The following is a 43,817-nucleotide window of genomic DNA, read 5'->3' on the forward strand; positions in this document are numbered from 1 at the left end:
CTATCGTGGCCCCATGCTCCCTGTAGACATTCCGGACAGAGAACGGCTCATCTCCCTCACGGAGCACCGGGACGCGGCGAGCGTGTCGATCAGCCTCGCGTCGTCTCCGGTCCCTCAGGACCACGAACGCATCCGCATAGCGCTGCGCGACGCGATCGACCAGGCGGCGCGTCAGCTCGAAGGAATGGACCTGCCGCACGGCGCCCGCCATGACGTCGTCGGCCGCCTGCGGGCGGTGCTCGGCGACGACGAGTTCTGGACGCGGCAGTCGCGCTCGATGGTGCTCCTCGCGGCGCCCGGTGTGCTGCATGCCTTCCGGGTCGCGAACCACCTCCCCGACCGCGTCGTCGTCTCCGACCGCTTCGATGTGTCGGGCCTCATCCGCGCGGTGTCGTTCCCGCTGCACGGCTTCGTCGTGAAGGTGACGCAGCAGGGCGCCAAGCTCGCCGAGCTCGATGACGAGGGGCGGCTGGTGGAGCATCCGCTCGCCCTCCCGGACGACCACCGGCTCATGCTGGAGCGCACCGCGACCGACGGCACGTTCGACCGGCATCGCGCGCACGGTGCGACGGGCGACCGCGTCGAGCGCGAGCGCTTCTGCCGTGTCGTGCAGGACGAGGTCGTGAAGATCGTGCCGCGCGGGGTGCCGCTCATCCTGGTCGCGAGCGACGACCTCGACTCCGCGTACCGTGCCGTGAACACGCACGACTGCCTGCTCGACGACGTCGTGCACGAGCATCCCGACTCGCTCACGCGCGAGCGGGTGGAGAAGATCGCGCGCGAGATCCTCGACCGGCGGCGGGCCGCCGACCTCCGCGAGTGGCGCGAGCGGTTCGGCAACCTCCGCGCGCAGGGGCTCGCGACCACGCGACTGCGCGATGTCGCGGTGGCGACGGTGGCGGATGCCGTCGACGAGCTGCGCTTCGACCTCGACGCCGATGTGCACGGGCGCGTCGACGACTACGGCAACGTCGAGCTCTCGAACGACGGCGGCGGGGACGGCTACGACGTCGTCGACGAGCTCGTCACGCGCGTGCTGCGCGCGGGAGGCAAGGTGCGCGCGATCCGCAAGGAGGAGTCGATCGACGGCTCACCGGTCGCCGCGACTCTGCGCTTCCCGGTGCCCGCGCGGCACTGACGTCGGCACGCCGCGGGCGAGCTCGCGTCCGGGTCAGCGGACGATGAGCCGCGGCTCGACGAGCACGTGGGCCTCGCCCGCGGCCGTCCGGCGCGGTGCCACGACGCTCCCGGTCGCACCCATGAGGAGCTCGAGCGCGCCGGCAGCGACCTGCTCGGGGAGCTGCTCCACGCTCGAGATGTCAAGGGCCTCGGCCGCGTTGGTGTTGTCGAACCCGGTGACCGGCAGATCTGGGCGCCCCGCCGCCACGGCGGCGAGATGCGCGCCGATCGCGAGCGAATCGCTCACGCATACGATGCCGTCGAGGTCGCCGTCGGAGGTGAGTGCGCTCGCCGCGGCGGCACGCGCCTGCGCGACGCTGTCCTCGCTCGTGAGGCGCACGCCGGATGCGCCGGCCGCCGTCATCGCCTCGCTCCAGCCGCGCTCGCGGTCGTCGCCGGTTCCCGAACCGCGCGGCCAACCCAGGAATGCGATGCGCGGGCCGGCGGTCTCGAGCAGATGGCGTGTCGCGGCCGCCGTGCCCGCGGCGCCGTCGACGTCGACCCACAGATGCGCGGGATCCGCGACGTCGTCGGCGCCCCACGGCCGTCCGAACGAGACGAACGGGATGCCCCGCTGGAGCAGCCACCGAGTACGGGGATCGCCGTGGAAGGTTCCCGTGATCACGACCGCGTCGATCTCCCCGCCCGTGACGAGCTCCTGCATGCGCGCGATCTCGTCGTCGGGGGTGCGTGCCGCGTAGAGCTGGATGCGCATGCCGCGCTCGCTCGCCTGCTCGGTGAGCGCATGCACGAAGCGGTCGAGGACGACGCCGGAGATCCCGCCCGCATACGGGTCGAGGTGGATCCCGATCGTCGAGCTGCGTCGCGTGCGCAGGCGGCGCGCCGCCGCGTGCGGGCGGTAGCCGAGCTCGTCGATCACGCGCCGCACGCGGTCGCGCGTCTCCGGGCGTACGACCTCCGGCGTGTTGATCACGTTGGAAACGGTCTGGCGTGAGACCCCCGCCGCCGTCGCGACGTCCTCGACGGTCGGCGGCTTCGCCATCCGCGGCTCCCCAGGGTTCTGATCCTTCACTTGTCATCCTACGGTGCGCCGATGCCCTTGACAGGACGAGGACCTCATTCCTACCGTGGGGTCGATGATAATTTTGATCGTTCAAAGTCGCTAGATCGTTTGAACGATCAAACTGCCTTCATGCACCGAGAACCTCATTCAAAGGAGAAGAGACCATGACACGGCACAAGACCCGCGCGATGCTGGGCACCGGAGCGCTCCTCGTCACCGGCGCCCTCGCGCTCACGGCGTGCGGCTCCGGGTTCGATGACGGCGGCGGTGCCGGAGGCGGCGACGACTCCGAGCTCACGTCGTCGGACGAGGCGCTCACGGTCCTCATCGGCTCGTCGGGCGACGCCGAGACGGATGCGGTGACCGAAGCGGTCGCCGCATGGTCCGAGGAATCGGGGATCGAGGCGACCGTCCAGGTCGCGAACGATCTCCCCCAGCAGCTCTCGCAGGGGTTCGCGGCCGGATCGCCGCCCGACCTGTTCTACCTCGCGACCGAGGCTCTGGCCGGGTACGCGGGCAACGGCTCGCTCAAGGCCTACGGCGACCTGCTGTCGAACAAGGACGACTTCTTCCCGACGCTCGTGCAGAACTTCACCTACGAGGACGAGTTCTACTGCGCGCCGAAGGACTTCTCGACGCTGCAGCTCATCATCAACACGAGCCTGTGGGAGGCGGCCGGTCTGACGGACGACGACATCCCCACGACGTGGGATGAGCTGGCCGATGTCGCCGCCACGCTGACGACGGACGGCGTCACGGGTCTCGCGTTCGGTCCCGAGTACCAGCGCGTCGGCGCCTTCATGGCGCAGGCGGGCGGACAGCTCATCAGCGACGACGGCACGGAAGCCGTCGCGAACAGCCCCGAGAACGTCGAAGCCCTCACCTACGTCAAGGAGCAGATGGAGGCGGGCAGCTTCGCCTACTCGTCCGACCTCGGCGCCGGCTGGGGCGGCGAGGCGTTCGGCAAGCAGCTGTCGGCGATGACGATCGAGGGCAACTGGATCCAGGGCGCCATGACCAACGACTTCCCGGACGTCCAGTACCAGGTCGTCGAGCTGCCGGAGGGTCCCGCAGGCAAGGGCACGATGCAGTTCACGAACTGCTGGGGCATGGCTGCCGACAGCCCCAACCAGCAGGCCGCACTCGAACTCGTCGAGTACCTGACGAGCGCCGAGCAGCAGCTCGCGTTCTCGGAGGCGTTCGGCCCGATGCCGTCGGTGCAGTCCGCCGCCGAGCAGTGGACGGCCGACAACCCCGAGCTCGCCGCCTTCATCGCGGGGGCCGACTACGCGAAAGGTGTTCCGACCAACGACGGCATCTCCGCGGTGATCTCCGACTTCAACGCACAGCTCGAGGGCCTCAAGACAGGCGATCCGCAGCAGATCCTCGACACCGTGCAGGAGAACGCAGAAGCGATCGTGGGCTGACCCATGACCGCCACCGTCGCAGCGCCTCCTCGTGCGGGAGGCCCCGGCCGGGGCATCCGGCGCGGGGAGGCGCTCGCCGGCTGGGTCTTCACTCTTCCCGTCATTCTGATCCTGGGGATCTTCCTGCTCGCGCCCGTCCTGATGGCGCTGTGGGTGAGCTTCTCGGACTGGACGGGAAGGGGAAGCCCCCTCTCGGCGAACGTCAACTTCGTCGGCCTCGAGAACTACGCGGCCATCACCGTCGACGGCGGCCTCCCGACGCGCGACTTCGGCACCTCGTTGCGCAACAACGCGTGGTACGTGCTGCTGGTCGTGCCGATCCAGACCGCGCTGTCGCTCTTCCTCGCCGTGCTCGTGAACCGCGCGATCCTGCGCGGGCGGGGGTTCTTCCGCACCGCGTTCTACTTCCCGTCGGTGACGAGCTCCGTCGCGATCACCGTGCTGTGGCTGTTCCTCTTCTCGGCGACGGGCGTCGTCAACGAGGTCCTCTCGTGGCTCGGCATCAACGGACCGAACTGGTTCCAAGACCCCACCGGCATCGTCCACAACGGTCTCAGGGCGGTCGGCGTGACGAGCGGACCCGCGGCCCTGACCGAGAACGACTTCCTCGGGATCTCGTGGTGGGACTGGATGGCCGGGCCCTCGGTCGCGATGACGGCGTTCATCCTCATGGCGGTCTTCACAACCAGCGGCACGTTCATGCTCCTGTTCATCGCGGCGCTGCAGAACCTCAGCGCCGAGGTTCACGAGGCGGCCATGGTCGACGGCGCCAACGCGTGGCAGCGGTTCTGGCGCGTGACGCTCCCCCAGCTGCGACCGACTCTGTTCACGGTGCTGACCCTGGGCCTCATCGGCTGTTGGCAGGTGTTCGATCAGATCTACACCGGAACGCAGGGCGGCCCGTCCAAGACGACCCTGACTCCGGCGTACCTCTCGTACTCGTCGGCGTTCCTCGATCAGGACTGGGGTCGCGGTGCCGCGATCGCGTTCATCCTGTTCGCGATCATCGTCATCTTCACCATCTTCCAGCGCTGGGTCCTGCGTGACCGGCCGGTGTCGAACCGCCGCGCCCGCCAGTACCAGCCATCGCAGCCGAAGGAGGCGAGGCGATGACCGGCACGACCCTCGACGAAGCCCGGGTGCTCACCGAGGAGCCCCTGCGCGAAACCAAGCCGACTCGGCAGCGGTGGGTGCGCGCACCCATCGTGTGGCAGATCGTGCTCTACGCGGTGCTGATCGCGATCACGATCGTCTACATCTATCCGTTCCTCGTGCAAGTGGCGACGTCCTTCAAGACCGAGCCCGAGGCGGCGGCCGATCCGATCTCGCTCATCCCCCAGACGATCACCTTCGCGGCGTACGAGCGGCTGTTCCTGCGCAGCGACTTCCCGATCTGGTTCACGAACTCCGCGATCGTGACGATCTTCGTGACTCTCGGGCGCGTGTTCTTCTGCTCGCTGGCCGGCTACGCGCTCGCCCGACTGCATTTCCGCGGACGCGGGGTCGTGTTCGCCGCCGTCGTGGCGGTGATGGCCGTGCCGACGGTCGTGCTGCTCATCCCGAAGTTCCTCGTGATCAACCAGCTCGGCATCTACGACACGTATGCGGCGATGATCCTGCCGCTGCTCGTCGACGCCGCCGGCGTGTTCATCATGAAGAACTTCTTCGAGTCGATACCCGTCTCGGTCGAGGAGCAGGCCCGCATCGACGGCGCCGGCACGTTCCGCGTGTTCTGGTCGGTCGTGCTGCCGATGGCGCGGCCCGCGCTCATCACGATCATCATCCTGTCGTTCCAGGGATCGTGGAACGAGCTGAACCACTTCATCGTGGCCACGCAGTCGCCCGAACTGACCACCCTGACGAAGGGCGTCGCGTCGCTCGCATCGGGGCAGCTCAGCCAGGGATCGCAGTTCCCGCTCAAGCTCGCGGCGGCGGTGATCATGACCATCCCCGTCGCGGTGATGTTCTTCATCTTCCAGCGACGCATCATGAACGTCAGCGAAGGAGCCGTCAAGGAATGACCGCAGGATCGAACCCGATCGCGCTGCAGCCGCTCCTCGACGACGCGGTGATCGCACTGCGCGCGCCGACGCAGGTGTGGTCGGGACGCGAAGGCGACCTCGGGGCCCAGACGATCGACGGGGTGTACCACGGCGATGTGCGGCACATCCGCTCGATGACCGCGACCTGTCGAGGGTCGCGCATCGAATGGATCTCGGTCTCGCCCGACGGCCCGTCGCGCGTCGTGTTCGGCGGTCTGCTGCGCGGGCTCGACGATCCGATGCCCGACCCGCGCTTGCGGCTCGTGCGCGATCGCCGCGTCCAAGCCGGCCGCATGACCGAGACGTGGACGATCGAGTCGGGGCTGCCGCATCCGATCGGCACGACGCTGACGCTCGTGATCGCGCCCGACTTCGCGCCGCTGCACGACGTGAAGGCGGGTCTCGCGGCCACACAGGCGGCGGCGATCGAGTTGTCGGATGCCGCAGCGACCGTGACGCACGGCGGCCGGTCGTTCATCCTCTCGGCCCCGGGGTCCGAGGTCACGGCGGTCTCGGGCGCCGTCACGGCGGAGTGGCCCGTGGCCGTCGAGGCGCACGGCGCCGCATCCGTCTCGTTCGCCGTCGACCTGCACGACGACGCGTCCGTCGTCCACGGCGCCGCCGGCGCGTGGCCTCCCCCGGGCGGGCGACACGGACCGACGGGTGACACGCGCCTCGACCGGTGGCTCGAGACAGCGATCGGCGACCTCGACGCGCTGCGACTGACGGCGACCGACGACCCCGACGACGAGTTCTTCGCGGCCGGCGCACCCTGGTTCTTCACGCTCTTCGGACGCGACTCGCTGTGGACGGCCCGGCTCGCGCTGCCCGTCGACGTCGCGATCGCCGCCTCGACACTGCGCGTGCTCGCGCGGATGCAGGGCACCGAGGACGACATCGCGACCGCCCAGGAGCCGGGCAAGATCCTGCACGAGCTGCGCTCGTCGGCGCTCGAGCTGCCGAGCGAGGGAGTCACACTCCCGCCGCTGTACTTCGGCAGCGTCGATGCGACACCGCTGTGGGTGTGCCTGCTCGCGGACGCCTGGCGCGCAGGCATGCCCGAGCTCGAGGTGCGCGCGCTCGTTCCCGCGCTGCTCGGAGCGCTGCGGTGGCTCATCGAGTACGGCGACAGCGACGGCGACGGGTTCATCGACTACATCGACCGCACCGGGCGCGGGCTGGCGAACCAGGGGTGGAAGGACTCGGGCGACTCCATCCAGTGGCGCGACGGCACGCTGGCACGCGGCCCCATCGCCCTGTGCGAGGTGCAGGGTTACGCGTACGAGGCGGCGATCGCCGGTGCCGACCTTCTCGAGGCGTTCGGCGCGGAGGATGAGGGGGGCCTCTCCCCGTCGACCCTGCGCGAGTGGGCGTCGACCCTGCGCTCGCGGTTCCGCGAGTCGTACTGGGTCGAGACGCCCGAGGGTCGGTATCCGGCGATCGCTCTCGACCGCGACAAGCGTCCGGTCGACACCCTCACGAGCAACATCGGCCACCTCGTGGGCACGGGCATCCTCGACCCCGCGGAGGAGCGCGCGGTCGCCGAGCTGCTGCTCGGGGAGTCGATGTCGTCGGGCTTCGGCATCCGCACCATGTCGACCGGCGCCGCCGGCTACTGGCCGCTGTCGTATCACGGCGGCAGCGTGTGGACGCACGACACCGCGATCATCGCGTGGAGCCTGCACCGCGCAGGATTGACGGATGCCGCGCGCGACGTCGTGCGGGGGCTCGTCGCCGCGGCGGAGGGGTTCGCCTACCGCGTGCCCGAGCTGCACTCGGGCGACCCCGCGTGGCAGACCTCGGTGCCGACGCCGTACCCCGCGGCGTGCCGTCCGCAGGCGTGGTCGGCGGCCGGGGCCATCGCGTGCGCGCAGATCGTCCGGTCCGGCTGAGCCCCGCCCCCACCGTCGCCGAGATTGCGCGAATCACCGCTCGTCCGCGGCGGAAAACGTCGTTTGCGCGATCTCGGCGTGTGTGTGGCGGGCCTGGGAGGGTCAGTCGACCTTGGCGACCGTCCCGTTCGTGAGACGCACGAGCTCGTCGAACGTGAGCGGGAAGACGGTGTGCGGCGTACCGCCCGCGGCCCAGATCTCGGGGTACTGGGCGAGATCCTCGTCGACGATGGTGGTAAGCGGCGACGGATGCCCCGTGGGCGCCACTCCCCCGATCGCCTGGCCCGTCGCCTCGCGCACCTGCTCGGGGGTCGCACGCTTGATCGACGTGCGTCCGAGACGCTCGGCGAGGGCGGCGGTGTCGACGCGGTGGGCGCCGCTCGTCATGACGAGCAGCGCCTCGCCGTCGCTCCAGAACACGAGGCTGTTCGCGATCGCGCCGACCTCGACCCCGAGGGCGGCGGCCGCGAGCGGAGCGGTGGACGCGGCATCCGGAAGCACCACGATGTCGCCGGCGATGCCGGCGGCGCGCAGGGAGTCGTGGACGAGTCGGCTTCGGGTGGGCAGCTGAGCAGTCACGAGCCCAGATTATCGGCGCTCGGCACCGGCTCCGCGCGCCAGGATCTCACCGTGCGGCATGAGCAGCCACGCATCCGGACGCTCCGCCCACTCGCGCCAGCCGTCCGAGATCCGCTCGAGCTGCGCGTCGTCTGCCCCGATGGCCCGCGCACGGTCGGCGAAGGCCGACTGCACGACGCGATCGGCCCACATGCCGCCCCAGAAGGCGCGGTCGTCGGGCGACTCGAACACCCACACGCTCGCGCTCGAGACGATGTCACGCAGTCCGGCCTCTCGCGCCCACGCCTTGAGGCGACGCCCCGCCGACGGCTCCCCCGACGAGCTGCGATGCACGCGCACGTACAGGTCGAGCCATTCGGCGAGCGCCGGAAGGAGCGGATACCAGATCGTGCCCTCGTAGTCGACGTCGCGCGCCGCGACGAGGCCGTCGGCGCCCGCGACGCGACCGAACTCCCGCAGCGCGTCGACCGGGCGCTCGAGGTGCTGCAGCACCTGGTGCGCGTGCACGATGTCGTACTCCCCGTCCGCCGCGTCGAGCGCGTATGCGTCGCCGACGGCGAACTCGACGTCGACCACACCCCGCTGCGCCGCGAGCGCCGCCGCCTTCGCGACGACATCGGCCGCGGCGTCCACGCCCTTCACGCGTCCTGGAGCCAGTCGCTGCGCGAGGTCGACGGTGATCGTCCCCGGGCCCGACCCGACGTCGAGCAGCGAGAGCCCGGGCGCGAGGTGCGGCAGGAGGTACGCGGCCGAGTTCTCGGCCGTGCGCCATTCGTGCGAGCGCAGGACGGATTCGTGGTGGCCGTGGGTGTAGCGCGCCGTCGTCATCTCCCGAGGGTATCGGCGCAGCATCCGGTCTCATGACGCATCCTGCGCTCCATCGTCGACGGCGATCGGGATCGCCTGAGCGATCTGCTCACTCGCCTGGCGAACGGTTGAACAGTCCGCCGCCTGGTGATGCAATAGAAGACGGATGCCGCGAAGAGGCGGCGTTCGCAGCGCACAGCCCACAAGGCCCGCCGGAAGAGGATCGCGATGACGCACACCCTGCCCCTGCCCCGTTTCGACCACGAACGCGTGGAGGTGATCACGGGTCGTCGGAGCGGCCTGGTGATCATCGTCGCGCTGCACTCATCGGTGCTCGGCTCCGCCCTCGGCGGCGCACGCCTGTGGACGTACCCGACCTGGAGCGACGGCCTCGGTGACGCGCTTCGCCTGTCCGAGGCGATGACCCTCAAGAACGCCGCGGCAGGCCTCGACGCCGGCGGCGGCAAGGCCGTGATCGCCCTGCCGCCCGGAACCCAGCTCGATGCCGAGCGCCGTCGCGCCGCGTTCCTCGACCTCGGTGACGCGGTCGAGTCCTTCCACGGCCTGTACCGCACCGCCGAAGACGTCGGCTCGACGACCGAGGACATGCTCGTGGTGAGCGAGCGCACCGAGCACGTCGTGGGTCTCCCCGACGCCGTCGGCGGCTCGGGCGAACCGGCCGGCCCCACGAGCATCGGCGTGTACGAGGCGATCCGTGCGACCCTCGAGCGGATCACCGGCTCGAGCGACGTCAAGGGTCGCCGCATCACGATCTCGGGCCTCGGTCAGGTCGGCAGCCGCCTCGCCGTGCGGCTCGCCGCCGAGGACGCCATCCTCACGGTGACCGACGTCAACCCCGCCAAGCGCGACCTCGCCGCCGACCTCGGCGTCGACTGGGCGGAACCCGGCACCGAGCACCTCGTGCCCGCGGACGTGTTCGTGCCGGCGGGCATCGGCGGCGTACTCACGAAGGACGTGATCGACTCGCTCGACGCGAAGGCCGTGTGCGGACCCGCGAACAACCCGCTCGCCGAGCGCTCGGGCGCCGACCGACTGGCTTCACGGGGCATCCTCTACGCACCCGACTTCGTCGTGAACGCGGGAGGCGTGATCTACCTCGACCTCGTCGCGAAGCAGCTCGGCACCAAGACCGAGGTCATGGACCGGGTCGCGGCGATCGGCGACACCGTCCGTCGGGTATTCGACGAGGCGGAGTCGCGCGGGGTCTCGCCGCTCGAGGCGGCCGAGGGCCTCGCGGCCCAGCGTCTCGCCGACGGCGGACGCAAGCCCGCTCTCGCGCACTGACCCATCGACTCGCGAACCGGCGCACGGCAGCCTCTCGCGTGCGCCGGTTCCGCGTGCCGCCCCGGCGGAGTGCGGCTCGCCGCTAGGTTGACGCCATGGACGGACTCTGGCTCGCGGCGCTCAGCGGCCTGATCGCGGGCGCCGCGCTCCTCGTCGGGGCGGCGGTCGCGTGGTTCATCGACATCCCGCAGATGGTCGTCGCGGGCATCATGGCGCTCGGCGCGGGCGTGCTCATCTCGACGCTCGCGTTCGAGCTCGTCGAGGAAGCCGCCGAGGCAGGCGGGCTGCTTCCCGTCGTCATCGGGTTCTTCGCCGGCGCGATCCTGTACATCGCCGCCGACCGGCTCGTGTCCAGGCCGCGGAAGCAACCGTCGCCACCTCCTCCGCCCGCGGTCGCACCCGCGAACATCGCCGTGCGGCGCGGTGCCCGGCTCGCGGGCGGCACCGGCGTCGCGATCGCCGTGGGCGGCCTCATCGACGGCATCCCCGAGTCGATCGTCATGGGCCTGTCCGTCCTGCAGGGCGGCATCAGCATCCCGATCGTCGCGGCGATCGCGATCAGCAACGTTCCGGAGGGACTCGGGTCGACCGCCGCGCTCAAGCGCGGCGGATCGAGCGGTCGCGGTGTCGCGCTGCTGTGGGGCGGCATCGCCCTCGTGACGGTCGTCGCGGCCGTGGTCGGCTACGCCGCCCTGCAGGCCGCGCCGGTGAGCGTCATCGCGGTGATCACGACCGTCGCCGCCGGCGCGCTCCTCGCCATGATCTGCAACACGATGATCCCCGAGGCTTTCGCCGAGCAGCGCGCGCTCACGGGACTCTGGGCGACGATCGGCTTCCTGTGCGCGTTCCTGCTGCACGAGCTGGCGGGGTGATCGCCCTCCCCGCTGCCCTCATGGCTGCACCCAAGGTGACGGGGTCGGCGGAGTCACCACCGGCGGGCGGTCGTCGCACGTGATCGTGTTGGGCAGCTCCCACGCCGCCATCCACGGTCCGGTCGTGCCGCCGCCGTCGTTGCCGCCCAGGTCGGTCACGGTGAACTCGCTCCCCGTCGGCGGGAAGTTGAACGAGCCGCAGTTGTTGATCCCGACCGCGCCGACGTTGCGGGCATCGACATTCTCGAACGAAGCGCCGCCGGCGACCCGCGCGCTCAGCACCGAAGTGCCGGTGCCGTCGACGCGGACGTCCTTGAACGCGACATCCGTGATCGCGACGTCGTTGCGCACCGCCCACTCCGACACCATCATGATCGCGTTGTAGGTCGAGTCGAGGTAATGATCGCCCGTGACGCGGATCGCGCCGTCGATCGACCGGTCGAGCGCATAGATCCACAGCGAGCCGAGGCCGATCCTCCAGTTGAGCTCGAACCCCCCGGCGCGCACGGTCGTGTTGTCGGTGAAGCTCAGCGTGCCCTCGAACGGCTCCGCGCCGAACCGGGCGCCCGCGTGCAGGCCGCTGCCCTCTCGTACGGGGTCGGCGACGAGGTTGCGGGCGACCGTGTTGTCGCGCCCGCCGTAGATCGCGATGCCGTTGGCGAGCGTCGGAGACTGCACGGTGTTGCGCTCGAACACGTTGCCGCCGTTCTGGTCGGTCTCCGCCCACATAGCGAGGCCGTCGTCGCCGGTGTTGCGCACGAACGTGTTGACCACGCGCGAGTCGGTGACGCCGCGGTGGAGGTTCACGGCATCCGCGATCTGGTCGACGATGATCGAGTCCTCGATCGTCACGTTCGACATCGGACCGTCGAGCCAGATGCCGACCTTCGTGTGCTGGATGTGCAGGTCGCGGAAGGTCGAGTCGCTGAACGCGCCCCCGATGCCGTTGACCTGGTCGGTGTCGATGCGCTCGCGCACGTCGCCCTCGATCGCGAGACCCGAGATGTGCACGTTGCGGCTGCCGCCGTCGGCGGCGTCCTTGCCGTAGAACCCGACTCCCGTGTGCATCGACCCATCGGGCGCGGGCGTCGAGAGAGCCACCTCGCGCCCCTTCACCTTCGTGTACCAGTGACCGGCGCCGATGATCGTGACGTCGTCCACGACGATGTGGCGGTCGACACGGTACGTGCCCGGTGGGAGGTACACCGGGAGCCCGCTCGTGTGCGCCGCCGCGATCGCCTTCTCGATCGCCGGCGCGGAGTCCTTGCGACCGTGGTTGTCGGCGCCGTACTTCAGCACGTTCTCGGCCTTCCGCACCTCGACGGGCGGTCCGACCAGCTCGGTGTCGACGAGGTCGATGATCGTCGCCGCGACGCCGTGCGGCGCCGTCAGCCGGATCACGTCGCCGGCCGGATACGTCTTGTCGAAGAGGACGCGCTCCTCGTCGAAGAACTTCATCGGCCGGAAGGGCTTGTCGGGTTCGAAGTCCGGCAGGTCGAACTGCGGCACGCACGAGCATTCGGTGATCCACCAGTCCGGATGCAGCAGCCCCGCGTTCGGGTCGTTCGTGAACGGGTACTGGTTGTAGAGGTATGCGTACTGCGACGTCATCGTGAGCGTGTACGGCTTGTTCTTCGTCGTGATGCGCAGCGGCGCTGTGATGCCGCCCCCGTGCGCGGCATCCGGAATGCTGTACCGCACCGTGATCGCATTCGTCGGCGCGGGCAGGGTGAACTCGGCCCACTGCCCGGGGGCGAGACGGACAGCGGATCGACCGGATGCCTCACCCACCACCGTGTACGCGTCACGCCCCGCCTCGAGCACGGTGCCGTTGGTCCGGGCGTTCTCGGCCTCCTGCTCGAGGAACGGCACGTCGGCGCCGCGCCCCTCGGTGAGCGCGGGATCGAGCGCGGCGCGCGTGACCACGGGGTCGGGCGGCGGCGCCGACCACGGTGGTGCGGCTGTGGCCGCCGGGGCGGCGGCCAGCACGGCGAGAGCGACGGATGCCGCGGCGATCGCAGCGACGGCGGGGAGGGGACGTGTCATCGTCGACTCGTTTCTCGTCGGGACCTTCGGGTGCTCGTTGCCGTCACTGTAGACGGCCACGTCGAGACGGATCAAGACTTCGTTCGCAATTGTCGTGATTCTGTCGAGTTCTTGCGTTCCGCATCGGATCTCACGCAAGGACTTTCGTCAGGACCGGCCGCCCTCCCCTCGGCCACCCCTAGCCTGTGACCATGCGTACGGGAATCCACTATTGGAACTACACGACGCCGGGCGGTGCACCGGCCATCGCCGACGACATCGTCGCCACCGCGAAGGCTGCGGAAGCCGGCGGGTTCGACCAGTTCACCGTCATGGATCACTGGTTCCAGATGGACGCGACGGGCGACGCGGCACAGCCGATGCTCGAGGCGTACACGACGCTCGGGTTCGTGGCCGCGCACACGTCCCGCATGCGCATCGGGCCGCTCGTGGTCGGGGTGACGTATCGGCACCCGGGCCTCCTGGCGAAGACCGCCACGACCCTCGATGTGCTGAGCGGAGGACGCTCCTTCTTCGGCATCGGCGCCGCGTGGTACGAGCGCGAGCATCAGGCGCTGGGCGTCCCCTTCCCTCCGATCGCCGAGCGCTTCGAGCGGCTGGACGAGACGCTGCGCATCGTCGAACAGATGTGGAGCGACGACGACGGCCCGTTCGAGGGACGCCACTATCGGCTCGCCGCGACGCTGAACGGTCCGCAGCCGGTGGCCGCGCCGCATCCGCCCATCATGATCGGCGGAAAGGGACGCCGGAAGACGCTTCGCCTCGCCGCGCAGCACGCGCAGATCGTCAACTTCACGTCCGCTGAGCCGGACGAGGTCGCGGAGCTGCTCGACGTGCTGCGCCGCCACTGCGACGACGTCGGCACCGACTACGACGCGATCGAGAAGCAGGCGCTCGCGAGCCGGCTGAACCCGGATGCCCCCGACTGGCTCGACCAGGTGAAGCGGCTGCGCGATGTCGGGATCGACCTCGTCGTGCTGAGCGTGCGGCCCAACCGCCAGCTCGAGTGGGTGGAGCGCCTCGCGAACGACGTCGTGCCACGCATCGCTGACTTGTGAGCCCGTCACTTGAGTCGCTCTAAGTTTGGGGTTACTCTAGCTTCCTCGACACGAGGAGGCTGTCATGGACGATGTCATCGCTGTCCAGCATCGCTTCGACGAGGCTGAGCTCAACGCCGATCGAGCGACTCTCGAAGAGCTGATCGCCGACGACTTCCGCTCCATCGGGCCGAAGGGCTTCGTGATGGACAAGCGGGAGTGGATCGACAGACACGACCTGTTCCGCTACCTCGAGCTGCAGATCAGCGAGCTCGAGGTGAGCCGGTACGGCGACGCGGCCATCGTGCGCGATGTGCAGACGAACCACGCGATGTACGACGACCAAGAGGTCCGCCTCAGCGTGCGCGTCAGTCAGACGTGGGTCAGGAACGAAGGACGATGGCAGCTCGCCGGGATCCAGTTCAGCCCGATGGCGTCCGCATGAGCACGATCGAACGCGAGACGCCCATCGGACTGCGTGAGCTCAAGAAGCAGCGCACGCGGGCCGCGATCGCCGACGCCGCGATGCAGCTGTTCCTCGCGCGCGGGTTCGAGGCCGTCACCGTCGCCGAGGTCGCCCGTGCGGCGGAGGTGTCGGAAGCCACGGTGTTCAACCACTTCCGCACCAAGGAGGATCTCGTCTTCGACCGGCTCGAACAATTCTGGACGCGCCTCGTCGCCGCCGTCGAACAGCGCGCCGAGGGGCAGGGCGTCGTCGACGCGGTCGAGGCGTTCCTGCTCGAGCAGAACCGCGCGTCGCTGTCACCGGAACGTGCCGAGTTCCTCGCCGCCGTCGGGCGGATGATCGCCGACAGTCCGGCGCTTCTCGCGCGGGAGAGGGCGTCGTACGACGACGCGGCGGCCGCGCTCGCCACCGTCATCGAGAGAACGACGGAGCTCGGAGCGGATGCTGCGGCGGCGGCCCACATGATCCTGGCGGTCCACCGGTCCCTCGTCGCCTACACGCGCGAGCTCACCCGAGCAGGCACGGCCGGGAGAGACCTCGCCCGACGCGTGGACGCGGCGACCCGAAGCGGCTACTCCCTTCTTCGAGAAGGCGTCGACGTCTAGCCGCGAACGCGAGAGGAGCGACGAATGAAGATGAGCCTGAGCGTCACGAATTTCTCGTGGCGCGAACGATCGATCGCCGAGAACCTCGCCGATCTCGCGCAACTCGCCGACGAGGGCGGCGTGAACGCCCTGTGGGTGGCCGACCATGTGCTTCAAGTCGACCCTTACGGCGCACGCCCCGACGAGACCGAGATGCTCGAGGCCTACACGACGCTCGGTTTCCTGGCGGCGCGCACGTCGCGCCTCCGCCTCGGCACGCTCGTGAGCGCGGTGACGTTCCGGCCACCCGCGCTCCTGGTCAAAGCCGTCACGACGCTCGACGAGCTGTCCCACGGCAGGGCCATGCTCGGCATCGCAAGCTCCGAATCCTCCGCGGGCTGTGCGACGAGGTCGGGCGTCCGTACGACGCGATCGAGAAGACGATCTCGACGCGGATGCAGGCAGGAGAGTCCGCGTCCGCCTTCGCCGACCGGTGCGGGCGCTTCGCCGACCTCGGGATCGACCACGTCACCGTGCTCGCCCCGACCGGACCGTGGAACCCCGACCAGGTCGAGGTGCTCGCGGAGGCATCCCATCAGCTCGCCTGACGCGATGCATGATTCGCATTCTCGTTGGTCCCGCTGCCACGCGGCGCGGGCCCCACGGCTGCGCCACGGACCCAGGGCAAGATCGAACGCTTCCATCATCCTCCCGGCTGAGTGCGGATCATCCCTTCGCACGACGCGGCGTCCGGCGCCGTCCGCCTAGCGTGGCGTGGGTGTCCGATTCCTCGACCCGAGTTCTTCGCAGTCCGTGGCTCCTCGCCTTCGCGCTGGCCGCGATGGCCCAGTTCGCGCTCGTCGTCTTCCATCTCCCCGCGCAGCTCGCGTTCGTCTCGACGTTCCTCCTCGCGCCGATCCTGGCCGTGTGGGTGTGGAGGGCACGCGGCCCGCGGCTCCTCGTCGTCGCGCTTCTGCTCTGCTGGGTCGGCGATGTCCTGGGCAATCCACGTCTGATCGGCTTGGGACACGCTGCATTCCTCGTGAGCATCGCGGCGTACGCGGCCGCCTTCGTTGTGCTCACCGTGCTGTTCGTGCAGGTCACGGTCCGTGCGGGGTCCGCATCACGCGCGGGCCCGTCGCGGGGCGTACGCGCCTCCATATGGCTGCTCTACGCCGCGGTGATCGCCATGGTCCTCGCCGCGTCCTGGGGCGGACTCGATCCCACGCTTCGCGTCGTGGGTGTCGTGTACCTGCTGCTGCTCGGTGTGATGGCCACGACCGGATTCATCGCCGGCACCTCATCGGGCGTCGGCACGGGCCTGCTGCTCGCTGCGCACCTCCTCGTCTCGCTCGAGGTCGGGGGTGTCGTCGACGGGACGGCGATGCTGTTCCGCGTCGCCTACTGGATCCTGTACCTGAGCGGAATCGTCGTGATCGCCCTCTCGATGGTCCCGCGGCACGCGCGCGGCGAAGCGGTGCCCGCGTACGGGTGAGGGCGCGAACCGCACCGACCGAGGCGTCGAATCACACCACCGTCAAAATGAGTGAAGCCCCTGACAAAGCAGGGGCTTCACTCATTCGGTGGACCTGAGGGGATTCGAACCCCTGACCTTCTCATTGCGAACGAGACGCGCTACCAACTGCGCCACAGGCCCGTGAACCTCAGATAGATTAGCACGGCTCGCGGGGCCGCCCTGACCACGCGAGGACCGCTTCGGCGCTACTCCCCCGCCGCGCGGCGCGCGAGCAACTGGCGCACGTGCGCTTCGATCTCGGCGTCGTCGACGTAGCCCATGCGGGCGAAATCCGGGGTGCCGGATGCGGCGGGGCGCGCCTCGCGCGCCTGACGCGCCCGCTCGATCGACGGCGGTGCCTGCTCCTCTGCCCGGGCGCGGATGGCCTCCTCGACCGCGGCCCGGCGACGGGCTTCGCGCGCGACCTCCGCCTCGAGTACGGCTGCGGCGCGCGATCCGGCCGACGCCGTGAGCGGGCGGGGCAGCTCGCGCGGCTGCCATTCGCGGGCGGGCTCGAGCGCGACATCCTGCACGATCGCGGGCTCGCGGGTCGCGGCATCCGCCTTCTCCGCCCTCGCGGCCGCGCGCGCGGCGACACGCGACAGACGCACGAGCACGAGCCCACAGAGCACTGCGACCGCGACCGATGACCATAGGAGGAGCTGTGCACCGGTCGTGACGACCTCCCACGCGCCCCAGCCGGCGAAGCCGATCGCCGCGACTCCGACAGTCGTCGTGGCGAGCCGCATGCGGCGGCGGGCGCGCGCACGGCGAGCCTGCGGCGAGCGCCGTGCGGCAGCGCGTTCGGCGCGCGCCTGCTCGAGCTCGATGCGCGCCTGCTCGAGCGCGGCCTGCTCGCGCTCGGCGAGCGCACGGCGCGCGAGCCGCTGCTGCGCGAGAGCCGTGCGCGTGTTGAGCTCGAGGCGCACCTCCTCGGGGGTCTCGGCCGTCTCGGCGAGCACCCGCAGGGCCTGGTTCAGCCGCACCGCGTTGCGCTCGGCCGCGTCGTACTGACGGCGGCTGTGCCATGACGGCAGGAGGTAGACGAGCCACAGCAGGACCGTCACGGCGACGATCACACCACCGCCCAGCACCTGCCCGCCCATGCGGTCAACGGTAAGCGAGCGGAGTGCGCCAGCCGGGCCATCCGGGCGCGTGTCGCTCAGTCGGTCGGCTCGCGACTCACGCGTGCAGACGATCGGAGGGGGGCACGGATGCCGCATCCTGCGGCGCCCGTCCCGATATCCAGCGCTCGAGAACCCCTTCCGGGACCTCTTCGCGCACGAGCGCGAAGCAATAGTGGTCGCGCCAGTCCCCGTCGATGTGGATGTAGCGACGGCGCAGCCCTTCGTAACGGAAGCCGAGCTTCTCGACGACCCGCAGGCTCGCGCGGTTCTCGGGGCGGATGCAGATCTCCATGCGGTGGAGATTCAACTCGCGGAAGCACACGTCGGTGGCCATCGCGACGGCGGTGGGCGTGATACCGCGCCCCGCGAACCGCTCGCTGACCCAATAGCCGATCGTCGCCGAGGCGAGCGACCCGCGGGCGATGCCCCACACGTTGAGCTGGCCGGCGATCTCTCCGTCGTACTCCATGACGAACGGCACGCCGAGCCCGTCCCGGTACTGCTGCAGGAGACGACGGATGCCGAGCCTCATGTCGAACGAGACCGGGCCGTCGGGACTCGTCGCCTCCCACGGGCGCAGCCATGCGCGGTTCGACAGCAGCTCCTGCTGCAGCACGCGCGCATCGCGCTGCTTCACGAGTCGGATCGACACCGGCCCATGGGAGCGAGGAGCGGTCAGATCCACGAGACCTCCCTCGGACGCGGGCCCATCCGGCGGTCGCTTCGGCTACAGTCGCGCCGCGAAGTCCTTGAACCACGGGCGCAGCGCCGGGCCGAGGTCTTCGCGATCGGCGGCGAGCTGGACGATCGCCTTGATGTAGTCCACCCTATCCCCGGTGTCGTACCGGCGACCACGGAAGATGACGCCGCACACGCCGGGTCCGTCAGGGTCGGTCGCTAGTTCCTGAAGGGCGTCGGTGAGCTGGATCTCGCCGCCCTTGCCCGGCTCGGTGCGCTCGAGGATCTCGAACACGCTCGGCGCCAGCACGTACCGCCCGATGATGGCGAGGTTGGAGGGCGCCTCCTCCTTCTTGGGCTTCTCGACGAGACCGGTCACCTTCACGATGCCGTCGGCGTCGGTCTCCTCGACGGATGCGACGCCGTACGCCTCGACGTGGTCGGGGTCGACCTCCATGAGGGCGATGATCGCGGCGCCCGTGCGCTCGTGCTCGGCGAGCATCGTCGTGAGCAGCTCGTCGCGCTCGTCGATGAGGTCGTCGCCCAGCAGCACCGCGAACGAGTGGTCGCCCACGTGGGCCTGCGCACGCAGCACCGCGTGGCCGAGGCCCTTGGGCTCTCCCTGGCGGACGAAGTGGATGTCGGCGAGGTCGCTCGACTCGAGCACGCGGCGCAGCCGCTCGGTGTCGCCCTTGTCTTTGAGCTTGTCCTCGAGCTCGGGAACCGAGTCGAAGTGGTTGGAGATCGCGTTCTTGTTGCGTCCGATGATGACGAGGATGTCGTCGATGCCGGCCTGTGCGGCCTCTTCGACCACGTACTGGATCGCGGGCTTGTCGACGACCGGAAGCATCTCCTTCGGCATCGCCTTCGTCGCGGGGAGGAATCGCGTTCCCAGTCCTGCGGCGGGGATGACGGCCTTGAACGGCAAGTGAGGCATCCCCTGAGTCTAGAGGGCGGATGCCCCGACTCGCGGTGCACGGCACGCGAGGCGCACCGTGTGGTATGGGCGGGCGCACAGCCGCGCCCGCCTAGAATCGACGCATGTCCGACGCGATCGCCGATGCCAAGCGCGCCCTCCGGGCCGAGCTGCGCGAACGGCGCAACATGCGTTCCGAGCAGGCGCGTGCAGAGGCGGCCGCGGGCATCCGCGAGCAGCTCGACGCGCTCGTCGAGCGGCACGGCGCCAGATCCGTCTCGTGCTTCCTGTCCACGAGCATCGAGCCCGGTACGCGGGAGTTCGTCGAGGGCGCGGTCGCGCGCGGCATCCGGGTCCTCCTCCCGATCACACGCAAGGACGGCCTGCTCGACTGGACAGTCGCCGACCCCGAGCTCGACATCGCCGACGGCCTGTTCGGCCAGCCCGAGCCGGTCGGCGAGCTGCTGGGCCCGATCGCGGTCAACGACGTCGACCTCATGATCATCCCGGCCGCCGCCGTCGACGAATCGGGTACCCGCCTCGGGTGGGGCCGCGGCTTCTTCGACAAGACGATCGGCTCGATGGAGCGCTGCCCTCCCGTGTACGCGGTCGTCTACGACAGCGAGGTGCTCGACGAGCTCCCCCGCGACCTGCACGACCAACCGGTCGACGGTGTCGTCACCCCCACCAGAACCATGACCTTCACATCCGCGCGTCGCTGACCGCGAGATACCCTCCGAGAGCAAGACCGAGGAACATGCCCACCTACGCCTACGCCTGCAAGCAGTGCGGCCACCGCTTCGACGCCGTGCAGTCCTTCACCGACCCGTCCTTGACCGAATGCCCCGAATGCGGCGGAGCCCTGCGCAAGGAGTACGGGTCGATCGGCGTGACCTTCAACGGGTCCGGCTTCTACCGCACCGACTCCCGCTCGTCCGAGAAGAGCTCGTCGACGTCGTCGTCCGACTCGGGGTCTGGCACCGCTGCGGCATCTTCGACATCATCGAAGTCTGAGTCGAAGTCCGCGCCCGTCACGACGGGCTCGTAGCCGGCGGAAGCCGGCGACAGTGAGGAGCATCACGTGATCAAAGGCTTCAAGGAGTTCATCCTCCGCGGCAACGTCATCGACCTCGCGGTCGCGGTGGTCATCGGCGCCGCGTTCACCGCGATCGTCAACGCGCTCGTCGAGGGTTTCATCAACCCGCTGATCGGCGTCATCTTCCAGCTGGGCGACCTGAGCGGCTGGGTGCTGGAGGTCCCGACCCTCTCGGGCGGCACGTCGATCTTCGCGATCGGGGCGATCGTCGGCGCGATCATCAACTTCCTCGCCGTCGCGGTGATCGTGTACTTCGTCTTCGTGATGCCCATGAACCGCTGGAAGGAGCGCCAGGCCGCCAAGGCCGGCGCCGACACCGAGGAAGAGGAGCCGCTGCCCACTGAGCAGGAGCTGCTCGCGCAGATCCGCGACCTCCTCGCGAGCCAGGCGCCGCCCACGCGCTCCTGACTCAGTAGTGCGGCGGCACGTCCCGTCGCAGGCGATCGTCGTTCGGCCCGGACGGGCGTGAACCGGATGCGTCGGCCGGGGCATCCGTCTCGTCGTCGTCCGTCGGCACGGGCTCGCTCGTCGTGCCCGGCGCGGGAGTCAGCTTGGCGCGGCGGCGGCCCGGCACGCGCACGACCTTCTGCCTCTCGTCGCCGGAACCCGTGCCCTCACGCGAGGTCATCGGACCTCACTCGATGACGTCGATGGGCTGCGTCGCGCCTTCGGCCCGCGGCGACTCGGGCGGGATGCCGAGCATCTCGCCGATGCGGGCGGCGACCGCCGCGGGGTCGCTGTACAGGTCGAACGAGTGCACGCGGACATAGTGCCAGCCGAGCCGGCGCAGGATCTGCGGGCGCAGGCGCAGCGACTCGCGCAGCGTCTCGCCGATCGTCTCGGGGTCGCTCTCGACCACGACCGCCTTGCCCTCGTACTGCGCGACGAGCGGCAGGAGTCCGCGGTAGTGCACCTCGACGGCCGCGCCGAGCCGGCGCAGCTCGCGCGCGAGGGCGAGGGTCAGCGGGTCGGCGAGGTCTTCGAGCCGCGACTCGCGGGCGCGTGCGGCGACGCCGCCGAGGATCGCCATGAGGGTGGCGGCACCGTGCTCGAGGCGTCCGTCGTCGAACGCGGACGGCCGGATCGACGACACGATGACCATCGCCCGGCGAGCGCGCGTCATGCCGACCGTGAGGAGGCGCTCCCCGTCGGGCGTCGACAGATCGCCGAAGTCGCTCAGCACGCGGCCGTGCTTGGTGAGGCCGAAGCCGAGGGAGAAGATCACGCGGTCGCGACTCTCCGCGACCGACTCCTCGAGGGTCAGCACCGCGAACGGCTCGGCCGTGTCGCGCGAGACGAAGTCGGCGACGTCCGATCGACCCGCGAAGGCCGCCTCGACCGCCGCACGGATGCGCTCGGCGTGACGTGTGCTCGCCGTCACGACCATGAGCGACTCGCTGCCGCGGTTGACGGCGTGCTCGACGACGAGCGTCACAACCCGTGCGACCTCGGCATCGGGGCTCTCGACGGCGCCGGTGACAGGGTCGGGCGCGCCCGTTCCGCCCTCGACGTAGTCGACGCTGAGGCTCCCGCGCCCGAGGTAGGACCCGGCCCACGGCAGCGACACGATCTCGCCCCCGTAGAAGGCGCCGTTCACCAATTGGGCCAGGTCCTCCCCGCCGGCTCGATAGCTGCGGGTGAGCGTCTCGACGGGCAGCAGCTCGGCGAGGCGCTCGAAGACGCTCACGTCGTCGAACTCGAACTCGTCGTCGATCTCGGTCGCGGCATCCGTGGTGTCCGGCGTGCGCGGAGTGCGAGCCCCCAGGTCGTCGACCGGGGCATCCGCCGCGACGCGGAACGGCGTCGGCTTCTGCGTCACGGGATCGCCGAACGCGACCACCTGACGCGCACGACGCAGTGCGGGCGCGGCTTCGGCGAGGCTCAGCGCCGCGGCATCCGCGATGAGCACCACGTCGAACTCGGGCTCCGCCGGGATGAGCGGGACGTCGTACGGCGAAGCGAGCCACACCGGCGCGAGCACGCGCATGAGCGACGGCGCGACGGCCAGGAGTCGACGTGGCTCCCCCATGCCGTTCTTGAGCGCCTGCTTGAGCGCGGCCGCCTCTTCGGGCAGGTCGACGATCCCGATGCGCCATTGCGTCGCGAGCTGGGCTGCGAGGAGCGGACCGGATGCGCCCGCATGCGCCTCGTCGACGAGACGGAAGTCGCGCTCCAGGCGGTCGACGACTGCGGTGTTCGCTCCGAGCAGGGCGCGGTCGGAGCGCAGCAGGTGCTCGAGCGCGGACTGCCACCACGCGAACTCGAGCTCGGCGCCCACCTCCGACTCGGGCACGTGCCGCACCGAGAGCTCGACGAGCAGCGGTTCCAGGCCCAGGTCGGCGAGCTCCCCGCGCAGCGTCGCGCGCTCGACGAGGTTGTCGAAGACCGGAGAGTCCGCGGCCAGCGCGGCGAGCGTGCGCACGAGGCGCGGGATCGGCAGGTGCGCGAGACGCTCCGCACCCGTGCGGCTGAGCACAGCATCCAGCTCGGCGAGACCCGCCTCGGCGTGCTGCCACGCCACGTGCACATCGGCGATGCCGACGGGCACCTCGGGGATCACGCCCGCGTCGACGTAGCGCTGCCATTCGGTGCGCTGCTTCTGGATGCGCACGAGCCACTCGTGCATGTCGGGCACATGGACGCCCGGACGCACGTACTCGCGCGACAGCCGCTTGAGCCTGCGGCGGTTCGCGCTCGTCATGTTCGGTGCGTCGCGACGAGGTCCGTGCGCTTGGATGAGCTCGGCGAGCGGGCGCTCGAAGACCGTCGGGCTGAACCGGTCCAGCGAGTCGCGGATCCCCTGCAGCAGCTTCAGGTACGAGCCCAGCTCGGCGATCGTGTGGAACGGACGCATGCGGGTCTGTGCCACGAGCTCGTAGGCGCGCTCGAGCAGGCTCGGCACATCCTGCCTGTGCAGCCGCGCGGCGAGCGCGTGGGCGGCGCGGGCGGCATCCGTCGTGGCGAACGTCACGCCGTACCAGGGCGAGTCGTCCGGACCGAAACGGAACTCGCCCAGCCGTGCTGCGGCGGCCAGCTTCGCGGCGGCCTCCTTGCGCACGGGCGCCACCCGCACGAGCGTCCCGTAGTCGAAGCGCGCCGAGGTCGACGGCGGACGTTCGCGGGAGGTGAGGTTCGAGAGCTCGCGGAGCACGTCGAGCATCGACACGCCGAGTCCGCTGTGGGTCGCGGTCAGCGAGCGGCGGTAGTCGCGCAGCACGTTCCGCAGCCGGACGAGGGCATCGTCGATCTCGGCGACCTTCGGCGCCTCGGCCTTCTCGTTGCGGCCGATCGCCCGGATGAGGTCGCGCTGCAGCGAGCGGGGCGAGACCGCGAGTCCGGGCAGGCCGATGGTGGCGAGACGGTGCCGCACGCCGTCGAGCGTCGAGCGGCGCGCGCTCACGACGAGCACGCGCTTGCCCTCGCGCACGAGCGCGCCGATCGCGTTGATGACGGTCTGCGTGCCACCCGTTCCCGGGAGCGTGTGCACGACGAGGGACTGCCCGTCGGTGATGCGGGCGAGCACGCCCTCCTGCTCGGCGTCGGCGTCGAGGATGAGCGTGTCGGATGCGGGCGGTCGCTCGTCCGCGCTGGGCACGACGGGCGCGTCGCGGCGGGTCGCGAAGATCTCGCGGTCGGACTCGTGGCCCGCGAGCGCGTTGAGCACGACGTGGTCCTGGTCGACGATGTCGCGCGCCATGCCGGTGCCGACGTCGGCGAAGCTCGAGACGACCAGGCGGGGGCGCACCGTGTAGCTGTCGATCGCGGCCGTCAGCTGACGCAGGCGGTCGATCACCGGCTGCGGCTTGAAGACTCCGTTGTCATACGCGAGGGCCGCGAGGGCGGCGCCGTTGATGCGGATGCCGAAATGCTCGCGCATCGCGCGGACGAGCTCGGGGTTGACGGTGAACGAGCCCCCGCGCAGCGCGAGCTCGAAGTCGGACTGGTGCCGGCGGATGGACAGCGGACGCAGCAGCACCGGCGCCGTGCAGCGCATGCCGCCGATGCGCCACGACGCGAGGCCGACCGCGAGGTGCACGGACTCGATCCCGCGCACCGTCCGCAGTTGGACGCTCTTCGCGGTGATGCGCTCGGCGGCGAGGCGCGCCGTGCGGTGCGCGACCTCGTCACGGAAGAGGTTCGACAGCAGGGTCGAGCGTCCGGTGAGGAACTGCGGCAGACTGCCGGGGTGCGCCTTCGTGATCTCGATGACCGCGTCGGCGGGCTCGGAGAAGTGCAGCAGCGTCGATCGGCCCCCGAGCTCGGCGGCCTGCGCCCGAAGCCGCTCGCGTTCCGGCTCGGCGATGTGCACGACCGAGACCCCCGGCTCGGACAGCTCGAGCGTTCCGGGATTCACGGCCGCCATGGGGACGGCATCCTCTGCGCCCGAGACGGCGTCGACTTCTGCACGCCACACACGAGCCAGATTAGGCGGGCACCCGTCGCGGAGCGGGATTCAAGCGCGGGTTTCGCCGGATTGCAACACGCCGTGCCGTCGGCGATTCCTCCCCAGTGGGAGCCCGCGGCCATCTCTTCACGAGCGGGTCTCAGAGATCGGATGCCTCACACCCGGTTCAACAGGATGAATCCATGACCGACTCCCGTTTCCGAATCCATCCTTCCCCGGTCGGCGACATCCTCATCGTCACCACCGCCACAGGCATCGTGGAATTGCATCCGTTCGAAGGACCGCTCGGTCCGCATATCGAGCGGATCGCTCGAGAATTGCATCGTGCGCCCGAGCCCGACGACACCGCGGGCGGCGATATCGACCGACAGCTCGACGAGTATTTCGCGGGCGACCGGCGCGAATTCGACGTGAGCCTCGATTGGAGCAGGGTCCGCGGCTTCACGCGCGCCGCCCTGGAGACCGTCCGCGAGATCCCGTATGCCGAGACCGCGTCGTACGGCGAGGTCGCCGCCGCCGCCGGAAGCCCGAGGGCGGCGCGCGCGGTGGGCACCGCGTGTGCGACGACGCCGTTCTCGATCATCGTCCCCGTGCATCGAGTGGTCCGGTCCGACGGCTCGCTCGGCGAATACGGCGGGCGATCCGACGTCAAGCGGTTCCTGCTCGACCTCGAACTCGACGCAATTGGCAATAGCACATGAATGAATGTGCGCGACAAAGTGTGAGTGATTTCTCACTTCTCGTCGGCGAAGCGAATTCATCGATTGGCCGAGGCCCGATAGTGCGAAAAGCCGAATTCCCGTAAAGTAAATGGCATGGCACGCAGAATCGTCCATCAGCTCGTCGATGACCTCGACGGCACCGTCCTTGAAGTCGGCTCAGGAGAGACCGTTCTCTTCTCGCTCGACGGGGTCGCCTTTGAGATCGACCTCTCCAACGAGAACGCGAAATCACTGCGCGGCGCCCTCGAGCCGTACGTGAAAGCGGCTCGCCGCGTGTCGGGCGGTCGGGGCGGAGGCTCGAGTTCGACGTCGGCCCCGCGCAAGCGCCGCCGCGCCGGACAGCAGGACTACAGCGCCATCCGCGCGTGGGCGAAGGAGAACGGGTACGACATCTCCGAGCGCGGTCGCGTCCCGGCGAACGTGCTCGAAGCGTACGAAGCAGCGCACTGACGCCACGCGCCCACCGTTTCCGGGTACCGATCCGGGTCAGTCGGGCGCCGGGAACCCGAGCTCGACGTGCGACACAGGGTCGAGGCCGGTCACGGTGATCCAGCCCTCGGCGAGATAAGCCGCGTCGGTGCCCGGCTCCGGCCGGTTCGGCAGGTCTTCGACTGCGAGCCGGATATGGTGCTCGCCTTCGTCGGTGAGCGTGGTCTGCACGATTCCGAACGGGGCGAGCGTGGCCTCTCGGAGGCCGCGATTGGTCGCCGCGTTCGGCGCGTTCACGTTGATGACCGATCCGCGCGGTCGGGTCATGAGGTCGGGGAGCAGGTCGATCGCCGGCGCTGCCGCGGCCTCCCAGTGGAACACCTCGGGCCGCATGCCGACATCGAGCGACACCGCGATCCCCCACGCGCCGTTGAGCCCGCCCGTGAGCGCCGCGCCCACCGTGCCCGAGTGGAGGATCGCGCGGCCGACGTTCGCGCCGTGGTTGACACCCGAGAGGACGACCTCCGCAGGATCGCCGAACGCGCCGCGCGCGGCGATGAGCGCGATGAGCCCCGGACCGCCGCGCACAGCGAACGCCGGCACGTCGTCGAGTCCCTCGAGCGTGCGCCGTTCCACGGCGATCCGCCCGTCGGCGTCGTCCGCCATGATCGACGCGCTCGATCCGCTGGACTGCTCCGCCGGCGCGGCGATCGTCACGTCGTATCCCGCATCCCGTGCGAGACGCGCGAGCACGTGGAGCCCCGGCGCCGCGATGCCGTCGTCGTTCGTCACGAGGATGCTGGTCACGTCCGACCCCCTTCCGCGTCGCCGTCGGCTCCGTCGCCGGCGTCGGTCGCGGCATCCGGTTCCGCCAAAGCAGCGAGGCCGTCGGGGCTCACGCGTCCGGTCACGGGCTGCTCGGCGTCGGCCGAGAGCTCATCAGCCAGCTCGCGCACGGTTACCCGCTCGCGCAGTCGGTCGATCGTGTCGGGATCGCCCGTACCGAGGCCGTGACGCGTGACGTTGAGCGCGCCCGCGGCGGCCCCGAGGGTGACCGCCTCGCGGGCTGTCGCCCCGTCGGCCATGTCCGCGGCGACGCCCGCCGTGAGGGAGTCGCCGGCACCGCGGGTGTCCTTCACCTCGAGCTGGGGTGCGCTCACCTCGAGGAAGCCCTCCGCGTCGAGCAGCAGCAGCGGCTCCGACGCGCGCGTGACGATCACCGTGCCCGCCCCGGCATGGTGCAGCTCGCGCATGGCGCGCATGATGGAGCGTCCGGATGCCTCGTCGATGCGCCCGTCGTCCTTGAGCTCCTCGTGGCTCACCTTGAGCACGTCGACGCCGCCTTCGACCGCCGCGTCGAGCCGCTCGCCCGCGAGGTCCACGATCACGCGGGCCCCGCCCTCGCGCAGGTCGGAGGCGAGGCGCCGATACGTGTCGGCCGGGAGCACCTCTTCGCCCACGGGTCCGCTCAGGATCACGAGCCCCGACCGCAGCCCCGTCTTGAGGGTCACGCCGTACAGCTCGTCGAGATCGTGGCGCCCGATCGGCTCGCCGTCGTCCTCGGCGATCTCGGCACGATGCCCCTCGCGCCGGTCGTGCACGTACGCCGACCCGCGGCCCTCGCGCTCGACCCCGACGACCGAGATGCCTTCGTCCTCCAGCAGGTGCCTCAGCACGCGGCCGGTCTCGCCCGTCAGAACGCTGCACATCGTCACGTCGACGCCCAGCCGCAGCAGCATGCGCGCCTGCCACACGCCCTGTCCGCCGGCGTGCACGTGGATCTCGCTGCCCGACGGGTGATCCTCCACGGTCACCGTCAGCGTCGGCGAGGGGGCGAAGATCGTCACATCGCTCATGCTCGCGACGCTAGGCGTGCGGGCGCCGCGCGTGAACCCCCTTGCGGGACAGAGCCGGATTCCGCACACCGGCCGCCTTCCCACCGCGGCGGTCGCGGCATCCGCCGCCTGTCAAGCCCCCGGCGCAGCGGAGCCCGCGGCGCGAGACTGAGCCGCGAGACAGACGCGAAGGAGGCGTGATGGACCACCACCACGACAGCCACGAAGGCGCGATGCCGACACCTCAGGATCCCGCGGAGTACGCGACGGAGAGCGGCCGAGGCAACCCCGGCGCCGATCGCGCCGACATCGCCGCGGAGGTTCCGCCCGCTCAGGCCTCTTCGCTGGAGGACGCGGGCGACGAGGAGAGCGACGACGAGACCTGATCCGGCGCCGCGTCAGCCGAGCTTCTCGCGAGGCACGACGCGGAACCACTGGAAGCCGTACGCGTCGAGCTCGAAGCTGCACGACCGGTCGTCCTTCACGTCGAGATAGCCGGGGCTGAGCAGGTCCGAAAGCACGACGTCCCCCTCGACCGCGTCGGGCAGGTTCACCTCGAGCTGCACCGGCTCGGCGCTGAGGTTGTGCGCGGCGACGAAGCGCGCCGACGGGGTCGCGAGCGAGTGCACGAAGGCGCCGCCCGGACCGGCCTGCACGAGGTCGAGGTCGCCCCAGCCGATCTCGGGCAGCGAGCGGTACCGGTGCGCGAGGTCGCGCACGAAGTGGAAGAGCGAGTCCGGCTCCTTCTGCTGATCGATCACGTTCACATGCACCGGCGCGTAGCCCCCTCCGGGCAGCGGCGCGATGAGCTGGGACGGGCGTGCATCCGAGAACCCCGCGTTGCGCCCTGGCGTCCACTGCATGGGCGTGCGAACAGACATGCGGCCGGCGATCTCCGCGTTCTCGCCCATCCCGAGCTCCTCGCCGTAGAACAGGAGCGGGTTGCCCGGCAGCGAGAACATGAGGCTGTAGGCGAGCCGGATGCGGCGCATGTCGCCCTGGAGCATGGGCGCGAGGCGCCGCAGGATCCCACGCCCGTACGCGCGCTGGGCGGGGTCGGGCGCGAGCGCGTCGAGGACCTCGTTCTTCTCCTTCTCGGAGAGGAGCGCGAGCGTGAGCTCGTCGTGGTTGCGGAGCATGTTCACCCACGAGACCGGTTCGTTGATGGCCGGCCGCGTCTTGAGCGCGTCGACGATCGGCGAGGCCTCCTCGCGCACCATCGAGAGGTACACGGCCTGCATCGTGGTGAAGTCGAACTGGGAGTCCAGCTCGCCCGCGTTCTCGCCGTAATAGTCGGCCTGCTGGTCGTGCGGCAGGGCCACCTCGCCCAGCAGCATCGCCTCGCTCGAGCGGCGCCGCGCGAAACGCTTGACGTCGCGGAGGAACTCGTGCGGGTCGGTCTCGTACGGACCGCCCGGCGACTCGAGCAGGAACGGAACCGCGTCCATGCGGAACCCCGAGACGCCGATCGTGAGCCAGAAGGCGATGATCTTCGCGATCTCGTCGCGTACCGCGGGGTTCGCGATGTTGAGGTCGGGCTGGTGCTTGTAGAAGGAGTGCAGGAAGTACTGCCCGGTGCGCTCGTCCCATTCCCAGATGCTCTCCTCCTCACCCGGGAACACCTCGTTCTTCTGCTTGCGGGTCGGACGGTCGCGCCACACGTAGTAGTCGCGGTATCGCGCGTTGCGCGAGCGGCGGGCGTTGATGAACCACGGGTGCTTGTCCGACGTGTGGTTCACGACGAGGTCGATGATGACGCGGATGCCGCGGCTCCGCGCCGTGCGCACGAATTCGACGACGTCGCCGTGGGAGCCCAGGCGCGGATCGACGCCGTAGAAGTCGCTCACGTCGTAGCCGTCGTCGGCGTCGGGCGTCGGGTAGAACGGCATGAGCCAGATGCATGTGACGCCGAGGTCGGCGAGGTAGTCGATCTTGTCGGTCAGCCCGCCGAAGTCACCCACCCCGTCGCCGTCGACGTCGAGGAAGTTCTCCACGTCGAGGCAGTAGATGACCGCGGTCTTCCACCAGATGTCTCCCGTGTCGGCGATCTTCATGCGTTGCTCCTCATCATCGGCAGCAGTTCGTGGCCGGCGCGCTCGACGAACGCCTCCTGGTCGGTCCCGACGTGGTGCAGATAGATCTCGTCGAAACCCTGGGCGGTGATCGCGAGAAGCCGCTCGCTCATGGAACGGACGTCGTCGTCGATGAGCACCGCGCTCAGCAGCGTCTCGTGGTCGGAGCGGTCGGCCTGGCGGTCGAACTCCTCGGGTGTCTCGACGTCCCACAGCCGCGGAGGCGGGACGGTCGCCTGACTCCACTGGTCGGCGGCGACGCGGATGCCGTCGTCCATCGTGTCGGCGAGGCACACATGCACCTGCACCACGGCCCGTCCGCCGCCGCCGGCCGATCGGTACGCCGACAGGACTTCGCCCAGTGCCGCGGGATCGACTCCCACAGTGATGAGCCCGTCCGCCCAATCCGCGGCCCACTCCGCAGTGGCCGGCCCGACTGCGGCCGCGATGAACGGCGGCGGCTCCTCGGGGCGCGTCCACAGCCGGGCTTCGTGCAGACGCACGGAGCCGGAGTGGTCGACGGTCTCGCCCGCGAGCAGGCGCCGCATCGCGGTGACCGACTCGAGAAGGCGCGCCTCGCGCTCGGGCTTGGGCGGCCACTCGTCACCTGTGATGTGCTCGTTAACGGCCTCGCCGCTGCCGAGCGCGGCCCAGAACCGTCCGGGGAACATCTCGGCGAGCGTTCCCGCCGCCTGCGCGACGATCGCGGGGTGGTAACGCTGCCCCGGCGCGGTGACGAGCCCCATCGGCAGGCGTGTCGTCGCCAGCGCCGCCCCGAGCCAGCTCCAGGCGTAGCCCGACTGGCCCTGCGAAAGACTCCACGGCGCGAAGTGGTCCGAGCACATCGCCGCGTCGAACCCATCGACCTCCGCCTGCTTCGCGATGCGGAGCAGACGGGAGGGCAGGAACTGCTCGTGGGAGAGGTGGTAACCGATCACGACCATCCCCCGAGGATCCGCGCAATCGGGGCGGCCGACAAGGACGTTGCGTCTGCGTGGACCTCCTGATAAACGGCGGGGCGGATGCCGCATCCGCCCCATGAGAATCGGGTGCGCCTACGTGTGAATCGCCTCCGAATGCCGGCCTATCGTTGCGATCCGCCCGGATTCTCGGAATCGTGGCCGGTCCGAAGTCCGCAACGGAAGGAGCAACATGCTCACGCTGACCACGACCGCGGCCGAGGCCGTCAAGACGATCGTCTCGCAGGTGCCGCTCACCGTGGACGGAGGCGTCCGGATCCGTGACACGGGGCCCGAGCGCGGGTTCGAGTTGAGCGTCGCCGAGACTCCTGAGCCGGAAGACACCATCGTCGAGTCCGATGGCGCGCGCGTGTTCCTCGACACGTCGGCAGCGGCCGCTCTCGACGACCGCGTGCTGGATGCCGAGCTCTCGGGCGACGGCTCGGTGCGCTTCGCGCTCGCGACGCAGGCCTGAGCGCGATCGCGCAGAGCGACGGCCCCGGCGGTTCGCTGCCGGGGCCTTCGCGTGCCCGCTGGCACCGGATGCTGAGCGAGCCCAGCGAGACCACCGGACGCTGAGCGAGCGCAACGAGACGACCGGACGCTGAGCGAGCCCAGCGAGCAACCGGACGCTGAGCGAGTGCAGCGAGACCACCGGACGCTGAGCGAGCGCAGCGAGACGAAGCGCGCCACGAAGGCTCCCTTCGTCTCGTCGCGCTCCTCGCTCAGGGTCCCGCGGCTGTCACGCGCCCGCGAGCTCGCGCACGCGCTCGAGCAGCGGGGCGGCCGCCTCTTCGAGGAACTGCTCCTGCGCCTCGTCGCCGATCTGCACGAACGCGATGTCGGTGAAGCCCGCCTCGAGGAAGGGCTTGACGCTCTCAGCGAGCGCGTCGAGGTCGGGCCCGCACGCGATCGTCTCGGCGACGTCTTCGGGGCGGACCGACTCGGTGGCCGCCTCGAAGCCCGCGGGCATCGGCAGCTCGGCGTTGACGTCCCACCCGAGACCCGACCAGCGGAACTGATCGTGCGCGCGGGCGATCGCCGTGTCTTTGTCGGGGTCCCACGAGATGGGCACCTGCCCGATCTTGCGGGAGGACCCTCCCGGATGCAGGCGGTCCCACGACGCGATGAGGTCGGCGTCGGGCATGGTCGTGATCATGTGGTCGGCGAGCTCCGCGAAGCGCGACACCGACTCGTCCCCCGACACGGCGATGCCGATCGGCACGCCTCCGTCGGGGGCATCCCACACGCGCGCCGAGTCGACCCGGAACCACTGCCCGTCGAACGTCGTCTGCTCGCCGGTGAGCAGCTCGCGGATGATCCGGACGGCCTCCTCGAGCATGTCCTGGCGCACCGCGACCGAAGGCCATCCCTCCCCCACGACGTGCTCGTTGAGGTTCTCGCCGGATCCGAGCCCGAGAGTGAAGCGCCCGTCCGAGAGGAGCTGAAGCGTCGCAGCCTTCTGCGCGACGACCGCGGGGTGATAGCGCGTCGTCGGACACGTCACATACGTCATGAGCTCGACGCGCTCCGTGACCTGCGAGACCGCTGCCAGCACTCCCCACGCGTACGGCGAGTGCCCCTGGCTCTCGAGCCACGGGAAGTAGTGGTCGCTGCTGGCCTCGAAGTCGAACCCCGCGGCCTCCGCGCGCTGCGCGTACTCGACGAGCTCGCGCGGCCCGCTCTGCTCGGTCATGAGGGTGTAGCCGAATCTGGTCACGGCACGCTCCTTCGTGGCATCCGTCTCGTCGTCTTCACGCTAGGAAGGCGCGGGTCGGATGCCGAGGGCCTTGCAGGCTCCGAATCGATGGAGTAGTCCGATGATCTCCGGCGGGGTTCCTGCACATCGCCCGTGCATCAGGGTTTCGGCATATGCCCCGCGTTAGGGTGAGGAAAGCGATCGGCGACCGCCTTTGGCTTTGCAGATGCCAGTCCGGGTGTCGTCCGATCGAACGGGGAAATCATCTCTCTCACAACCAGCTACCCCTCCGCCACGCTCGGCCGCGTGCGCCAGACGTACGCCGGGACCGACACCTTCCCGCCCATCGCACGCGCCTACACGCAGGTGTCGAACGTCGTGCGCGAGACGGGCCTCCTGCGCCGTGCGCCGTGGTTCTACGCCATGGTCGGCGCCGCCACCGCCCTCGCGCTCGGCGGTGCGATCACCGGTTTCATCCTGCTCGGCGACAGCTGGTTCCAGCTGCTCATCGCGGGCGCACTCGGCATCATCGTGACCCAGGTCGCCTTCCTCGCCCATGAGGCCGCGCACCGGCAGATCCTGTCGACGGGGCCGGCGAACGACCGCCTCGCGCGCGTGCTCGGTGCGATCGTGGGCATGAGCTACTCGTGGTGGGACAGCAAGCACTCACATCACCACGCGAACCCGAACCGCGTGGGCAAGGACCCCGACATCGAGATCGACACGATCTCGTTCCTCGAAGAGGATGCCGCGAGCGCGCGCGGGCTGCGCCGGCTCATCACGCGCAAGCAGGGGTGGCTGTTCTTCCCTCTGCTGACCCTCGAGGGCCTCAACCTGCATTTCCTGAGCTTCAAGCACCTCCTCACCGACCGCGACGCGAAGGCGCGCTGGGCGGAGCTGTCGATGATCCTCACTCGCTTCGCGATCCTGCTCATCCCGGTGTTCCTCTTCCTGCCGCTCGGCCTGGCGTTCGCCTTCCTCGGCGTGCAGCTCGCCGTGTTCGGCGTCTACATGGGCGCGTCGTTCGCCCCCAACCACAAGGGCATGCCGGTCATCGACCGCGACGCGAAGCTCGACTTCTTCTCGAAGCAGGTCCGCACCTCGCGCAACATCCGCGGTGGCTGGTGGGCGACGTGGCTCATGGGCGGGCTCAACTACCAGGTCGAGCACCACCTCTTCCCGAGCATGGCGCGCCCGCACCTGGCCAAGGCGCGCGAGATCGTCCGCGAGTTCTGCGCGAACAACGACGTGCCGTACACCGAGACCTCGCTCGGTCGTTCCTACATGATCGTCATCGACTATCTGAACCGCGTCGGCCTCGCCGCGCGCGATCCGTTCGACTGCCCGATGGCCTCCCAGTACCGGCGGGCGTGACGGCGGAGCATCCGTCTCGCCGCCGGCGGCCCGACGTATAAGTCGAGACGTCGCCGGATGCAACCCCCGTGCGTCTCCCAGGCGCCGGGGGTTCGCTCTTTCGGAAGTCGTAGGAAGGAGACGACCGCATGAGCGTTTACGAGCCGATCGGCGGAGCCGATCGCAAGCCGAGCCAGGCCGAGGGCGAAGACCGCGAACGACCCGACACCGGTGAGGCGATGCCGGCCGAGGGCCACCCGTCGCAGGCCGAGGGCGAGGACCCCGAGCGCGACGCCGACGCCGACGCCGCGCAGCGCAGCGTCAACTGACGCGGGGTTCGCGCGGCACGATGAGCATGCCGCGGCGCCCCGGCAGCGCAGGAAGCCGGCTGAGGTCGACCGTGAGGTCCTGACCCGGCACCTCCCAGTCGGAGCGCGCGAGCATGCGCGTCGCCAGGGCGAGCAGGTCGACCGTGGCCGGCTCACCAGGGCAGCGGTGGCCGCCCGTCATCGAGCCCGCCCCCTGCGGCACGAGATTCGGCGGCTGCGCGAGCACGTTCGCCTCGGCCCCCGGCTCGCGCGGCTCGCCCGCGGTCGCGGCGAAGCGCGTCGGGTCGAACCGCTCGGGATCGATCCAGCGACCCGGGTCGCGGTGCGTCGCGAAGATGTCGAGCATGACCCAGTCGTCCGCAGCGATGTCGTTCCCCTGCCACGACGTGTCGTGCGTCGCGCGTCCGCCCACCGCGGGGAAGAACGGGCTCGCGCGGCGCACCTCCTGACTGAACGGATGCAGGTTCCGGTCGTCCTGCGCGACGGCGACGCGCCAGTCGGGGTGACGGTGCAGCGCGAGCGCCGCGAAGCCGATGAAGCGCGATACGGCGACGATCGGGCGCAGCAGGTTCAGCAGCTCGACCGCCGCGACGCCTTCGTCGAGCGCCCCGTCGGCGTCGCGGTACCACGCGAGCGTCTCGACCGGCGAACCCGGCACGGTGTCGAGCTCTCCCGAACGCACCCCCTCGATGACGCGGCGCGCCCAGCGCTCGGACCGTCGGCGCAGCATCCGCCCCCACCAATTCCTCGGGCCGAACGCGCCCGCGCCGTCGATCATCGCGAGGCTCTCGACCGCGCGCGCGTCGGCGTCGCACCGCGGGCCCAGCCCGAGCCAGCGGAGGGTGGCGTCGGCCAGCACGACGCCCGAGCCGTTCACGAGCGAGACGGGGCGCCCGCCGCGCGTCCACTCGTTCCACTTCGCGTCCCATGCGGTCATGAACGCCTCGGACAGTCCACCACGCGCAGAGGGGTGGAGCACCTCGAGGAAGTATCCACGGCGCACGCGGTGCGCGGAGCCGTCGAGCGTCTGCACGCTGCCCTCGTCCTGGAGAGAATGCAGCACGGATCGCGGCATCGCGCCCTTGCGGGTGAAGCGGTCCTCGCCATAGAAGAACTCCGCGGCGTCGCCCCCGCGCAGGAAGAGCACGCGCCGTCCGAGCAGCCGCGCGCGGAACGCGTCGGTGTCGTGCTCGAGGAATCGGCCGTGCCCGAACGGGTAGCCCTCGCGCAAGAAGGCCACCGACTGGTCTCCGGGCAGTTCGGGAACGGCGGTCGTGGTGTCGTCGAGGGCTGTCATCTCCGTCTCTCCGTCGCGCATCCTGGAAGACATGCGGATGCCGCGACGGCGCCACACTATGGGCGCGGCGCGCCGCAACGGAGGCCCTTGAAGTCGGCGTGGTCGGGGGCTAAGGATGCGCGGAAACGCGGCGAGGGCCCGAGGTGAGACCTCGAGCCCTCGCCGGTGAAGCGACTTACTGGATCGCGACGAACACCTTGTCGGCGATCATGCCGGGACGGACGGCGATCACGCCGTCGGCCGGGCTCGGAACCTGCAGCGCGGTGTTGCCGGTGACGGAGGCGCCCGAGTAGAGGGTGCTCAGGCTGTCGATCTCGTCCGGTGCGACGACGAGCTTGTCCAGCGAGTTCACCGTGACGCCGGCGGCGGTCACGTACTCGATGCCCACCATCGCGGGGATCGCGCCGTCGGCGTCGTCGCCCGTGTAGGTCACGGTGTAGTTGATGACGATGTACTCCATCCCGGCGTCGGGCGCCTCGTTGAGCATGTTCGCCGCGACGACCTCATCGGTCGCGCCGAGGGTGACCGAGTTGACCACGACCGTCCAGTCGTCGCCCTCGATCGTCGAGCCCAGCGGTGCCGGGTTCTCACGGGTGCCGATCTCGGCGGCCGGCTCCTCGGCCGGCTCGTCGGCCGTGCCCTCCTCGACGACCGCGGTGTCGTCACCGGTGGTCACCTGGGCATCGGTGCCGCCGAACGCGTTCGAGAACGAGGCTGCGACCACGGCGAAGAACACGATGAAGCCGACGATCGTGCCGACGACCGAGACGATGATGGCGGTGATGCCCTGCCACTTGACCTTGCCCTTGAGGCAGACCGCGACGATGCCGAGCACGAAGGCGATCGGCAGGAGGATCCAGCCGATGATGAGCGCGCCGGGCACGCACGCGAAGATGAAGCCGAGCGCGGCCACGACGAGGGCGATGATGCCCACGATGTTGCGGGCCGGCTTCTCCTGAACCGGAGCAGCCGGAGGCTGGAACGAAGGCTGCTGCGGCGGGTACTGCTGAGGCTGCGGGTGGGTCGCGGATTGCTGAGTGTCGGTCATAACCATCTTCCGTTAGTGATGCGTCGGCGCGCGTAGCCATGGGCGTGCCAGAGCGCGGCGCCGGCTCACTTCCTGAGCCGGACCGCCGCGCTCCGGTAGCGGCGCACATCAGAGTGAGCCGCAGGCGAAGCCCCCCGGATCCCCCACGCACTTGGTGCGCACCTGCCGTCGACGATATGGGAGCAACCGGGCTCTCCTCGGTCGCTTGAGCGGATCTTGACGGATAACTGAGCGGGTGACGGGGTGATCCGAGGATTCCACGCAATGCGTCCCACCGAGCGGGATGACGGTTGCGTCTTTCTGATCGGTCTTGCTCGTCTTCGAGCAGATTCTCGGAGCGCTCGATAGCGAGGTCGAACGGACCTCTAGACATTCGTTGGGGTACTGAGTAAATTAACCGGATGCGACGCCCGACGACAGGCGTTCACGGTCTGAGGAGATCAGCGTGCAGTTCTACCGCGACGGCTACCGCCCCGGAGACCCCGACGTACAGCCGGCAACGGCCGAAGCGTCGGCGCGCTCCGCCGATCTGCCGAGCGAGGTGGATGTGCTCATCGTCGGCACCGGCCCTGCCGGCACCGTGCTCGCGGCGCAGCTCGCCCAGTTCCCCGGCATCCGCACCCGTATCGTCGAGCGTCGCGGCGGTCCGCTCCAGGTCGGCCAGGCCGACGGGGTCGCGTGCCGCACCGTCGAGATGTTCCAGGCGTTCGGACTCGCGGAGGCCCTTCTGCGCGAGGCGTACTGGGTCAACGAGGTGCGCTTCTGGGGTCCGTCCGACGAGGACCGCTCGCGCATCGTACGCACCGGCTGGGTCGAGGACACCCCCGAGGGGCTGAGCGAGTTCCCGCACGTGATCGTGAACCAGGCGCGGATGCAGCAATTCCTCCTCGACCACGCGGCGCGATCGGCGAGCAGGCTGGAGCCCGACTACGGCATCGAGTTCGTGGACCTCGAGGTGGGCGACGGTGAGCACCCCGTGCGAGTCACCCTCCGCCACGTGGAGGGCGAGCGTGCGGGTGAGGAGTTCACGGTGCTGGCGAAGTATGTCGTGGGCTGCGACGGCGCACGCAGCGCGGTGCGCCGCGCGATCGGACGCGAGCTGCGCGGCGACGCCGCCAACCACGCGTGGGGCGTCATGGACGTGCTCGCGGTGACGGACTTCCCCGACTGGCGCACGAAGAACGTCGTGCAGTCGGCGGGCAAGGGCAGCCTGCTGATGATCCCCCGCGAGGGCGGGAACATGGTGCGCCTGTACGTCGACCTGGGTGAGGTGCCCGCCGGCGACGCCTCGATCCGCCAGACGACCGTCGAGCAGATCACCGACGTGGCCAATGCGATCCTGCATCCGTATTCGATCGATGTGAGGTCGGTCGCGTGGTCGTCGGTGTACGAGGTGGGTCAGCGACTCACCGACCGGTTCGACGACGTCCCCGCCGACGACACGGCGGGGCGGATGCCGCGTGTCTTCATCGCGGGCGACGCATGCCACACGCACTCCGCGAAGGCCGGCCAAGGCATGAACGTGTCGATGCAGGACGCGTTCAACCTGGGCTGGAAGCTCGCCGCCGTGCTGCGCGGCCTGTCGGACGAGGCGCTGCTGCACACGTACTCGGAGGAGCGGCACGCTGTCGCGCAGGACCTCATCGACTTCGACCGGTTCTGGTCGGCGTTCATCGCCCAGCCCACCGTCGACCCCGCGCACCCCGAGCTCGGCGGAGTCACCCCCGAGCAGATGCAGACGGAGTTCGCGCGCCAGGGCCGCTACACGGCGGGCGTCGCGACGCAGTACCGCCCGTCGGTGCTCACCGGGACAGGCGAGCACCAGCACTTGGCGACCGGATTCGATATCGGCACGCGGTTCCATGCCGCACCGGTCGTGCGCGTCGCGGATGCACGGCGGATGCACCTCGGCCACACGCACCGCGCAGACGGTCGCTGGCGGGTGTACCTCTTCGGCGAGGTCGATCGCGTCGTGGACGCGGCGAGGTGGCTGGGCGAGGATCCCGGCTCGCCGGTCGCGCTGTTCACGCCCGAGGGCGACGACATCGATGCGGTGCTCGATGTGCACGCCGTTATCCGCGCGGGGCATCACGACGTCGACCTCGCGGCTCTGCCGAAATTGCTGCTCCCGCGCACGGGCCCGCTGGGCATCCAGGACTGGGAGAAGGTGTGGGCGGTAGACCCGCACGCCGATGTGTTCGCCGAGCGCGGTGTCTCGCCCGACGGCGCCATGGTCGTGGTGCGTCCCGACCAGTACGTCGCGCACGTGCTCCCGCTGTCGGCCCACCGCGAGCTGACGAGCTTATTCTTGGGAAATCTTCGGCCGCAGAGGGTGCCCGCGTTGGGATGATGGACTCCGTGTCCACCCCGATCGCCGACCCGAACGACGACCGAGAGCCGCACCGTCACCTCGGCTACCTCATCCGGCGCGCGCAACAGCTGCATGTCGCCACCTGGGCGCGCCTCGTGTCGCAAGACATCTCGAGCGTGCAGTACTCGATCCTCGCCGTCGTCGATCGCCTCGGTGAAGCGAGCCAGCGCGAGCTGTGCGATGAGGTCGACCTCGACCGGTCCACGATCGCCGACCTCGTCGCGCGCATGGAGCGGCGCGGGCTCCTCGATCGCCACCGCTCCCCCGCCGATGCCCGACGGAACGTGGTGAGACTGACGGAGGTCGGCGAGAGCGAGCTGAACCGGCTGCGTCCGCTCGTCGAGAAGGTTCAGCGCGAGCTCGTCGTGGGGCTGACGGATGCCGAGGCGCAGCAGCTTCGGCGGCTGTTGGGGCTCATGCTCGGGGATGTGCGGCGCGACGCGGATGCGGCGGTGGCGGCATCCGGGGATGCCTCGCGCTGAGGCGGTGCCCCTGGAGGGACTCGAATTCCAATCGCGGAACATTGCGCGCACTCGCGCGGACTCGTTAACGGCGTCTCGTCGGGGCTTCTCTATGTTCAGCCAGATTGGCGCAATCGTTGGTGTGCACTCGAGTTTGTTGATGTTTGGGCAGATCTTGGGCAAGCGGCTCGGGGTCGAGCCCTCCCAACATATGGCAAAGCGAGTCCTCGAGCTGCCTGACGACGGATGCACCCGTCTACCGGTGAGGATGCAACTGCCCGCATGCCGACATAGCTCTGGAGGGCCCATCATCGCGCATTTCCGCGGGCGGGTCTTGCGTTCCGTGTCCTGAGTGCTGGGCCCATTCCGCTGGGGCTGCCGCGGCGCCCGTACAGCGACCCCGTAGTGCATCGAGTTGCCGAGTCGTGAACTCTCACAGCCTGGTTGCGCGCCGCAATTCGTGTCCTACGCCGGCGATCACGGTCGCACCTAGGTTCGAAGCGAAGCCGCCGAGGATCAGGATGTTGATCCATATGGTCAGCGCCGAAGCAGTGGGCGCGTCGTGGGTCACGTAGTCCGTCACCGACTCGAGCACGATCCACAGCATGAAAGCGAGAACCCAAGCCAACCCGCCGACAACCGCCAATGCGATCAGATAGGGGTTCCGAGGAGTTGCGGTTGGCACCGATCCGGCCGTCTCCGGATTGGAATCCAGGGGGGTGCTGGTCACGCGGTAATCCTGGCATTGCCGAGCGAGGGCATCAAGCACTGCACGGCTCGAATTGAGACCAACCGGAAGGACGCTCAGCTGGGCAAGTCTTGGGCAAACGGCGCTTTGGAGCGGTCCTAGGACTCATAAAAGCCAGGTCAGAAGACAAAAATCAGCAGTGCCCCTGGAGGGACTCGAACCCCCAACCGTTTGCTTAGGACGCAACTGCTCTTCCATTGAGCTACAGAGGCTGGCCGATCCAGTCTAGGTGACGGCGGCCACCCGACCCCGCCCGCCGCCGCGGTCACCGGAAGTCGCGCGACTGGTGCTGCACGCCCACACGCAGGTCCTCCACGGCGTCGGCGAGCACGTTCGTGACACCCTCGGGCGATCGCTCGAGAATGCCCCGCACGATGAGCGCGGGCGCATCGCGCACGATGCGGCGGTACCTGTTCCACAGCCCGACCGAGCAGATCACGTTGACGACCCCGTGCTCGTCTTCGAGGTTCAGGAACGTGACACCGGATGCCGTCGCCGGCCTCTGCCGGTGCGTGACGAGTCCCGCGACCTCGATGCGCCGTCCGGTCTCGTGCGTGCGCAGCTCGGTCGAGGTGAGCACTCCCCTCGCGTCGAGCCCAGACCGGTAGTGGGTCATCGGGTGGTCGTCGGTCGAGATGCCCGTCGCCCACAGGTCGGCCGCGAGCCGCTCGTAGCTCGTCTGATCGGGGAACAGCGGCGGCTGCACCGCGATGAGCGAGTCGGGCAGGTACTCCGCGCGGTCCTGCGCCGCCGAGCCCGCGAGCCAGATCGCCTCGCGCCGATTGAAGCCGAGCCGCTCGAACGCGCCCGCCGTCGCGAGCGACTCGAGTTGCGCCTCGGTGACGCCCGTTCGCCGCACGAGATCGCGCAGGTCGCGGAACGGTCCCGACGCCTCGCGCTCCGCGACGATGCGCTCGGCGACCGGCTTGCCGATCCCTCGCACGCCCGCGAGTCCCAGCCGAACCGCGAACGCGCCGTCGCGACGGTGGGCGGCGGACTCGTCGGGAGCATCGGGGTCGAACGGCGGCACCGGCGGCTGGATGCGCTGGGTGCAGGCATCCGTTCCCGTCGGCGGACGCTTGAGGCCGACGACCCGCCCGGCCGACGCACCGAGATCAGGAGATCTGGCGGAATCAGGACGTTTCGCGACGAAATGATCCTGTACTCGCCACATGTCCTGATCTGGGAACACGGATGCTGCGGCCACGGCGCTCGCCGAGGTATCCGCATCCGCCACCGGCTCCAGCACCGCCTCGACGCCCGACATGTGCAGATCCGGGCGCCGCACCTCGACGCCGTGCCGGCGCGCGTCGGAGACGAGCGTCGCGGGCGAGTAGAACCCCATCGGCTGTGCGCGCAGCAGACCTGCGAGGAACGCCCCCGGATAGTGCAGCTTGAGCCACGAGCTCGCGTACACGAGCAGCGCGAACGACAGCGAATGCGACTCGGCGAATCCGAAGTTCGCGAACGCCTGGATCTTGGTGTAGATCGCGTCGGCGTCCTCGCCCACGAGCCCGTTCTCGGCCATGCCGGTGTAGAGCTTCTCGCGCAGCGACTCGATTCGCTCGACGCCGCGCTTCGATCCCATCGCGCGCCGCAGCAGGTCGGCGTCCTCGCCTGTGAGGCCTCCGACCGCCATGCCCATCTGCATGAGCTGCTCTTGGAACACGGGGACGCCGAGCGTGCGTTCGAGCACGGGCTTGAGCTTCGGATGCGGATACGTCACCTCTTCGTAGCCCAGCTTGCGGCGGACGAACGGATGCACCGCCCCACCCTGGATCGGACCGGGGCGGATCAGCGCGATCTCGATCACGAGGTCGTAGTACGCACGGGGCTGAAGCCGCGGGAGCAGCCCCATCTGGGCGCGGGACTCGACCTGGAAGACCCCGATCGAGTCGGCGCGGCACAGCATGTCGTAGACCGCCGCCTCCTCCTTGGGGATGGTCGCGAGCTCCCACTCCTCGCCCGTCGACGCGCGGATGAGGTCGAACGTGTACTGGAGGGCGGCGAGCATGCCGAGCCCCAGCAGGTCGAACTTGACCAGGCCCATCCAGGCCGCGTCGTCCTTGTCCCACTGGATGACGGTGCGGTTCTCCATGCGGGCGTGCTCGATGGGCACGACCTCGCCGACGGGCCGCTCGGTGAGCACCATGCCGCCGGAGTGGATTCCCAGATGCCGCGGCGCCTTGAGCAGCTCGGTCGCGTACTCGATCACCCGGTCGGGGATGTCGTGGTCGACTCCGGTCTCGAGCATCGCGCCCCAGCGCTCGACCTGCTTCGACCACGCGTCCTGCTGGCCGGGCGAATGCCCGAGCGCCTTCGCCATGTCGCGCACCGCGTTCTTCGGCCGGTACTGGATGACGTTCGCCACCTGCGCGGCACGCTCGCGTCCGTACCGCTCGTACACCCACTGGATGATCTCCTCGCGGCGGTCGGAATCGAAGTCCACGTCGATGTCGGGCTCCTCGTCGCGCAGGCTCGACAGGAAGCGCTCGAACGGCAGGTTGAACGCGATCGCGTCGACAGCTGTGATGCCGAGCAGGTAGCACACGGCGCTGTTCGCGGCCGAGCCGCGTCCCTGGCACAGGATGCCGCGCCGCCGCGCCTCGGCGACGATGTCGTGCACGATGAGGAAGTACCCCGGGAAGTCCTTCGACTCGATCACCGCGAGCTCGTTCTCGATGCGCTTGTGCTGCTCGGGCGTGAGGTCGGGATACTTCTCGGGAACCGCGCTCCACACGAGCTCACGCAGGTACGACATCGGCGTATGCCCCGGAGGAACCTCCTGCTTCGGCAGCGCCGGCCGCGCGCGGCGCAGCGGGAAGGCGAGCCCGTCGGCGAGCTCGACCGTCCGCTCCACGGCCCCCGGGTAGCGGGCGAAGCGCGCGGCCATCTCGGCCCCCGAGCGCAGGTGCGCCCCGGCGTGCGCGGGCAGCCACCCGTCGAGCTCGTCGAGCCCTCGGTTGGCGCGCACCGCCGCGATCGCCGCGGCGAGGTTCACCTTCTGCGGCGAGGCGTAGTGCACGTTGTTGGTCGCCAGCACGGGCAGGCCCCGCTCGGCGGCGAGCGCCGCGAGCATGTCGTTGTGGCGCGAGTCGAGCGGCTCGCCGTGGTCGATGAGCTCGACGTTGACGGCATCCGGCCCGAAGAGATCGACGAGCCGGTCGAGCTCGCGCGCCGCGCCCTCGGGACCTTCGTTGACGAGCGCACTGCGCACCGCTCCCTTGCGGCACCCGGTGAGGATCGCCCAATGTCCTCCGGCGCGTGCCGCGAGCTCGTCGAGGTCGTACGTGGGGCGGCCCTTCTCGGCGCCGCGCAGCTGCGCGTGCGTGATCGCCGACGCGAGCCGGTGGTAGCCCTCCTCTCCGCGAGCGAGCACGAGCAGGTGCGTGCCGACCGGGTCGGACTCGCCCGCCCTCGACGGGCTCGGGGACCGGTCCATGTGTCCGAGCGACAGCTCAGCGCCGAACACCGTCTTGAGCTCGAGCTTCTCGGC

Annotated in this window: 41 protein-coding genes, 2 tRNA genes and 1 pseudogene; 24 read left to right on the forward strand and 20 right to left on the reverse strand. The window is 69.9% G+C overall.

The window, feature by feature from the left end; genetic code table 11:
* The first annotated feature begins 82 nt into the window (after positions 1–82).
* Entirely contained in the window at positions 83–1,138 is a 1,056-nt protein-coding gene (locus tag VFF97_RS03545) for a hypothetical protein (RefSeq protein WP_325032117.1), read from the forward strand.
* Between the two features lie 33 nt (positions 1,139–1,171).
* Here VFF97_RS03545 and VFF97_RS03550 read toward each other — a convergent pair whose 3' ends face one another.
* Positions 1,172–2,182, reverse strand: coding sequence for a LacI family DNA-binding transcriptional regulator (locus tag VFF97_RS03550; RefSeq protein WP_325032118.1), 1,011 nt, complete (start codon positions 2,180–2,182; stop codon positions 1,172–1,174).
* Between the two features lie 185 nt (positions 2,183–2,367).
* Here VFF97_RS03550 and VFF97_RS03555 point away from each other — a divergent pair, with 185 nt between their 5' ends.
* From VFF97_RS03555 to VFF97_RS03570, 4 genes are read left to right on the forward strand one after another with little or no spacing between them, the layout of a single operon-like run.
* Positions 2,368–3,630 (forward strand): sugar ABC transporter substrate-binding protein, encoded by a 1,263-nt coding sequence (locus VFF97_RS03555; RefSeq protein WP_325032119.1) that lies wholly within the window; start codon positions 2,368–2,370, stop codon positions 3,628–3,630.
* Positions 3,631–3,633: 3 nt separating this feature from the next.
* Positions 3,634–4,743 (forward strand): sugar ABC transporter permease, encoded by a 1,110-nt coding sequence (locus VFF97_RS03560; RefSeq protein WP_325032120.1) that lies wholly within the window; start codon positions 3,634–3,636, stop codon positions 4,741–4,743.
* A complete protein-coding gene (locus VFF97_RS03565) occupies positions 4,740–5,651 on the forward strand; it encodes a carbohydrate ABC transporter permease (protein WP_325032121.1) in 912 nt (303 codons plus the stop codon). Before VFF97_RS03560 ends, VFF97_RS03565 begins: the two co-directional genes overlap by 4 nt.
* Positions 5,648–7,564 (forward strand): glycogen debranching N-terminal domain-containing protein, encoded by a 1,917-nt coding sequence (locus VFF97_RS03570; protein ID WP_325032122.1) that lies wholly within the window; start codon positions 5,648–5,650, stop codon positions 7,562–7,564. The genes VFF97_RS03565 and VFF97_RS03570 overlap by 4 nt, the downstream gene beginning before the upstream one ends.
* 102 nt (positions 7,565–7,666) lie before the next feature.
* Here VFF97_RS03570 and VFF97_RS03575 read toward each other — a convergent pair whose 3' ends face one another.
* Both VFF97_RS03575 and VFF97_RS03580 read right to left on the reverse strand, forming a co-directional pair.
* Positions 7,667–8,143 carry a YbaK/EbsC family protein gene (locus VFF97_RS03575; RefSeq protein WP_325032123.1) on the reverse strand — a complete coding sequence of 159 codons (477 nt, stop codon included), beginning with the start codon at positions 8,141–8,143 and terminating at the stop codon, positions 7,667–7,669.
* A gap of 9 nt (positions 8,144–8,152) precedes the next feature.
* A complete protein-coding gene (locus VFF97_RS03580) occupies positions 8,153–8,971 on the reverse strand; it encodes a methyltransferase domain-containing protein (RefSeq protein WP_325032124.1) in 819 nt (272 codons plus the stop codon).
* Between the two features lie 207 nt (positions 8,972–9,178).
* Here VFF97_RS03580 and VFF97_RS03585 point away from each other — a divergent pair, with 207 nt between their 5' ends.
* Both VFF97_RS03585 and VFF97_RS03590 read left to right on the forward strand, forming a co-directional pair.
* Positions 9,179–10,255, forward strand: a complete 1,077-nt coding sequence (locus tag VFF97_RS03585; protein ID WP_325032125.1) for a Glu/Leu/Phe/Val dehydrogenase family protein — start codon at positions 9,179–9,181, stop codon at positions 10,253–10,255.
* 95 nt (positions 10,256–10,350) lie between these two features.
* Positions 10,351–11,127 carry a ZIP family zinc transporter gene (locus tag VFF97_RS03590; RefSeq protein WP_325032126.1) on the forward strand — a complete coding sequence of 259 codons (777 nt, stop codon included), beginning with the start codon at positions 10,351–10,353 and terminating at the stop codon, positions 11,125–11,127.
* Between the two features lie 18 nt (positions 11,128–11,145).
* Here the strand turns inward: VFF97_RS03590 and VFF97_RS03595 are convergent, their stop codons facing one another.
* Positions 11,146–13,173: a glycosyl hydrolase family 28-related protein gene (locus VFF97_RS03595; protein ID WP_325032127.1), complete on the reverse strand. Its 2,028-nt coding sequence runs from the start codon at positions 13,171–13,173 to the stop codon at positions 11,146–11,148.
* A 191-nt stretch (positions 13,174–13,364) separates the two neighbouring features.
* Between VFF97_RS03595 and VFF97_RS03600 the strand changes: the two genes are divergently transcribed.
* The 6 genes and pseudogenes from VFF97_RS03600 to VFF97_RS03620 all read left to right on the forward strand — a co-directional run bounded on the left by VFF97_RS03600 (position 13,365) and on the right by VFF97_RS03620 (position 16,755).
* Positions 13,365–14,231 carry an LLM class F420-dependent oxidoreductase gene (locus tag VFF97_RS03600; RefSeq protein WP_325032128.1) on the forward strand — a complete coding sequence of 289 codons (867 nt, stop codon included), beginning with the start codon at positions 13,365–13,367 and terminating at the stop codon, positions 14,229–14,231.
* Between the two features lie 64 nt (positions 14,232–14,295).
* Positions 14,296–14,655 (forward strand): nuclear transport factor 2 family protein, encoded by a 360-nt coding sequence (locus tag VFF97_RS03605; protein ID WP_325032129.1) that lies wholly within the window; start codon positions 14,296–14,298, stop codon positions 14,653–14,655.
* A complete protein-coding gene (locus VFF97_RS03610; RefSeq protein WP_325032130.1) occupies positions 14,652–15,281 on the forward strand; it encodes a helix-turn-helix domain-containing protein in 630 nt (209 codons plus the stop codon). Before VFF97_RS03605 ends, VFF97_RS03610 begins: the two co-directional genes overlap by 4 nt.
* A 30-nt stretch (positions 15,282–15,311) precedes the next feature.
* A pseudogene (locus VFF97_RS16745) lies at positions 15,312–15,596 on the forward strand (LLM class flavin-dependent oxidoreductase); the annotation flags it as partial.
* Between the two features lie 119 nt (positions 15,597–15,715).
* The gene (locus VFF97_RS03615; protein WP_325032131.1) at positions 15,716–15,868 is read left to right on the forward strand and encodes a hypothetical protein; all 153 of its coding nucleotides are present in this window, start codon (positions 15,716–15,718) and stop codon (positions 15,866–15,868) included.
* Positions 15,869–16,038: 170 nt separating this feature from the next.
* Positions 16,039–16,755, forward strand: coding sequence for a lysoplasmalogenase family protein (locus tag VFF97_RS03620; RefSeq protein WP_325032132.1), 717 nt, complete (start codon positions 16,039–16,041; stop codon positions 16,753–16,755).
* 89 nt (positions 16,756–16,844) lie between these two features.
* Here VFF97_RS03620 and VFF97_RS03625 read toward each other — a convergent pair.
* From VFF97_RS03625 to galU, 4 genes are all read right to left on the reverse strand, one after another.
* A tRNA-Ala gene (locus VFF97_RS03625) sits at positions 16,845–16,917 on the reverse strand.
* A gap of 65 nt (positions 16,918–16,982) precedes the next feature.
* Positions 16,983–17,882, reverse strand: coding sequence for a large exoprotein (locus VFF97_RS03630; protein ID WP_325032133.1), 900 nt, complete (start codon positions 17,880–17,882; stop codon positions 16,983–16,985).
* A 76-nt stretch (positions 17,883–17,958) separates the two neighbouring features.
* Positions 17,959–18,588 carry a GNAT family protein gene (locus VFF97_RS03635; protein WP_325032134.1) on the reverse strand — a complete coding sequence of 210 codons (630 nt, stop codon included), beginning with the start codon at positions 18,586–18,588 and terminating at the stop codon, positions 17,959–17,961.
* A gap of 42 nt (positions 18,589–18,630) precedes the next feature.
* Positions 18,631–19,518 carry a UTP--glucose-1-phosphate uridylyltransferase GalU gene (gene galU / locus VFF97_RS03640; RefSeq protein ID WP_325032135.1) on the reverse strand — a complete coding sequence of 296 codons (888 nt, stop codon included), beginning with the start codon at positions 19,516–19,518 and terminating at the stop codon, positions 18,631–18,633.
* 104 nt (positions 19,519–19,622) lie between these two features.
* Between galU and VFF97_RS03645 the strand changes: the two genes are divergently transcribed.
* Genes VFF97_RS03645 through mscL form a run of 3 tightly spaced genes read left to right on the forward strand, consistent with a single transcriptional unit; the run spans position 19,623 to position 21,001 of the window.
* Complete coding sequence (locus VFF97_RS03645) at positions 19,623–20,219, forward strand: 5-formyltetrahydrofolate cyclo-ligase (protein WP_325032136.1); 597 nt, start codon at positions 19,623–19,625, stop codon at positions 20,217–20,219.
* Between the two features lie 35 nt (positions 20,220–20,254).
* Positions 20,255–20,545: an FmdB family zinc ribbon protein gene (locus VFF97_RS03650; RefSeq protein WP_325032137.1), complete on the forward strand. Its 291-nt coding sequence runs from the start codon at positions 20,255–20,257 to the stop codon at positions 20,543–20,545.
* A 33-nt stretch (positions 20,546–20,578) separates the two neighbouring features.
* Complete coding sequence (gene mscL, locus VFF97_RS03655) at positions 20,579–21,001, forward strand: large conductance mechanosensitive channel protein MscL (protein WP_325032138.1); 423 nt, start codon at positions 20,579–20,581, stop codon at positions 20,999–21,001.
* A gap of 1 nt (position 21,002) precedes the next feature.
* On the opposite strand, the gene VFF97_RS03660 is transcribed toward mscL, so the two are convergent.
* Together VFF97_RS03660 and VFF97_RS03665 are read right to left on the reverse strand one after the other, a co-directional pair.
* On the reverse strand, positions 21,003–21,221 hold the full coding sequence (locus VFF97_RS03660) for a hypothetical protein (RefSeq protein WP_325032139.1): 219 nt from the start codon (positions 21,219–21,221) through the stop codon (positions 21,003–21,005).
* Positions 21,222–21,227: 6 nt separating this feature from the next.
* Positions 21,228–24,956, reverse strand: coding sequence for an AAA family ATPase (locus VFF97_RS03665; protein WP_325032156.1), 3,729 nt, complete (start codon positions 24,954–24,956; stop codon positions 21,228–21,230).
* Positions 24,957–25,102: 146 nt separating this feature from the next.
* Between VFF97_RS03665 and VFF97_RS03670 the strand changes: the two genes are divergently transcribed.
* Together VFF97_RS03670 and VFF97_RS03675 are read left to right on the forward strand one after the other, a co-directional pair.
* On the forward strand, positions 25,103–25,699 hold the full coding sequence (locus VFF97_RS03670) for a methylated-DNA--[protein]-cysteine S-methyltransferase (protein WP_325032140.1): 597 nt from the start codon (positions 25,103–25,105) through the stop codon (positions 25,697–25,699).
* A 114-nt stretch (positions 25,700–25,813) separates the two neighbouring features.
* A complete protein-coding gene (locus VFF97_RS03675) occupies positions 25,814–26,170 on the forward strand; it encodes an Lsr2 family protein (protein ID WP_325032141.1) in 357 nt (118 codons plus the stop codon).
* Positions 26,171–26,206: 36 nt separating this feature from the next.
* Here the strand turns inward: VFF97_RS03675 and surE are convergent, their stop codons facing one another.
* Positions 26,207–26,956, reverse strand: coding sequence for a 5'/3'-nucleotidase SurE (surE, locus tag VFF97_RS03680; protein WP_325032142.1), 750 nt, complete (start codon positions 26,954–26,956; stop codon positions 26,207–26,209).
* Positions 26,953–28,005 (reverse strand): 1-phosphofructokinase family hexose kinase, encoded by a 1,053-nt coding sequence (locus VFF97_RS03685; protein ID WP_325032143.1) that lies wholly within the window; start codon positions 28,003–28,005, stop codon positions 26,953–26,955. The genes surE and VFF97_RS03685 overlap by 4 nt, the downstream gene beginning before the upstream one ends.
* 179 nt (positions 28,006–28,184) lie before the next feature.
* Here VFF97_RS03685 and VFF97_RS03690 point away from each other — a divergent pair, with 179 nt between their 5' ends.
* Positions 28,185–28,370, forward strand: a complete 186-nt coding sequence (locus VFF97_RS03690) for a hypothetical protein (protein WP_325032144.1) — start codon at positions 28,185–28,187, stop codon at positions 28,368–28,370.
* 12 nt (positions 28,371–28,382) lie between these two features.
* On the opposite strand, the gene VFF97_RS03695 is transcribed toward VFF97_RS03690, so the two are convergent.
* Both VFF97_RS03695 and VFF97_RS03700 read right to left on the reverse strand, forming a co-directional pair.
* A complete protein-coding gene (locus VFF97_RS03695) occupies positions 28,383–30,038 on the reverse strand; it encodes an alpha-amylase family protein (protein ID WP_325032145.1) in 1,656 nt (551 codons plus the stop codon).
* Positions 30,035–31,000, reverse strand: a complete 966-nt coding sequence (locus tag VFF97_RS03700) for a TIGR03885 family FMN-dependent LLM class oxidoreductase (protein ID WP_325032146.1) — start codon at positions 30,998–31,000, stop codon at positions 30,035–30,037. The genes VFF97_RS03695 and VFF97_RS03700 overlap by 4 nt, the downstream gene beginning before the upstream one ends.
* A 208-nt stretch (positions 31,001–31,208) precedes the next feature.
* On the opposite strand from VFF97_RS03700, the gene VFF97_RS03705 reads away from it, so the two are divergent.
* On the forward strand, positions 31,209–31,490 hold the full coding sequence (locus VFF97_RS03705; protein WP_325032147.1) for a Fe-S cluster assembly protein HesB: 282 nt from the start codon (positions 31,209–31,211) through the stop codon (positions 31,488–31,490).
* Positions 31,491–31,757: 267 nt separating this feature from the next.
* On the opposite strand, the gene VFF97_RS03710 is transcribed toward VFF97_RS03705, so the two are convergent.
* Positions 31,758–32,735: a TIGR03557 family F420-dependent LLM class oxidoreductase gene (locus VFF97_RS03710; protein WP_325032148.1), complete on the reverse strand. Its 978-nt coding sequence runs from the start codon at positions 32,733–32,735 to the stop codon at positions 31,758–31,760.
* Positions 32,736–32,978: 243 nt separating this feature from the next.
* On the opposite strand from VFF97_RS03710, the gene VFF97_RS03715 reads away from it, so the two are divergent.
* Both VFF97_RS03715 and VFF97_RS03720 read left to right on the forward strand, forming a co-directional pair.
* Positions 32,979–34,088, forward strand: a complete 1,110-nt coding sequence (locus VFF97_RS03715) for a fatty acid desaturase family protein (RefSeq protein ID WP_414684218.1) — start codon at positions 32,979–32,981, stop codon at positions 34,086–34,088.
* Between the two features lie 128 nt (positions 34,089–34,216).
* Complete coding sequence (locus tag VFF97_RS03720) at positions 34,217–34,396, forward strand: hypothetical protein (protein ID WP_325032149.1); 180 nt, start codon at positions 34,217–34,219, stop codon at positions 34,394–34,396.
* On the opposite strand, the gene VFF97_RS03725 is transcribed toward VFF97_RS03720, so the two are convergent.
* The gene (locus VFF97_RS03725; RefSeq protein WP_325032150.1) at positions 34,389–35,693 is read right to left on the reverse strand and encodes a cytochrome P450; all 1,305 of its coding nucleotides are present in this window, start codon (positions 35,691–35,693) and stop codon (positions 34,389–34,391) included. The genes VFF97_RS03720 and VFF97_RS03725 overlap by 8 nt on opposite strands.
* A 175-nt stretch (positions 35,694–35,868) precedes the next feature.
* A complete protein-coding gene (locus VFF97_RS03730; protein WP_325032151.1) occupies positions 35,869–36,741 on the reverse strand; it encodes a hypothetical protein in 873 nt (290 codons plus the stop codon).
* A 445-nt stretch (positions 36,742–37,186) separates the two neighbouring features.
* Between VFF97_RS03730 and VFF97_RS03735 the strand changes: the two genes are divergently transcribed.
* Complete coding sequence (locus VFF97_RS03735) at positions 37,187–39,091, forward strand: FAD-dependent monooxygenase (RefSeq protein WP_325032152.1); 1,905 nt, start codon at positions 37,187–37,189, stop codon at positions 39,089–39,091.
* Positions 39,092–39,099: 8 nt separating this feature from the next.
* A complete protein-coding gene (locus tag VFF97_RS03740; RefSeq protein WP_325032153.1) occupies positions 39,100–39,594 on the forward strand; it encodes a MarR family winged helix-turn-helix transcriptional regulator in 495 nt (164 codons plus the stop codon).
* Positions 39,595–40,006: 412 nt separating this feature from the next.
* Here the strand turns inward: VFF97_RS03740 and VFF97_RS03745 are convergent, their stop codons facing one another.
* The 3 genes from VFF97_RS03745 to VFF97_RS03755 form a co-directional block, all read right to left on the reverse strand.
* Positions 40,007–40,303, reverse strand: coding sequence for a hypothetical protein (locus VFF97_RS03745; RefSeq protein WP_325032154.1), 297 nt, complete (start codon positions 40,301–40,303; stop codon positions 40,007–40,009).
* Positions 40,304–40,461: 158 nt separating this feature from the next.
* Positions 40,462–40,533 (reverse strand) — tRNA-Arg (locus VFF97_RS03750).
* 53 nt (positions 40,534–40,586) lie between these two features.
* A partial coding sequence (locus VFF97_RS03755) for an error-prone DNA polymerase (RefSeq protein ID WP_325032155.1) occupies positions 40,587–43,817 on the reverse strand: 3,231 nt, incomplete at its 5' end.

Origin of the sequence: Microbacterium sp. (assembly GCF_035687345.1) — a bacterium.
Classification (GTDB): domain Bacteria; phylum Actinomycetota; class Actinomycetes; order Actinomycetales; family Microbacteriaceae; genus Microbacterium.

Excerpts from the sequence above, each read along its gene's own strand:
- VFF97_RS03550 (WP_325032118.1), bottom strand. The coding sequence starts at position 2,182 with ATGGCGAAGCCGCCGACCGTCGAGGACGTCGCGACGGCGGCGGGGGTC.
- VFF97_RS03555 (WP_325032119.1), top strand. The coding sequence starts at position 2,368 with ATGACACGGCACAAGACCCGCGCGATGCTGGGCACCGGAGCGCTCCTC.
- VFF97_RS03560 (WP_325032120.1), top strand. The coding sequence starts at position 3,634 with ATGACCGCCACCGTCGCAGCGCCTCCTCGTGCGGGAGGCCCCGGCCGG.
- VFF97_RS03565 (WP_325032121.1), top strand. The coding sequence starts at position 4,740 with ATGACCGGCACGACCCTCGACGAAGCCCGGGTGCTCACCGAGGAGCCC.
- VFF97_RS03570 (WP_325032122.1), top strand. The coding sequence starts at position 5,648 with ATGACCGCAGGATCGAACCCGATCGCGCTGCAGCCGCTCCTCGACGAC.
- VFF97_RS03580 (WP_325032124.1), bottom strand. The coding sequence starts at position 8,971 with ATGACGACGGCGCGCTACACCCACGGCCACCACGAATCCGTCCTGCGC.
- VFF97_RS03585 (WP_325032125.1), top strand. The coding sequence starts at position 9,179 with ATGACGCACACCCTGCCCCTGCCCCGTTTCGACCACGAACGCGTGGAG.
- VFF97_RS03590 (WP_325032126.1), top strand. The coding sequence starts at position 10,351 with ATGGACGGACTCTGGCTCGCGGCGCTCAGCGGCCTGATCGCGGGCGCC.
- VFF97_RS03595 (WP_325032127.1), bottom strand. The coding sequence starts at position 13,173 with ATGACACGTCCCCTCCCCGCCGTCGCTGCGATCGCCGCGGCATCCGTC.
- VFF97_RS03600 (WP_325032128.1), top strand. The coding sequence starts at position 13,365 with ATGCGTACGGGAATCCACTATTGGAACTACACGACGCCGGGCGGTGCA.
- VFF97_RS03605 (WP_325032129.1), top strand. The coding sequence starts at position 14,296 with ATGGACGATGTCATCGCTGTCCAGCATCGCTTCGACGAGGCTGAGCTC.
- VFF97_RS03610 (WP_325032130.1), top strand. The coding sequence starts at position 14,652 with ATGAGCACGATCGAACGCGAGACGCCCATCGGACTGCGTGAGCTCAAG.
- VFF97_RS03615 (WP_325032131.1), top strand. The coding sequence starts at position 15,716 with ATGCAGGCAGGAGAGTCCGCGTCCGCCTTCGCCGACCGGTGCGGGCGC.
- VFF97_RS03630 (WP_325032133.1), bottom strand. The coding sequence starts at position 17,882 with ATGGGCGGGCAGGTGCTGGGCGGTGGTGTGATCGTCGCCGTGACGGTC.
- galU (WP_325032135.1), bottom strand. The coding sequence starts at position 19,518 with ATGCCTCACTTGCCGTTCAAGGCCGTCATCCCCGCCGCAGGACTGGGA.
- VFF97_RS03645 (WP_325032136.1), top strand. The coding sequence starts at position 19,623 with ATGTCCGACGCGATCGCCGATGCCAAGCGCGCCCTCCGGGCCGAGCTG.
- VFF97_RS03650 (WP_325032137.1), top strand. The coding sequence starts at position 20,255 with ATGCCCACCTACGCCTACGCCTGCAAGCAGTGCGGCCACCGCTTCGAC.
- VFF97_RS03660 (WP_325032139.1), bottom strand. The coding sequence starts at position 21,221 with ATGACCTCGCGTGAGGGCACGGGTTCCGGCGACGAGAGGCAGAAGGTC.
- VFF97_RS03665 (WP_325032156.1), bottom strand. The coding sequence starts at position 24,956 with ATGGCGGCCGTGAATCCCGGAACGCTCGAGCTGTCCGAGCCGGGGGTC.
- VFF97_RS03675 (WP_325032141.1), top strand. The coding sequence starts at position 25,814 with ATGGCACGCAGAATCGTCCATCAGCTCGTCGATGACCTCGACGGCACC.
- VFF97_RS03685 (WP_325032143.1), bottom strand. The coding sequence starts at position 28,005 with ATGAGCGATGTGACGATCTTCGCCCCCTCGCCGACGCTGACGGTGACC.
- VFF97_RS03690 (WP_325032144.1), top strand. The coding sequence starts at position 28,185 with ATGGACCACCACCACGACAGCCACGAAGGCGCGATGCCGACACCTCAG.
- VFF97_RS03695 (WP_325032145.1), bottom strand. The coding sequence starts at position 30,038 with ATGAAGATCGCCGACACGGGAGACATCTGGTGGAAGACCGCGGTCATC.
- VFF97_RS03700 (WP_325032146.1), bottom strand. The coding sequence starts at position 31,000 with ATGGTCGTGATCGGTTACCACCTCTCCCACGAGCAGTTCCTGCCCTCC.
- VFF97_RS03705 (WP_325032147.1), top strand. The coding sequence starts at position 31,209 with ATGCTCACGCTGACCACGACCGCGGCCGAGGCCGTCAAGACGATCGTC.
- VFF97_RS03720 (WP_325032149.1), top strand. The coding sequence starts at position 34,217 with ATGAGCGTTTACGAGCCGATCGGCGGAGCCGATCGCAAGCCGAGCCAG.
- VFF97_RS03725 (WP_325032150.1), bottom strand. The coding sequence starts at position 35,693 with ATGACAGCCCTCGACGACACCACGACCGCCGTTCCCGAACTGCCCGGA.
- VFF97_RS03730 (WP_325032151.1), bottom strand. The coding sequence starts at position 36,741 with ATGACCGACACTCAGCAATCCGCGACCCACCCGCAGCCTCAGCAGTAC.